Annotated in this window: 56 protein-coding genes (2 of these 56 cut by a window edge); 28 read left to right on the top strand and 28 right to left on the bottom strand. The window is 65.2% G+C overall.

Annotated elements, in window-relative coordinates:
- The 4 genes from EN852_RS25100 to EN852_RS25085 form a co-directional block, all read left to right on the top strand.
- A protein-coding gene (locus EN852_RS25100) for a LysM peptidoglycan-binding domain-containing protein (protein WP_127877781.1) crosses the window boundary here: on the top strand, positions 1–854 show its 3' portion. It extends 691 nt beyond the left edge of the window; 854 of the gene's 1,545 nt are visible here — the last part of the coding sequence; its start codon lies beyond the left edge, outside the window; its stop codon occupies positions 852–854.
- A 305-nt stretch (positions 855–1,159) separates the two neighbouring features.
- The gene (locus EN852_RS25095; protein WP_127877783.1) at positions 1,160–1,489 is read left to right on the top strand and encodes a metalloregulator ArsR/SmtB family transcription factor; all 330 of its coding nucleotides are present in this window, start codon (positions 1,160–1,162) and stop codon (positions 1,487–1,489) included.
- The gene (locus tag EN852_RS25090) at positions 1,489–3,372 is read left to right on the top strand and encodes an ABC transporter ATP-binding protein/permease (protein WP_127877785.1); all 1,884 of its coding nucleotides are present in this window, start codon (positions 1,489–1,491) and stop codon (positions 3,370–3,372) included. Before EN852_RS25095 ends, EN852_RS25090 begins: the two co-directional genes overlap by 1 nt.
- A 160-nt stretch (positions 3,373–3,532) precedes the next feature.
- Positions 3,533–3,874, top strand: a complete 342-nt coding sequence (locus EN852_RS25085; protein ID WP_127877787.1) for an antibiotic biosynthesis monooxygenase — start codon at positions 3,533–3,535, stop codon at positions 3,872–3,874.
- Here the strand turns inward: EN852_RS25085 and EN852_RS25080 are convergent.
- Entirely contained in the window at positions 3,850–4,743 is an 894-nt protein-coding gene (locus EN852_RS25080) for an SMP-30/gluconolactonase/LRE family protein (RefSeq protein ID WP_127877789.1), read from the bottom strand. The genes EN852_RS25085 and EN852_RS25080 overlap by 25 nt on opposite strands.
- 150 nt (positions 4,744–4,893) lie before the next feature.
- Between EN852_RS25080 and EN852_RS25075 the strand changes: the two genes are divergently transcribed.
- Complete coding sequence (locus EN852_RS25075; protein ID WP_281407804.1) at positions 4,894–5,631, top strand: phosphatidylserine decarboxylase; 738 nt, start codon at positions 4,894–4,896, stop codon at positions 5,629–5,631.
- Between the two features lie 75 nt (positions 5,632–5,706).
- Positions 5,707–6,450, top strand: a complete 744-nt coding sequence (locus tag EN852_RS25070; protein ID WP_246694391.1) for a phosphatidylcholine/phosphatidylserine synthase — start codon at positions 5,707–5,709, stop codon at positions 6,448–6,450.
- Positions 6,451–6,458: 8 nt separating this feature from the next.
- Here the strand turns inward: EN852_RS25070 and EN852_RS25065 are convergent, their stop codons facing one another.
- Positions 6,459–8,681: an AMP-binding protein gene (locus EN852_RS25065; RefSeq protein ID WP_127877795.1), complete on the bottom strand. Its 2,223-nt coding sequence runs from the start codon at positions 8,679–8,681 to the stop codon at positions 6,459–6,461.
- 169 nt (positions 8,682–8,850) lie between these two features.
- Between EN852_RS25065 and EN852_RS25060 the strand changes: the two genes are divergently transcribed.
- Both EN852_RS25060 and EN852_RS25055 read left to right on the top strand, forming a co-directional pair.
- Entirely contained in the window at positions 8,851–9,336 is a 486-nt protein-coding gene (locus EN852_RS25060; RefSeq protein WP_127864887.1) for an antitoxin Xre/MbcA/ParS toxin-binding domain-containing protein, read from the top strand.
- A complete protein-coding gene (locus tag EN852_RS25055) occupies positions 9,333–9,839 on the top strand; it encodes an RES domain-containing protein (RefSeq protein ID WP_127877797.1) in 507 nt (168 codons plus the stop codon). Before EN852_RS25060 ends, EN852_RS25055 begins: the two co-directional genes overlap by 4 nt.
- Before the next feature lie 36 nt (positions 9,840–9,875).
- On the opposite strand, the gene EN852_RS25050 is transcribed toward EN852_RS25055, so the two are convergent.
- Positions 9,876–10,283 (bottom strand): 4-oxalocrotonate tautomerase family protein, encoded by a 408-nt coding sequence (locus EN852_RS25050; RefSeq protein ID WP_127877799.1) that lies wholly within the window; start codon positions 10,281–10,283, stop codon positions 9,876–9,878.
- 109 nt (positions 10,284–10,392) lie between these two features.
- Between EN852_RS25050 and EN852_RS25045 the strand changes: the two genes are divergently transcribed.
- Entirely contained in the window at positions 10,393–11,244 is an 852-nt protein-coding gene (locus EN852_RS25045; protein ID WP_127877801.1) for a LysR substrate-binding domain-containing protein, read from the top strand.
- Positions 11,245–11,397: 153 nt separating this feature from the next.
- Here EN852_RS25045 and EN852_RS25040 read toward each other — a convergent pair whose 3' ends face one another.
- The gene (locus EN852_RS25040) at positions 11,398–12,315 is read right to left on the bottom strand and encodes a DMT family transporter (RefSeq protein ID WP_246694384.1); all 918 of its coding nucleotides are present in this window, start codon (positions 12,313–12,315) and stop codon (positions 11,398–11,400) included.
- A 40-nt stretch (positions 12,316–12,355) separates the two neighbouring features.
- On the bottom strand, positions 12,356–13,249 hold the full coding sequence (locus EN852_RS25035) for a DMT family transporter (RefSeq protein ID WP_127877803.1): 894 nt from the start codon (positions 13,247–13,249) through the stop codon (positions 12,356–12,358).
- Positions 13,250–13,573: 324 nt separating this feature from the next.
- Here EN852_RS25035 and EN852_RS25030 point away from each other — a divergent pair, with 324 nt between their 5' ends.
- On the top strand, positions 13,574–14,005 hold the full coding sequence (locus EN852_RS25030; protein WP_189546159.1) for a nuclear transport factor 2 family protein: 432 nt from the start codon (positions 13,574–13,576) through the stop codon (positions 14,003–14,005).
- Between the two features lie 38 nt (positions 14,006–14,043).
- Here EN852_RS25030 and EN852_RS25025 read toward each other — a convergent pair whose 3' ends face one another.
- A complete protein-coding gene (locus EN852_RS25025) occupies positions 14,044–15,543 on the bottom strand; it encodes a peptidase S10 (protein ID WP_127877807.1) in 1,500 nt (499 codons plus the stop codon).
- Between the two features lie 260 nt (positions 15,544–15,803).
- Between EN852_RS25025 and EN852_RS25020 the strand changes: the two genes are divergently transcribed.
- Positions 15,804–16,310 carry an OsmC family protein gene (locus tag EN852_RS25020; RefSeq protein ID WP_127877809.1) on the top strand — a complete coding sequence of 169 codons (507 nt, stop codon included), beginning with the start codon at positions 15,804–15,806 and terminating at the stop codon, positions 16,308–16,310.
- 146 nt (positions 16,311–16,456) lie between these two features.
- Here EN852_RS25020 and EN852_RS25015 read toward each other — a convergent pair whose 3' ends face one another.
- From EN852_RS25015 to EN852_RS24950, 13 genes are all read right to left on the bottom strand, one after another.
- Positions 16,457–16,681, bottom strand: a complete 225-nt coding sequence (locus tag EN852_RS25015) for a hypothetical protein (protein ID WP_027165524.1) — start codon at positions 16,679–16,681, stop codon at positions 16,457–16,459.
- A 169-nt stretch (positions 16,682–16,850) separates the two neighbouring features.
- Positions 16,851–17,594, bottom strand: coding sequence for an SDR family NAD(P)-dependent oxidoreductase (locus EN852_RS25010; protein WP_127877811.1), 744 nt, complete (start codon positions 17,592–17,594; stop codon positions 16,851–16,853).
- Between the two features lie 27 nt (positions 17,595–17,621).
- Positions 17,622–19,103, bottom strand: coding sequence for an amidophosphoribosyltransferase (gene purF, locus EN852_RS25005; protein WP_127864898.1), 1,482 nt, complete (start codon positions 19,101–19,103; stop codon positions 17,622–17,624).
- A gap of 114 nt (positions 19,104–19,217) precedes the next feature.
- Positions 19,218–19,892 (bottom strand): CvpA family protein, encoded by a 675-nt coding sequence (locus EN852_RS25000; protein WP_042637922.1) that lies wholly within the window; start codon positions 19,890–19,892, stop codon positions 19,218–19,220.
- Between the two features lie 42 nt (positions 19,893–19,934).
- Positions 19,935–21,338 (bottom strand): DNA repair protein RadA, encoded by a 1,404-nt coding sequence (gene radA / locus EN852_RS24995; RefSeq protein WP_095816085.1) that lies wholly within the window; start codon positions 21,336–21,338, stop codon positions 19,935–19,937.
- Positions 21,339–21,566: 228 nt separating this feature from the next.
- Positions 21,567–23,057 (bottom strand): replicative DNA helicase, encoded by a 1,491-nt coding sequence (locus EN852_RS24985; RefSeq protein ID WP_127877813.1) that lies wholly within the window; start codon positions 23,055–23,057, stop codon positions 21,567–21,569.
- A gap of 199 nt (positions 23,058–23,256) precedes the next feature.
- A complete protein-coding gene (locus EN852_RS24980) occupies positions 23,257–24,222 on the bottom strand; it encodes a small ribosomal subunit Rsm22 family protein (protein WP_127877815.1) in 966 nt (321 codons plus the stop codon).
- 3 nt (positions 24,223–24,225) lie between these two features.
- On the bottom strand, positions 24,226–24,549 hold the full coding sequence (locus tag EN852_RS24975) for a YnfA family protein (RefSeq protein ID WP_127877817.1): 324 nt from the start codon (positions 24,547–24,549) through the stop codon (positions 24,226–24,228).
- A 321-nt stretch (positions 24,550–24,870) separates the two neighbouring features.
- Positions 24,871–26,166, bottom strand: coding sequence for a cyclopropane-fatty-acyl-phospholipid synthase family protein (locus EN852_RS24970; RefSeq protein ID WP_127877819.1), 1,296 nt, complete (start codon positions 26,164–26,166; stop codon positions 24,871–24,873).
- A 251-nt stretch (positions 26,167–26,417) separates the two neighbouring features.
- Positions 26,418–27,002, bottom strand: coding sequence for a 50S ribosomal protein L9 (gene rplI / locus EN852_RS24965; RefSeq protein WP_112125640.1), 585 nt, complete (start codon positions 27,000–27,002; stop codon positions 26,418–26,420).
- 218 nt (positions 27,003–27,220) lie between these two features.
- A complete protein-coding gene (rpsR, locus tag EN852_RS24960; protein WP_006203718.1) occupies positions 27,221–27,469 on the bottom strand; it encodes a 30S ribosomal protein S18 in 249 nt (82 codons plus the stop codon).
- Entirely contained in the window at positions 27,469–27,963 is a 495-nt protein-coding gene (rpsF, locus tag EN852_RS24955) for a 30S ribosomal protein S6 (protein WP_127877821.1), read from the bottom strand. The genes rpsR and rpsF overlap by 1 nt, the downstream gene beginning before the upstream one ends.
- A 320-nt stretch (positions 27,964–28,283) precedes the next feature.
- Positions 28,284–30,212 carry an LTA synthase family protein gene (locus EN852_RS24950; RefSeq protein ID WP_127877823.1) on the bottom strand — a complete coding sequence of 643 codons (1,929 nt, stop codon included), beginning with the start codon at positions 30,210–30,212 and terminating at the stop codon, positions 28,284–28,286.
- Between the two features lie 277 nt (positions 30,213–30,489).
- Here EN852_RS24950 and fabD point away from each other — a divergent pair, with 277 nt between their 5' ends.
- From fabD to gmk, 9 genes are all read left to right on the top strand, one after another.
- Positions 30,490–31,431 (top strand): ACP S-malonyltransferase, encoded by a 942-nt coding sequence (gene fabD, locus EN852_RS24945; protein ID WP_127877825.1) that lies wholly within the window; start codon positions 30,490–30,492, stop codon positions 31,429–31,431.
- 64 nt (positions 31,432–31,495) lie between these two features.
- Entirely contained in the window at positions 31,496–31,717 is a 222-nt protein-coding gene (locus EN852_RS24940) for a ribbon-helix-helix protein, CopG family (RefSeq protein ID WP_127877827.1), read from the top strand.
- On the top strand, positions 31,701–31,967 hold the full coding sequence (locus tag EN852_RS24935) for a type II toxin-antitoxin system RelE/ParE family toxin (RefSeq protein ID WP_127864916.1): 267 nt from the start codon (positions 31,701–31,703) through the stop codon (positions 31,965–31,967). Before EN852_RS24940 ends, EN852_RS24935 begins: the two co-directional genes overlap by 17 nt.
- 38 nt (positions 31,968–32,005) lie before the next feature.
- Positions 32,006–32,743 carry a 3-oxoacyl-[acyl-carrier-protein] reductase gene (fabG, locus tag EN852_RS24930; protein ID WP_127877829.1) on the top strand — a complete coding sequence of 246 codons (738 nt, stop codon included), beginning with the start codon at positions 32,006–32,008 and terminating at the stop codon, positions 32,741–32,743.
- Between the two features lie 346 nt (positions 32,744–33,089).
- A complete protein-coding gene (locus EN852_RS24920; protein ID WP_006203723.1) occupies positions 33,090–33,326 on the top strand; it encodes an acyl carrier protein in 237 nt (78 codons plus the stop codon).
- A gap of 34 nt (positions 33,327–33,360) precedes the next feature.
- Positions 33,361–34,623, top strand: a complete 1,263-nt coding sequence (fabF, locus tag EN852_RS24915) for a beta-ketoacyl-ACP synthase II (protein ID WP_095816073.1) — start codon at positions 33,361–33,363, stop codon at positions 34,621–34,623.
- A gap of 160 nt (positions 34,624–34,783) precedes the next feature.
- On the top strand, positions 34,784–36,046 hold the full coding sequence (gene mltG / locus EN852_RS24910; RefSeq protein ID WP_127877831.1) for an endolytic transglycosylase MltG: 1,263 nt from the start codon (positions 34,784–34,786) through the stop codon (positions 36,044–36,046).
- A gap of 128 nt (positions 36,047–36,174) precedes the next feature.
- A complete protein-coding gene (locus tag EN852_RS24905) occupies positions 36,175–37,065 on the top strand; it encodes a YicC/YloC family endoribonuclease (RefSeq protein ID WP_127877833.1) in 891 nt (296 codons plus the stop codon).
- A 5-nt stretch (positions 37,066–37,070) separates the two neighbouring features.
- A complete protein-coding gene (gmk, locus tag EN852_RS24900) occupies positions 37,071–37,745 on the top strand; it encodes a guanylate kinase (RefSeq protein WP_112125616.1) in 675 nt (224 codons plus the stop codon).
- 111 nt (positions 37,746–37,856) lie between these two features.
- On the opposite strand, the gene EN852_RS24895 is transcribed toward gmk, so the two are convergent.
- From EN852_RS24895 to lptF, 8 genes are all read right to left on the bottom strand, one after another.
- Positions 37,857–38,180 (bottom strand): type II toxin-antitoxin system RelB/DinJ family antitoxin, encoded by a 324-nt coding sequence (locus tag EN852_RS24895; protein ID WP_127877835.1) that lies wholly within the window; start codon positions 38,178–38,180, stop codon positions 37,857–37,859.
- Between the two features lie 43 nt (positions 38,181–38,223).
- Entirely contained in the window at positions 38,224–38,514 is a 291-nt protein-coding gene (locus tag EN852_RS24890; protein ID WP_127877837.1) for a DUF1330 domain-containing protein, read from the bottom strand.
- Between the two features lie 83 nt (positions 38,515–38,597).
- Positions 38,598–39,443: a 16S rRNA (adenine(1518)-N(6)/adenine(1519)-N(6))-dimethyltransferase RsmA gene (gene rsmA, locus EN852_RS24885; RefSeq protein ID WP_127877839.1), complete on the bottom strand. Its 846-nt coding sequence runs from the start codon at positions 39,441–39,443 to the stop codon at positions 38,598–38,600.
- Between the two features lie 7 nt (positions 39,444–39,450).
- Positions 39,451–40,485 carry a 4-hydroxythreonine-4-phosphate dehydrogenase PdxA gene (gene pdxA, locus EN852_RS24880; RefSeq protein ID WP_127877841.1) on the bottom strand — a complete coding sequence of 345 codons (1,035 nt, stop codon included), beginning with the start codon at positions 40,483–40,485 and terminating at the stop codon, positions 39,451–39,453.
- 142 nt (positions 40,486–40,627) lie between these two features.
- Positions 40,628–41,551 carry a SurA N-terminal domain-containing protein gene (locus EN852_RS24875; protein WP_127877843.1) on the bottom strand — a complete coding sequence of 308 codons (924 nt, stop codon included), beginning with the start codon at positions 41,549–41,551 and terminating at the stop codon, positions 40,628–40,630.
- A gap of 219 nt (positions 41,552–41,770) precedes the next feature.
- A complete protein-coding gene (locus EN852_RS24870) occupies positions 41,771–44,200 on the bottom strand; it encodes an LPS-assembly protein LptD (RefSeq protein ID WP_189546157.1) in 2,430 nt (809 codons plus the stop codon).
- Positions 44,200–45,282: an LPS export ABC transporter permease LptG gene (lptG, locus tag EN852_RS24865; protein WP_127864928.1), complete on the bottom strand. Its 1,083-nt coding sequence runs from the start codon at positions 45,280–45,282 to the stop codon at positions 44,200–44,202. The genes EN852_RS24870 and lptG overlap by 1 nt, the downstream gene beginning before the upstream one ends.
- Before the next feature lie 2 nt (positions 45,283–45,284).
- Positions 45,285–46,481 (bottom strand): LPS export ABC transporter permease LptF, encoded by a 1,197-nt coding sequence (gene lptF / locus EN852_RS24860; RefSeq protein ID WP_127877847.1) that lies wholly within the window; start codon positions 46,479–46,481, stop codon positions 45,285–45,287.
- Positions 46,482–46,858: 377 nt separating this feature from the next.
- Between lptF and EN852_RS24855 the strand changes: the two genes are divergently transcribed.
- Together EN852_RS24855 and EN852_RS24850 are read left to right on the top strand one after the other, a co-directional pair.
- Entirely contained in the window at positions 46,859–48,361 is a 1,503-nt protein-coding gene (locus tag EN852_RS24855; RefSeq protein WP_127877849.1) for a leucyl aminopeptidase, read from the top strand.
- 3 nt (positions 48,362–48,364) lie between these two features.
- Positions 48,365–48,814: a DNA polymerase III subunit chi gene (locus EN852_RS24850; protein ID WP_127877851.1), complete on the top strand. Its 450-nt coding sequence runs from the start codon at positions 48,365–48,367 to the stop codon at positions 48,812–48,814.
- A 5-nt stretch (positions 48,815–48,819) separates the two neighbouring features.
- Here EN852_RS24850 and EN852_RS24845 read toward each other — a convergent pair whose 3' ends face one another.
- Positions 48,820–49,386 carry a T6SS immunity protein Tdi1 domain-containing protein gene (locus EN852_RS24845; RefSeq protein ID WP_127877853.1) on the bottom strand — a complete coding sequence of 189 codons (567 nt, stop codon included), beginning with the start codon at positions 49,384–49,386 and terminating at the stop codon, positions 48,820–48,822.
- Between the two features lie 135 nt (positions 49,387–49,521).
- On the opposite strand from EN852_RS24845, the gene EN852_RS24840 reads away from it, so the two are divergent.
- The 6 genes in view from EN852_RS24840 to EN852_RS24815 are tightly spaced (at most 2 nt apart) and all read left to right on the top strand, a layout consistent with a single transcriptional unit that may run on beyond the window.
- Positions 49,522–50,511 (top strand): 3-oxoacyl-[acyl-carrier-protein] synthase III C-terminal domain-containing protein, encoded by a 990-nt coding sequence (locus EN852_RS24840; RefSeq protein WP_127877855.1) that lies wholly within the window; start codon positions 49,522–49,524, stop codon positions 50,509–50,511.
- 2 nt (positions 50,512–50,513) lie between these two features.
- Positions 50,514–51,497 (top strand): NAD(P)-dependent oxidoreductase, encoded by a 984-nt coding sequence (locus EN852_RS24835; protein ID WP_127877857.1) that lies wholly within the window; start codon positions 50,514–50,516, stop codon positions 51,495–51,497.
- A complete protein-coding gene (locus tag EN852_RS24830; RefSeq protein ID WP_127877859.1) occupies positions 51,494–52,327 on the top strand; it encodes an MBL fold metallo-hydrolase in 834 nt (277 codons plus the stop codon). Before EN852_RS24835 ends, EN852_RS24830 begins: the two co-directional genes overlap by 4 nt.
- Positions 52,324–53,580 carry a F390 synthetase-related protein gene (locus tag EN852_RS24825; RefSeq protein WP_127877861.1) on the top strand — a complete coding sequence of 419 codons (1,257 nt, stop codon included), beginning with the start codon at positions 52,324–52,326 and terminating at the stop codon, positions 53,578–53,580. The genes EN852_RS24830 and EN852_RS24825 overlap by 4 nt, the downstream gene beginning before the upstream one ends.
- Positions 53,577–54,725: a GNAT family N-acetyltransferase gene (locus tag EN852_RS24820; protein ID WP_127877863.1), complete on the top strand. Its 1,149-nt coding sequence runs from the start codon at positions 53,577–53,579 to the stop codon at positions 54,723–54,725. The genes EN852_RS24825 and EN852_RS24820 overlap by 4 nt, the downstream gene beginning before the upstream one ends.
- A protein-coding gene (locus EN852_RS24815) for a Rieske 2Fe-2S domain-containing protein (RefSeq protein WP_127877865.1) crosses the window boundary here: on the top strand, positions 54,722–55,344 show its 5' portion. The gene runs 373 nt beyond the window's last position; the window shows 623 of its 996 coding nt (coding positions 1–623); its start codon is at positions 54,722–54,724; its stop codon lies beyond the right edge, outside the window. The genes EN852_RS24820 and EN852_RS24815 overlap by 4 nt, the downstream gene beginning before the upstream one ends.

The following is a 55,344-nucleotide window of genomic DNA, read 5'->3' as shown; positions in this document are numbered from 1 at the left end:
CGGCGGCGCCGGCCACCACCAGTCAGGCGGCACCGGCAGCCCGGGCCCCCGCAACGACCGCGCCGGCTGCATCCGATACGGCCTCGGCCACGACCGCGCCGGCCGCCACGGACCAGGCAACCGCGCCGGCTGCAGCCGAGCCCAAGATCGCCGTCGAAGCGGTCGAGATCGACGGCAGCAAGATCTTCGTTGCAGGCACGGCCGATCCCGGCCGCAAGGTGCGCGCCTATGCCGACGCCATCCTGCTCGGCGATGCGCAGACCTCCGCCGACGGCCATTTCCTGATCGAAGCGACCCGCGACATCCCGGTCGGCAACTACACCATCCATGTCGATGGCCTGGACAGCGACGGCGTCAAGGTCGTCGCCCGCGCCGCCGTGCCGTTCGAGCGTGAACCCGGCGAGTCGATCGCAGCCGTCGCTCCGAACGAGACGAAGACCGGCGAGGCCAAGCCGGCCGAGACCAAACTCGCACAGGTCCAGGGCGCCGGATCCCAGGCCGCGGAAGCCAAACCGGCGGCAACGGCCGAAGCGGGTAAGCCCGCCGAGGTTCCGGCCAAGGTCGCGGAGGCGACGCCGTCGGCCGACGTGGCCGAGACGGTCGCGCCGAAGCTCGAACATGCCGACGGCGCCGTCATCATCCGCCGCAACGACACGCTCTGGCGCATCTCGCGGCGCGTCTACGGCCATGGCACGCGCTTCTCGACCATCTACCTCGCCAACAAGGACCAGATCCGCGATCCCGACCGCATCTGGCCGGGCCAGGTGTTCAAGGTGCCGTCCAAGTCCAAGGAAGGCGAGGATGCCGACCTGAAGGCCATGGGCGAGCAAATGACCACGCCGAAGACGGAGTAGCGATTTCGTTATCCTAGGGCGGAGCAAGGAGCGAAGCGACGCGCGCAGACCCTAGGATCCATGCCGTGACGGCTGCCGAAGGATGCAGCGGTGCAGAATGGCGCTGTTTAGTGCCATCGGCCAGGACAGGTGAGAATTCCCGATCGCCGGGATGTTCTGAGGTAACGGCATGGATCCTAGGGTCTGCGCGCCGCTGCGCGGCGCTCCGCCCTAGGATGACGAACGCGAATGGCGGGCGCCTCACCTCAATCTACCCATCCGCCTAGCTTGCCCTCCCATCATCCATCGTCTATCGCCGATGGACGATGACCGAATCCCCCGAAAGCCGTTGCGCTGACAGCCGCGCCGTCGCGCTGCGCCTGGCGGCGCTCTCGCATCCGGCGCGCATCGAGATCCTGAAACGCCTCTCGGCCAGCTCCTGCTGCTCGTGCCGGGAGGTGGTCGACCATCTCGACCTCGCCCAATCGACCGTTTCGCAGCACCTGAAGATCCTGGTCGAGGCCGGGCTCGTCCGCTTCGAGGCCGACCGCCAGCGCTCCCGCTACGCGGTCGACCATATCGCGCTCGCGGGCGTCTCCGCCTCGCTCAACCAACTCGTTGCTTCCTGCTGCCCCGCACCCAAAAGGCAAGACTAGTGGCCGAAAAGACCGTATCCGCCGAAGCCGGCACTCTCACGACCCTGCGCAACCTCTGGCCCTATATGTGGCCGGCCGAGCGCGCCGATCTCAGAGCTCGTGTCACCTGGGCGACGCTGCTTCTGGTCGTGGCCAAGCTCACTTTGGTTGCCGGCCCGTATTTCTTCAAATGGGCGACGGATGCGCTGGCTCATGCCGCCAAGACGCCGCCTCCGCTGCCGTCCTTCCTGCTCGCGCCCGTGGCGCTGGTCATCGCCTATAACGTGCTGCGCCTGGTCCAGCTCGGCTTCAACCAGTTGCGCGACGCGCTGTTTGCCCGCGTCGGGCAATATGCGGTGCGTCAGCTCGCCTACCGCACCTTCGTCCACATGCACGAGCTGTCGCTGCGCTTCCATCTCGAGCGCCGCACCGGCGGCCTGTCGCGCATCATCGAGCGCGGCACCAAGGGCATCGAGACGATCGTGCGCTTCATCATGCTGAACACGGCGCCGACCATCCTCGAATTCGCGCTGACGGCCGGCATCTTCGCCTTCACCTATGGCTGGAAATATGTCGCGGTCGTCGCCGTCACCGTCTGGCTCTATGTCTGGTTCACGGTCAAGGCCAGCGACTGGCGCATCTCGATCCGCCGCGACATGAATGATAGCGACACCGACGCCAACACCAAGGCAATCGACTCGCTGCTCAACTTCGAGACGGTCAAATATTTCACCAATGAGCGCATGGAGGCCGAGCGTTTCGACCGCTCGATGGCGCGCTATGAGATCGCCGCGACCAAGACCTGGACATCGCTCGGCTGGCTGAACTTCGGCCAGGGCCTCATCTTCGGCCTGGGCACCGTCGTCGTCATGTGCATGTCGGCGCTGGAAGTACAGGCCGGCACGCAGAGCGTCGGCGACTTCGTCTTCATCAACGCCATGCTGATCCAGCTTTCGGTGCCGCTCAATTTCATCGGCTTCATCTACCGCGAGATCCGGCAGGGGTTGACCGACATCGAGCACATGTTCGACCTGCTCGACGTGCCGCAGGAGATCGTCGACAGGCCGGACGCCAAGCCGCTGAAGGTCGGCCCCGGCAAGGTCGAGTTCCGCGACGTGCATTTCTCCTACGATCCGAACCGCAAGATCCTAAAGGGCGTCTCCTTCGAGGTGCCCGCCGGCAAGACGGTGGCGATTGTCGGCCCGTCAGGCGCCGGCAAGTCGACCATTTCCAGGCTTCTGTTCCGCTTCTACGACGTGCAGTCCGGCCAGGTGCTGATCGACGGCCAGGACATCCGCGACGTCACCCAGGAGAGCCTGCGCGCTGTGCTCGGCATGGTGCCGCAGGACACCGTGCTCTTCAACGACACCATCGCCTACAACATCCGCTACGGCCGCATCGGGGCCAGCGAGGAGGAGGTGCGCAAGGCTGCCGAGCTCGCCCAGATCGGCCCTTTCATCGACAAGCTGCCCGAAGGCTACAAGTCGATGGTCGGCGAGCGGGGCTTAAAGCTGTCGGGCGGCGAAAAGCAGCGCGTGGCGATCGCCCGCACCATCCTCAAGGCGCCGCCGATCCTGATGCTCGACGAGGCGACCTCGGCGCTGGACAGCCACACCGAGCAGGAAATCCAGGCCGCGCTCGACCAGGTCAGCAAGGGCCGCACCACCATCGTCATCGCCCACCGCCTGTCGACGGTGGTCTCGGCCGACGAGATCATCGTGCTGAAGGACGGCCAGATCGCCGAGCGCGGCACGCATGCCGCGCTGCTGGCCAAACACGGCCTCTACGCCTCGATGTGGGACCGCCAGCGCGAGGCGACCGAGGCAGAGGAGCGCCTGCGCATCGCGCGGGAAAGCGACGAGCTGGGCGTGATCGTGCGCAGGAGAACGGCGGAGGTAAGCTGAGACGATGGAGCGCTAATCTCCCCCACAAGGGGGAGATCAGCAGCGTCGGCGCCGCGCCTCCAAGCAGTCGAAAATCCCCCTTGACCTCAACCTATCTTGAGCTTGCAAACCGTCTCCGAGCCACCTGCCAGGCAACCGTCCAAATCGGAGACAGATCGAAATGAGCACTGAAAATCACCGCACCGGCAGCGTGTTCCGGGTCGACAAATTCGTCGTGCCGGCCGAGGCGCGCGACGAAATCCTGAGCAGGGTCTTCATGACGCATGAATTGCTGCGCCGGCAGGAAGGCTTCGTGCAGGATTTCCTGCTCGAACAATTCTCCGGCCCGGGCGAGTTCAACATCGTCACCATGGTCGAGTGGGAAAGCCAGGACGCCGTCGACAAGGTGGTGCCGATCGTCAAGGCGGCCCACGAACGCATCGCCTTCAGCGCGCAGGAAACCATCGCGCGGCTCGGCGTCAAGGCCGACATCGCCAACTACCAGCGCGTGCCGGAGGTGTAGGAAGGCCATCCGGCTCCCGGCGCGGATACGGCGATGCTCAGCACCTGACCGGTGCGGGCGTCGCTCACCATATGCTCGAAACCGCGCCATTCGGCGGCGAGGATGAAAAGCGTCCTGCCGTCGGCTCCGCCCAGCATGCAGGCAAAGCAACCGCGATCGACCTCGACCCGGTCGATTTTCTCGCCGCCTTCGCGCACTCTGACACAGTGCCGGTTCGGTACATCAGCATACCAGACGCAGCCTTCGGCATCGATGCAGACGCCGTCGGGATAGTCGTTGCCGAGATCGGCCCAGACGCGCCGGTTGGAAAGGCCGCCATCCGCCGCGAGGTCAAAGGCGGTCAATCGGTTGGCGTGGGATTCGGCGACGATCAGCGTCCGGTTGTCCGGCGTCACCGCCATGCCGTTCGCGAAAGCGATATTCTCGGCGACCTGCCGAACCAAGCCGTCCCGTGTGATCAACACGATCGTGCCCGGTCCGAAATGCTCGCCCTGCGCTGGTGCCGGCCCGCCGCCATTGACGTAGACGTTGCCGCGCCCATCGACCACGACTTCATTCCAGGGGTTTTTCGACAGGCCTCGGAGATCGGCATGAGTGGCGAGCGTTCCATCCGCTTCCTGCCCGAGCAGAAGGCCTTCGCGCCCGGATACGACGAGCAATCGTCCATCCGGCAGCCAGTCGATCGAATAGGGCAGGACGGCCGGCACCGTGAGCATGACCTCGCTATTGCCGTCCTCGGCCATAGCGACAATCTCGCCGGTTCCCCAGTTGCACAGCCAGAGCCGGCCGTCATGCCAGCGCGGCGACTCGCCGAAGGCAAGGCCCTCGGTGACGATATTGGCTTTCCTGACGCTGCTCGATGAAGACATTTGGCTGGCTCCGTTTGGCGGGTTCGCCAGCCTAGGACGGATGAGGCGGCCGGGTTCCTACAGTCTTGTTGAAAGTCGAGGCTATCATCGCTGTGCCCGGTCTCCCCACTCTTCCCCATTGTTGCGTTGCGGGGAGGGGGGCTTTCCGCTATTGAGGCGCAACCTGAAACAGGGACCGTCCCCAGCCCTATGACGCTTCTCGACTCGGTCAAGAATACGTTCGTTCCGATCCATCGCGAAGGCTATCCCTTCATCGCCGCCTTCGCCGCTGCGACGCTGTTTCTCGGCTATTTCTCCTCGATCCTGTTCTGGATCGGGCTGATCCTCACCGCCTGGTGCGTCTATTTCTACCGCGACCCCGAGCGGGTCACGCCGGTCGACGACCGGCTGGTGGTGAGCCCGGCTGACGGCGTGATCTCGGCGGTCGGCCCGGCCGTGCCGCCGAGCGAGCTTGGCCTAGGCCCGGGCGAAATGACCCGCATCTCGGTGTTCATGAACGTGTTTTCCTGCCACATCAACCGCGCCCCGGTGCGTGGCCGGATCACCCGCATCGAGCACAAGCCGGGCAAATTCCTCAATGCCGAGCTCGACAAGGCCAGTGCCGAGAACGAGCGCAACGGCCTGGTCATCGACAGCCCAAACGGCACGATCGCCGCCGTTCAGATCGCCGGCCTGGTGGCGCGGCGCATCGTCTGCTGGGCCGAGGCCGGCGGCACGATCGCCATCGGCGAGCGTTTCGGCCTGATCCGCTTCGGCTCGCGCGTCGATGTCTTCCTGCCGTCGGGCGCCGTGCCGCGCGTCGCGGTCGGCCAGACAGCGGTTGGCGGCGAGACCGTGCTTGCCGAATTCGGCGGCACGGCGGTCACGCCCCTGGTCAGGGTGTCCTGAGCGTTGGGCGCGCCCTTCAAAAAATTCGAGGCCCATGCCAGCGGCGGTCCGCGCATCCGCGAGATCCCGATGCGCATGGTGCTGCCCAATCTGGTTACGGTGCTTGCCATCTGCGCCGGCCTTTCCGGCATCCGCTTCGCCTTCGAGAACCGTTTCGAGATCGCGGTGGTCATGGTGCTGCTCGCCGCCTTACTCGACGGCATCGACGGGCGGCTGGCGCGCATGCTGAAGGCCACCTCGAAATTCGGCGCGCAGATGGATTCGCTGGCCGACATCGTCAATTTCGGCGTGGCGCCGGCTTTGGTGCTCTACGCCTTCCTGCTCGACCGCGCCGGTTCGCCGGGCTGGATCGCCGCGCTTTTGTTCACCATCGCCTGTGGCATGCGGCTCGCCCGCTTCAACGTGCTGGCCGACGACACCGACCAGCCCGCGTGGCAGTCCGAATATTTCGTCGGCGTGCCGGCTCCGGCGGGCGCCGTGCTGGTCATGCTGCCGCTCTATCTCTATTTCCTGCGGCTCGGGCTGGAGCCGAGCCGCCCGGCCGCCTTTATCGCCACCGGCTTCACGGTACTGGTCGCATTTCTGCTGGTCAGCCGCCTGCCGGTCTATTCGGGCAAAAGCGTCAAGGTGCCGGGCGACAGGGTGCTGCCGGTCATCCTGGGCGTGGTGCTCTACATCCTCTTGCTGATGACCTATCCCTGGTACACGCTGACGGCCTCGGTCGCCGGCTATCTGCTCTTCCTGCCGTTCTCGGTGCGCGCTTATTCGAAGCGGGCCATGCGCGAGGGCGAGAAGGTGCCGCCTTCGGATATCGGGTAAGCGCGCGCCTACGCCGCCACGCCCGACCCCAGCCTGTCGATCGCTAGCTTGCGGGCCGAGACGTAATCCGTCTTGCCCGAGCCCAGCACCGGGATCTCTTCCACCTTGATGATGTCGTTGGGCACCATCAACTCCGCGGCGCCGGCCTTCTTGCCGAACTGGCGCAGTTCCTCGGCATTGGCGTCGTCGGCGGTGGTGACCAGCACGATGCGTTCGCCGCGCCTTTTGTCGGGCACGGCCACCGCCGCGTGGCGCTCTTCCGGCCACAGCGACTGCACCAGCATCTCGACGGCGCCCAGCGACACCATCTCGCCGGCGATCTTGGCGAAGCGCTTTGCCCTGCCGCGTATGGTGATGAAGCCCTCGCGGTCGATCGAGACGATGTCGCCTGTGTCGTGCCAGCCTTCCAACGGCTGCAATTCGCCGGGGCGGTCGGCGCTCATGTAGCCCATCATCATGTTCGGTCCGTCTAGCCACAGCCGGCCGCCCTCGGTGATGCCTTCAACGGGCTCCAGCTTTATGCGGATGGCCGGCAGCGGCCGGCCGACCGTGCCGTCGCGGCTGTGGATGGCGGTGTTCACCGCCACCACGGGCGCGGCCTCGGTCAGCCCGAAACCTTCGACGATCGAGGCCTCGAAGCGGTCGCGGTAGGTGCGTCGCGTCTCCGGCTTCACCGCCTCGGCGCCGGCCACGACGAAGCGTAGGCTGGAGAAGTCGCCGTCCTTGGCGGTGCGGGCATAGTTAGCCAGGAACGTGTCGGTGCCGAACATCACGGTCGGCTTCACCTTGCGGGCGATCTCGGGGATGATCTTGTAGTGCAGCGGCGAGGGGTAGAGGAACAGCTTTACGCCCAGCACCAGCGGCAGGATGGTGCCGCCGGTGAGCCCGAAGGAATGGAAAGCCGGCAGTACGTTGAGCAGGATGTCGGCCGGCGAGACGGAAACGCGCGCCTCGGCCTGCATGACATTGGCAAGCAGGCTGCGGTTCGACAGCACCACCGCCTTCGGCGTGCCTTCCGAGCCGGAGGTGAACAGGATGACAGCGGGCTTCGAGGCTTGCTGCCGCTGCAGCGGAAAGCGCCACAAAAGCGCGGCGGCGACCTTGTCCAGCGCCGTCACGCCGGCGCGCACGTCTTCCAGCCACAGCATCTTCGCGCCGCCCGCCTCGACCGCGGCAATGATGTCGTCGATGCCGGCTTTTTCGACGAAAGCGCGGGAGGACACCACGGTGCGGATGACGGCGGTGCGGATCGCCGCGGTCACGCTCGCCGGGCCGGCGGTGTAGTTGATCATCGCCGCAACCCTGGCCGCCGACATCAGGCCGACGAAGGTGAGCACCACGCCATTGGCGTTGGGCAGGAGCACGCCGACCGCTTCGCCTGGCGCCGTCACCGCCTCGAAACGGCGTCCGAGCACGCGCGCACCGATGAACAGCTTGCGGTAGCTGAGCGAACCCGAAATCACGTCCTCGATGATCGGATGCGACGGACCGACGCGATCGGCGGCGTCGCGCATGGCGAGGAACAGGCCACGGTCGAGATTGGCGCCGAAAAGCCGCGCCTCTGCGAACCGGTCGAACAGCGCGTTGGTGTTGGAGGCCATGTCGGGATTGCGCGCCACCAGCTCGGCGATGGTCATCGGCTCCAGCACGCTCACCGAAAGCCGCGGGAACCAGTGGCGGGGCGCTTTCTCCTTCGGCGTCAGCGACACCGGCAGGTCGCGCGTGCCGGCAACAAAGATCGGCACGATGCGGGCATCGGCCTGCATGGCGATGCGGGTGATGGCGCGAAACAGCCGGAAGGATTTGACGTCCGGCTCGACATTGTCCGGCAGGTAGACGGCGAGCCGTCCCTTGCCCTTCAGCACGCGCACCAGCCGCCGGCTGACGAAGACATGCTCGGCATTGAAGGCGATGGTGCGGGCAAGCTCGCGCCAAGGCTCCAGCCAGGGCGAGCGCGCCGAAGCCTCGTCCAGAATATGCAGCGTGTCGTCGGGAAGCAGCGACAGCATCAGCGCCGGCTCGATGCGCGACTGGTGCGAGACCACGTAGATGACCGGTGTCTTGGCGCTGCGGGCGATGCGGATGCGGTTGTCTGCGATGCGGTAGGCGAGCTTGAACGGCACATAGAGCAGCGCCTGGGTGAAACGCAGGTCGAGCCGGAACCTTTCGATCACGGCGATAAGCAGCCAGGCAAAGACAAGGCCCGCCAGCAGCGCCAGGGTCAGGATCATGCCGCTCTCCCAGTCTCCTCCAGGACGCGGCTCTTGAGCGGCCGCTTTGGTGGCAGAGGGTAGCGGAAGCGCGGGCAAGGTCAATGCGGAGTGATGCACTACTTCGATCGCCACTTGAAACATCGTGACAAGTGTCGTAAATAATATGACACGTGACGGAGACGTGAACATGGCCAGTTTCCCGGCGGGGTTCGCCGAAGCACCACACATGGAGCCGGAGTTCGAACGGCTGGTCGATCTGTTCGGCGGGCCGAAGGTTCTTGGATCCTCGGTATCCAGCCCGCTCGAGGCCCATGAAATGATCCTGCACGGAATTCCAAGCCAGGCCCTGGAAAGCCTTGTCAGGCAACTGACCGTCATCGAAGCGGATGCCTTCGAGGCTGCATTCGGCATGAGCGAGCGGACATTTCAGCGGCACAAATCGGATCACTCCCGGACACTCAATCGCGAGCAGGGCTCAAGGACCTGGAATTTCGCCAGGGTTCTCACCAAGGCCACGTCCGTTCTTGGCACTCAGGAAGCGGCCGAGAAATGGATGATTGAGCCCGCCATGGGCTTGGACAACCGGCGACCGATCGACCTCTTGGCCACGGCGGCGGGCACTATGCTTGTGCAGGAATTCCTCGAACGGCTTGACTATGGTGTCTACGCGTGACGCCTTTGCCGGGTTATCTGGGGACGGGAGAAGTCCTCGGCTGGAGACTTGACCACAAACGCTTCCAGGCAAGCTGGGACAGCGGCGAGGGAGCCTTCAAACTCGGAGGAAGGTGGAACAGCAAAGGGGTAAGGGCTGTCTATGCATCCATAGACCCCTCGACCGCCATTCTCGAGGTGGCCGTACACAAGGGATTCCGGACGCTGGATACTGTCCGCCACGTGCTGACGGCATTCGAGATCGCCGATCCTTCGAAAATTCATGTCGTGGAAATCGGCGATATCCCAAACGCGAACTGGCTTCGGCCAGGCATTCCAAGCGCAGGGCAGCAGCAATTTGGCGACGGTCTGCTGGCGGACCACCCCTTGTTCCTGATTCCGAGCGCTGTGTCCCAGCACAGCTGGAACCTGGTGTTCGATCCCGGCCAGGCGAGCGGCCTCTACAAGCCGCACCTGCAGGAGGATTTCGCGCTGGATACAAGACTTCATCCTCCCGCGGGATAGCGTGCCGTCCAGGCGGGAGGAGCGAGCACAACACCCTCATGCCGCCTTCAGCCTCCCGCTGATGAACCGGAACTCCTGGCTCTTGCCGCCGTAGCCATAGGCGGCCGCCGGTACCTCATGCACGAAGGCATAGCTTTCCTCATGCACGCCGCCGAGCAGCCGGCCGAAAGCCTCGAAGATCGCCTTCAGATAGGCTTCGAGCTCGAGCTTGGTGTTGGTGCCGTCGACGACCTTGATATCCAGCCAGAACGTCTTGGTCCCGTGCGCGGCCAGCGACTTGCCGCCGGCGAACCAGTGTTGCGGGTCGATGTAGTTGACCGCGACCGCGGTGATTGTCGGGTCCTTGCGTAGCTCCTTGGCGGTGATCTCGGTGATGTCCTTGGCGATCGCGGCGGACAGCTTCGCGTCAGGCTTGCTGGTGACGCTGATGTTGATGATCGGCATTTTTCTCTCCTTGGGTTGGGCGCTTCGCCTTCGATGAGAGGATCATGTCACCGGCATGTATTCAATAAAATCGAATTGTTTTTGATGGATACTTCGATATCATCGAAGCATGGAAATGCTCGATCCCGACCTGCTGAAAACCTTCCTCGCCTTCGTCGATGGCGGCTCGCTGGCCAAGGCCGCCTCCGCTGTCGGCCGCACGCCATCGGCGGTGACCGCGCAGATGCAGCGGCTCGAAGAAATCGTCGGCGAGCCGCTGCTCATCCCGCAGGGCAGGGGGCGCGGGCTGACGCCGGCCGGCGAGGATCTTGTCGGCCATGCCCGGCGCATCCTTGCCGTGCACACCGAGGCGTGGCTGGCGCTGAAAGGCGCGCGCGCCGGCGGCCGCATCGCCATCGGCATGACGCAGGATTTCGCCGACCACGGGTTGCCGGACCTGCTGAGGGCCTTCGCCGCCAGCCATCCCCGCGTCCGGATCGAGCTGCGTGTCGGCCGTTCCCTGGAACTCGGGTCGGCGGTGCAGGCGGGCCAACTCGACCTCGCGATCACCATGCGCCACGCCCCGTCGCCGGATGAAACGGCCGTGATCAGCGAGCAGATGCTGTGGCTCTGCTCCGAAAAAGGCCTGGCGGCTCGGTCCGAAGCCGTGCCGCTGGCGCTGCTCGATCCCTATTGCGGCTTCCGCGAGGCGGCGCTCAACGCGCTCGACGCTGCCGGCCGCCGCTATCGCATCGCCGCCGGCAGCGCCAGCCTTGCCGGCCTGCGCAGCGCGGTCAATGCCGGCATCGCGCTGACGCCGCGCACCCGGCGTTTTGCCCATTCCGGCATCGTGGAAGCGCCCGCCGATGTCGACCTGCCGCCTTTGCCGATTGCCGACTTCGCCATCCGGCTCAGCCGCCAGGCTCCGCGCCCGGCGCGAGATCTGGTGGAACTGCTCGGCGACGGCCTGACCCTGCCGTGATGATCGGCCAGGAAGTCCCCAAAGAAAAAGCCGACCTTTTTGCGGGTCGGCTTCTAGTCGGACGGGTCGAGGGGTTTGGGGGGACTTGGGGGGTGACCCGTCGATCTAACAATGCCTGAACCGGATGATGGTTCCGCGATTGGCAAAATATTTTTACGAGCGCGCCGATTTCGCCTTCAGCCAGTCGCGTCCGGCATGGGCAAAGACCGCGCAAAGCACGATGGCGCCGCCGATGACGCTGGCCATGGGCGGGGTTTCGCCGAGGAAGACGAGGGCAAACAGGATGGCGAACGGCACTTCGGCCGAGCCCAGCAGGCCGGATTCGGCCGCCGGAATGAGCCGCGAGCCTTCCGTCCACAGGATCGAGGCCAGGGCGAATGAGCAGCCGAAGGTGGCAAGCAGCACCACGTCGCGCGTCGAGACGGCCAGCGGATCGGTGACGAACCAGCCGAGCACGAAGAGCAGGAAGGCCGAGACCGCGCCCGCCCAGACAACCGGCGAGTCGCGGAAGGCGCGCACCGTGATCATGTAAAGCGCGCTGCCGGCAGTCATCAAAAGCGCCAGGCCGTCGCCGAACAGATGGCCGCTGCCGAGGCCGCCGCCAACCATGATGGCGACGCCGCACAGCGACACGGCCGCTGCCAGCATCGTCTGCAGCCGGAATTTCTCCCGCACCAGAAGGAAGGCAAGCAGTGCGGCGATGAAGGGCGATGTCGCGTAGATGACCGCGACATTGGCGACATAGGTGTATTTGAAGGCCGAGATGAAGGCGATGCTAGCGGCGGCACCCTCGACCGCCAGCAGCCAGCCGCGCCAGCCCAATCTGAGGCTCTCGCGCCCGCCCGAGCGGCGCCGGCGCCAGAGCACATAGAGCGTGATCAGGATCGAGCCGAAAAAACCGCGCCAGCAGGTGATGGTCAGCGGATCGGCATGGATCGACTTGGTCAGCACGCCGGTAAGCGCGAAGGCGATGGCCGATGCCGACACCAGGATGATGCCGAGCGTGCGCTCGGCCGCTGCGTCGGCGGCGCCAAGCGTGAGCTTCTGCGGCATATCGAGCGTGTCCGTCATGGCGCCAGCCTACCTGGTTGCTCCTGACAGCCTTCTGTCATCAGGCCTGCTCCCGCTTGCGGAAATGCTCGTTGCCGACGATTAGCAGGCCGGCGCCGACGATCAGCGCCGCGCCCATGAACACCTCCGTGCGCGGCACGTCGCCCCAGATGGCGAAGCCCAGCGCGAAGGCCCACACCAGCGAGGTGTATTCGAACGGCGCCACGATCGATACCGGCGCGCGCTTCATGCCTTCGAACAGCACATATTGCGCCACCCCGCCGAGTGCCCCGACGCTGATGAGCAGCAGGAGCTGCGGCCCGTCGGGCATGCACCACCAGATCAGCGCCGGTACTGCCGAGAAGAGCAGGAAATAGAAATTGTTGAGCACGAGCTGGATCATGGTGCGCTCCTGCATGGCGGTCTTGCGCATGAGCACGACGGCTATGCCCCACAAAACCGCGGCGGCCAGCACCAGAAGCACCGGCACGGAAAGGCCGAGCCGCGTCGGATCGCAGGCGATGAAGACACCGACGAAACCGATGAACACCGCGGTCCAGCGCAACAGCGGCACCGTCTCGCCCAGGATCAGCACCGACAGCACGGTCACGATGATCGGCGCGGCATAATAGATGGTCGTGAGCTCGGCGAGCTGCAGCGAGCGGGCGGCGTTGTAGTAGCAAAGCCAGGCGGCCAGCGTGAAGGCGCTGCGCACCAGCATCGGCTTGACGATCGGCGAATCGATCGTATCGGCGAACAGCCGCTTCCCGCCGATCGCGCCGCAGGCGAGGAGCACGGTGATGGAACGCACGAACATGATCTGCCAGACCGTCATGCCGGCGACCAGAAGCTTGATCGAGGCGTCCTGCGCCGAAAACAGGAAATAGGCGGAAGCCGTGAACAGGATGCCGGCCAGCACCCTTTCGCGGCTATCGAGGACGACGACTTCGGCCATGTATCGATCTGCTTGCCTGGAGGTGGCAGCTATACGAGTGAACGCAAGAGCTGCGCTGCTCCAGCAGGGCGCTTGCATTGGGGCAGCGGCGAGCGACCTGCATTCTCCCGATGCTTAAGGCGGGCTTGCGCGGACGAAGCCACTCAGAAGTGGTTGCTGACGATATCGCGCAAGGAGGCAGCGAGCATGTTCGGAGCCTTGCAATGCTGGACGGCCATAGCCCGATCAGGTAATTTTGAGGCGCGCGAATTGATCGGCGTGGCTCGCACCGGCAGTAGACCACGGAGAGCGCCAATGCCTGCGTTGCACAAGTCCGGAAGTTCGATGACTGACGTGATCGATCGCCTGGTCACCGCGATGAACGCGCATGATCTCGACGCCGTCACCGCTCTCATCCACGAGAACTATCGGAGCGTACAGCCGGCGCACCCGGGCAGAGCCTTCGTCGGGCGGGACCAGATGCGGGCCAACTGGGAGGCCATGTTCGCGGGAATACCCGACTTCCACGCGGCGGTCACGCGCTCGGTCCAGGACGGCGACACGACCTGGATCGAATGGCATTGGTCGGGTACTCGCTCCGACGGGCAGCCCTTCGAGGTGCGCGGGGTCGCGCTGTTCGAAATTGTCGACGGTCAGATTGTCGCCGGGCGACTATATCTGGAGGACGTCGAGCGGCAGCCTGCCAGCATAGAAGACGCCGTTGAAGCCCTGTCCGGTCGTCGTCCGCCAACGGCCAGCGGTAGTACCGATTCCTGACCTCACCATCGCGCCGCAGCAGGGACCGCCGGTAGCGCTCACTGCGTCGCCTGGTAAAGCTCCGATGCCGCATCCTTCAGCGCGCGCCGCCCGTCCGGCCGCAGATACATCATGTGGCCGCCTTCGACGACATCGAGCCGGATCGGCTTGGCGTCGGACAGCGAAGGAAGCTGGTTCAAAAGATAGCGCGAGGCGAGATAGGGCGTGACGAGGTCGGTATAGCCGTTGACGATGACGACGCCGAGCGCCGGGTTGAGCGAGCGGGCGCGCTGCAGGTCGTTCATCACGCCGGCATAGCCCTGTCCCGAGGTGCCGTAGTCCCAGTTGCGGGTGACCTCGCCATTGAGCAGCCGGTAGCTGACATCGGTGCGGTAGTTGAGCTCGTCGCGGGCATAGGCGACGAAGGCGGAGGTCAGCACCGGAACGCTGCGGTCGAGCACCGGATCGGGGCCGACGTCACGCGCACTCTGCGGCGCGATGTCGGCGGTGCCGATGGTGGCGTCATAGGGGCTGAGCACCTTGCCCGTGGCACGCTGGAATTCCTTGGCGAAAAGGCCTGTCGGGATGCGGGCGAAGTTGCGTTGGACGAGCTCGAGCGGCAGGCCAGTGAGCTCCGAAACGCGTCCGCTTGCCAGCTTGCCGCCTTGCTCCAGTCCGCTGTTCAACGCCGTTAGGTAGTCGCCGAGCGCGTAGTGCTCGACCTCGGCCAGCCTGTCGCGCAGCGCGTCGCCGCTCACGCCATCGCCCTTTAGGCGGGTCGCCGCCAGCGACGGCAGCTCCAGCGCCCAGTGCAACTGGTCGAACTGGTCGGGCCGCACCAGCATGAATTCCAGCGCCGGCGAGATCAGCACGATGCCGCTGGGGCTCAGGCCCACATCCTCCTGCAGCGTGCGGGCAAGCAGCGCCGCGCGAAAGCCGCCATAGCTCTCGCCGGCGAGGAACAGCGGCGATCCGGTGCGGCCGTTCTGCGCCAGGTAGAGCCGGATGAAAGCGCCGACCGAGCTGGCGTCGGCATCGGCGCTCCAGAACTCTTTGCCCTCGTGCCCAGGCGCCTCCCGGCTGTAGCCGGTGCCGACCGGATCGACGAAGACGAGGTCGCTCATGTCGAGCCAGCTGTCGGGATTGTCGATGAGCTTTTGCGGCGGTGGCCGGAACTCGCCGTCGGCTGCGGTCTCGACGATGCGCGGCCCGATCGCGCCGAGATGCAGATAGGCCGACGCCGCGCCCGGCCCGCCGTTGAACACGAAAGTGATAGGCCGATCCTTCGCCGGGGCGGGCGACTGCTGCGTGTAGGCGACATAGAAGATCTCGGCCGTGACCTCGCCCTTGCCCGACAGGAGCGAGAGCGTGCCGGCCTTGGCCTGGTAGTCCAGCTTGCGCCCGCCGAGCGTGACCGAATGCTCGGTCACCTGCGGCGGCGGCAACAGCGACAGCACGCCGCCGGTCGGCGCGGGGCGTTCGGGTGTCTCGGCGGCGAGGGCTGGCTGGGCGAAAGCGGCAAGCGCCAGGAAAGCGAAAGAGATGAGCTTGGATCGCATGAAGGCTCCACGCGGAATGACATCGCAAAGGTATGTCCGGAGCGAAGGAAGTCAAAGGGGCGTCTCAAGACCTGGGTTCCTCGCCCCCGCCAAAGGCGGGGGAGAGGTGTCCGCGAAGCGGACGGAGAGGGGGCCTTCGTAGGGCGCTCCCCTCTCCGTCTCGGCTTCGCCGAGCCACCTCTCCCCCATTTCATGGGGGCGAGGAACCCAAGCTGAATTATGTGCTATCAACCACAAAGACGTATCTGAAGGACAACCCAATGGACGCCACCGCACTCAAGGCCATGCAAGCGCCGCTGAAGGAAGCCTATCGCGATGATGCGGCCAAGGCGCTGGTCACGCTGAGAGCGCGCGGCACGCTCGACGACCGGTCGATCGCCTGCAAGGTGGAGACGGGCAGGGCGCTCGCCATTGCCGGCCTTCATCCGGCCACCGGCGGCTCGGGGCTCGAGCTATGTTCGGGCGACATGCTGCTGGAGGCGCTGGTCGCTTGCGCGGGCGTGACGCTGAAAGCGGTGGCGACGGCGCTGGAGTTCAAGCTCGGCAACGCCGCCGTCGAGGCCGAGGGCGACCTCGATTTTCGCGGCACGCTCGGCGTCGCCCGCGATGCGCCGGTCGGCTTTCGCGAGATAAGGCTGAAGTTCGACCTCGACACCGACGAGCCGCGGGAGCGCATCGATTCACTGATGAAGCTCACCGAGCGCTACTGCGTGGTGTTCCAGACGATCAACAACAAGCCGGCGCTGAGCGTGAGCGCGGGGCGCTGAAGCGCGACGCCCCCTCATCCGGCCGCTACGCGGCCACCTTCTCCCCGGTGGGGAGAAGAGGTTTGCGCCGGCGCTGACAGCCTCCTCTCCCCAGCGGGGAGAGGTCAGCCGAGCGAAGCGGAGGCTGGGTGAGGGGGAGTGCTCCGCTACTGCGCCGACGGCGTCTCCGCATCGCCCTCATCCGTAAATGGCGAGGCGCTCGGCACGCATTGCACGGCCCAGCCCTGCGGCGTCGGCTGCTTCTGATATTCGGTGACGGCGTTGGTGCACTGTTCGCGGGTGTCGAAGGTGCTGGGCAGCACCACCATGCCGCCTTGTGGGCCGGCGATCACCAGATACCAGACCAACGCTACGCTGGGAGTAGCAGCCATGGGAATTCCTCGCTTTGCTTGAATGTCGGAGTCGGACCGATCCTAGCAACTCCCTTGGAGCGGCGAAAGCAGGGCGGCGGAACACGCTTCCGCAGCACCGTTCACAGACCCGTGAAGAGGGCTTTCGCCAGGCGGGCTCAGTCGGCCGCGACGCGTTTTTGAACCCGAATTATTCCGGCTGCCTGTAGGCGACGAAGCGGTTGTGCTTGGCCTGGAAGATCAGGCCCGTCTCCTTCAACTCTGGGCTGGCCAGCGGCACGATGCGCCTGGCGATCCCGGAGGGGTGCGGCAGCGTCTCCGGATCCTCGCCGGGCATGGCCTGCGCGCGCATCGCCGTGCGGGTCGCGCCCGGATCTGCGGCGTTCACCCTCAGCGGCAGGCTCTCGGTCTCATGCGCCCAGGAGCGCATCATCGTCTCGACCGCCGCTTTGGACGCCGCGTAGGGCGCCCAGAAGGCGCGCGCCGAATGCGCCGCGTTGGAGGTCATGATGATGGCGCGGCCGGCATCGGAGAGCCGCAGCAGCGGATCGACCGAACGGATCAGCCGCCAGGTCGAGGTGACGTTGACGGTCATCACCTTGTCAAAGGTCTTAGCCTCGACATGGCCGATCGGCGAGATGACGCCGAGCACGCCGGCATTGGCGACGAGGATGTCGAGCTTGCCCCAGCGTTCATGGATCGCGCCGCCGAGACGATCGATGCCCGGCATGTCGGTCAGGTCGAGCGGCACCAGCGTCGCCTGGCCGCGCCCATCGGCCTTGATCTGGTCGTCAAGTTCTTCCAGCCCACCGACGGTGCGCGCCACGGCGATCACATGCGCGCCGGCGGCCGCCAGTTCCTTCGCGATGAAATAGCCGATGCCGCGCGAGGCGCCGGTTACGACCGCCACACGGCCGGAAAGGTCGAGGGTCATGTGAAAGCTTCCGTAAGATGGTCCGGCTTACGATCCGCTCGACGCCAGCAGCGACAGCGTGCGCACATTGTCGTGGCCTTCGAAGTCGAGCAGGCGGGTGGGGTACTGTCCCGTGAAGCAGGCGTCGCAAAATTGCGGCTGGTCGTTGTCCCGGCGCGCCTCGCCGACGGCGCGGTAGAGCCCGTCGATCGACAGGAAACCAAGCGAATCGACGCGGATGAACTCCGCCATCTCCTCGACCGACATGCGCGATGCGAGCAGCTTCGACTTCTCGGGCGTATCGACGCCGTAGAAGCAGGATGCGCTGGTCGGCGGCGAGGCGATGCGCATATGCACTTCCTTCGCGCCGGCGTCGCGCACCATCTGCACGATCTTCTGGCTGGTGGTGCCGCGCACGATCGAATCGTCGACCAGCACCACGCGCTTGCCCTCGATCATGCGGCGGTTGGCGTTGTGCTTCAGCTTCACGCCCATGTGGCGGATCGAATCGCCGGGCTGGATGAAGGTGCGTCCGACATAATGGTTGCGGATGATGCCGAGCTCGAAGGGGATGCCGGCGGCCTGTGAGAAGCCGATCGCGGCCGGCGTGCCGGAATCCGGCACCGGCACGACGATGTCGGCCTCGACCGGGTTTTCCTGCGCCAGCTCGGCGCCGATGCGCTTGCGCACTTCGTAGACGTTGCGGCCTTCGACCGAGGAATCCGGCCGCGCGAAATAGACATATTCGAAGATGCAGAAGCGCGTCTTCTGCGGCTCGAACGGGAAGATGCTCTCGATACCCTTGGAGGTGATGACCACCATCTCGCCGGGCTTGATGTCGCGCACGAAGCGGGCGCCGATGATGTCGAGCGCGCAGGTTTCCGAAGCGAGGATCCAGGCGCCGTCGAGGTCGCCCAGCACCAGCGGCCGGATGCCCAGCGGATCGCGACAGCCGATCATCTTCTTGGCGGTCATCGCCACCAGCGAGAAGGCGCCCTCGACCTGGCGCACCGCGTCGATGAAGCGCGAATTCAGATCGCGCTCCTTGCTGGTCGCGACCAGATGCAGCAGCGTCTCGGTGTCTGACGTCGAGGAGAAGATCGAGCCCTGTTTCTGCAGCGCGCGCTGCACGGTGAGCGCGTTGGTGAGGTTGCCGTTGTGGGCGACCGCCAGACCGCCCTCTGCAAGCTCGGCGAAGAACGGCTGGATGTTGCGCAGGCCGGCGCCGCCGGTCGTGGCGTAGCGCGTATGGCCGATGGCGCGATTGCCCTGCAGGCTGTCGATGACGCGCTGCTTGGTGAAGGTGTCGCCGATCAGGCCGACATGGCGTTCGACATGGAACTGGGTGCCGTCATAGGAGACGATGCCGGCGGCTTCCTGGCCGCGATGCTGCAAGGCGTGCAGGCCGAGTGTGACGATGGCCGCCGCGTCCTGCCGGCCGAAAATGCCGAACACGCCGCATTCGTCGTGGAAATGATCGTCGGCCTCGGCGGAAAGGACATTGCCTGCATCTGCCGTTGAGTCTGCCATCTGGTGCTCAAGCTCCGCTAAAGCCGCCATATAGGGCGATCTCTCGCGGAACGCAACGCACCTCGTCAGGCATTCACAAATTGCCTGAGGCCAGCGCTGTGCCCGGCCTGGATGTCAGTTTGCCGGCGCTGGAGCGGGAGCTGGGGCGGGCGCCGGAGCCGGCTCGTTGTCGGCAGGCGCCTCGCCCTCGCTGTCGTCGGGCGCCGGCGCATTGTCGTCGCCGGCCGGCGGCTCGGCCGCGGGCTGGTCGGTGGTGGCCGGCGCGCCGGCCTGCGGCGTGCCCTTATGCGTGTATTTGTTGACCAGTTCCTCGGTGTTTTCCGGCAGCACGCTTTCGAGCTTGGCGCCGATCGTCTCGAGCAATGGCCGCGACTTGGCGTTGGCGATCCAGGCGGGCGCCTTGGCGCCGGCCAGCCAGTTGAAGAACAGGAGCGCCACCGCGACCACCAGGATGCCGCGCGCCGCGCCGTAGAGGAAGCCGAGTGTGCGGTCGAGCGCGCCGATGCGCGAATCGATGATCCAGTCGGCAAGCTTCATCGTGATGACGGAGACGACGATCAGCGCGATCAAGAAGACGATGCCGGCGGAAGCCGCCATCGCGATCTTGTCGTTGTCGATATAGGGCTGCACATAGGGCAGGACCGGCTTGTAGAAGAAGAACGCCGCCGCCGCCGCTGCTGCCCAGGAAACGACCGACAGCACTTCGCGGGAGAAGCCGCGCACCATGGCGAGCATGGCTGAGACCAGGGTGAAGCCGACGAGGATTCCGTCAAGCAGCGTAATCGGCATGGTTCTCGCCCCACTTCCTGTCTTGCGGCTTGATGAGCCGCATCACTCCTCGACGTCGGCACGGCCGCGCCGTGAGCCGGCTATGCGCGCCACAAGGTCGGCAAGCTCGGTGGGCTGGAACGCGCCGGCCCCGATCCCCCCGGCAACTTCCTCGCTGCCGAGCGGCAGCACCGCGCTTCCAAAGCCCAGCTTTTCGGCTTCCTTGAGGCGCTGCTGCGCATGCGCAACCGGCCTGACGGCGCCCGATAGGCTGATTTCGCCGAAATAGACGCAATCGGCGGGAAGGGCAAGACCGGTGAGCGATGAAACCAGCGCGGCGGCGACCGCCAGATCGGCCGCCGGCTCCGAGATCCGGTAGCCGCCGGCGACATTGAGATAGACGTCGTGCTGGCCGAAGCGCACGCCGCAATGCGCCTCGAGCACCGCGAGCACCATCGACAGCCGCGCTCCGTCCCAGCCGACCACGGCGCGGCGCGGCGTGCCGAGCGAGGAGGGCGCGACCAGCGCCTGGATCTCGACCAGCACCGGCCTGGTGCCTTCCATGCCCGCGAAAACCGCGGCGCCCGGCGATTTCGCGTGGCGTTCGCCGAGGAAAAGCTCGGACGGATTGGAGACCTCGCGCAAGCCCTTGTCCGACATCTCGAACACGCCGATCTCGTCGGTCGGCCCGAAACGGTTCTTCACAGTGCGCAGGATGCGGAAGTGATGGTTGCCTTCGCCCTCGAAGTAGAGCACGCCGTCGACCATGTGCTCGACGACGCGTGGGCCGGCGATCTGGCCCTCCTTGGTGACATGGCCGACAAGCACGATCGCCGCACCCGTGGATTTCGCGTAGCGGATCATCGCCTGAGCGGCCGCCCGCACCTGCGTGACGGTGCCCGGCGCCGAATCGGCAAGGTCGGTCCACAGCGTCTGGATGGAATCGAGGATGACGAGGTCCGGCCGCTTGCCGTCGGCGATGGTGGCGAGAATATCCTCGACATTGGTTTCGGCGGCGAGCTCCACCGGTGTCGAGGCGACGCCGAGGCGCTGAGCGCGCAGTCTGATCTGCGCGACCGCTTCCTCGCCCGAGACATAGACGATGCGATGGCCCTTGGAGGCGAGCGCCGCCGCTGCTTGCGTCAAAAGCGTCGACTTGCCGATACCCGGGTCGCCGCCGACCAGCAGCGCCGAGCCGCGGACAAAACCGCCGCCGGTGGCGCGGTCGAGCTCGCCGATGCCAGAGACGATGCGCGGCGCGTCCTCGATGTCGCCGGCGAGACTGGTCAGCACCACGGCGCGACCTTTTCGCGCGTTGCGCGTGTTGGCCGGCCCCGAGCCGATGCCGCCGGCGGTGCCTTCCTCGACCAGCGTGTTCCACTCGCCGCAGGCATCGCATTTGCCGGCCCAGCGCTGATGCACCGAGCCGCAATTCTGGCAGATGAACTGAACGCGCGATTTGGCCATCAGGGCTGTGCCGGTCGCCAATTGCCGGAGGTCGGCGGGACAGCACCCCCCTCTGGCCTGCCGGCCATCTCCCCCGCAAGGGGGGAGATCAGCAGCTTTGGCGACGGCACCCATCTTGCAACGTCTACGATTGGCGAAAGCCAACGCGACATCCAATCTCCCCCCTTGCGGGGGAGATGTCCGGCAGGACAGAGGGGGGTGTGAAGGAACGAGGCCTTTCTCAAGAGATCACTCAAACCTCTCCGGCAGATGATGCTCTTCCGCCAGATCGGAAAACCGCGTGAATTCGCCGTGGAAGGCGAGGCTGACGGTGCCGGTCGGTCCGTGGCGCTGCTTGGCCACGATGCACTCGGCCTTGCCGCGCGCTTCGTTCATCTCGTTTTCCCACTTGACGTATTCCTCGGTGCCGAGCTTCGGCTCGCGGTTCTTGAGGTAGTATTCCTCGCGATAGACGAACAGCACCACGTCGGCGTCCTGCTCGATGGAGCCGGATTCGCGCAGATCAGAGAGTTGCGGGCGCTTGTCGTCGCGGCTTTCGACCTGACGCGACAGCTGCGACAGCGCGATGATCGGCACGCCGAGCTCCTTGGCCAGCGCTTTCAGGCCCGTGGTGATTTCGGTGATTTCCTGCACGCGGTTCTGCGAGGCCCGCGCGCTCGATCCCTGCATCAGCTGGATATAGTCGATGACGATGAGGTCGAGGCCGCGCTGGCGCTTCAGGCGCCGCGCGCGGGCGGAAAGCTGCGCGATCGAGATGCCGCCTGTTTGGTCGATGAACAGCGGGATCTTTTGCATGGTCTGCGAGCAGGCGACGAGTTTTTCGAAATCCATCTCGGTGATTTCGCCGCGACGGATCTTCGACGAGGAAATCTCGGTCTGCTCGGAGATGATGCGGGTGGCGAGCTGTTCCGACGACATTTCCAGCGAGAAGAAGCCGACGACGCCGCCATTGGCGGCCTTGAACGTGCCGTCGGCCTGCTGCGCCGGGACATAGGCCTCGGCGATGTTGAAGGCGATGTTGGTGGCCAAGGAGGTCTTGCCCATGCCCGGGCGTCCGGCGAGCACGATCAGGTCGGAGGGCTGCAGGCCGCCCATGCGGCGGTCGAGGTCGCGCAGGCCGGTCGAGATGCCGGACAGGTGGCCGTCGCGCATATAGGCGGCATTGGCCATGTCGACGGCGGTCTTGACTGCATCGTTGAAGCTTTCGAAGCCGCCGTCATAGCGGCCGGTTTCGGCGAGCTCGAACAGCCGCCGCTCGGCGTCCTCGATCTGGTCGGAGGGCGACATGTCGACCGGCGCGTCATAGGCGATGTTGACCATGTCCTCGCCGACGGTGATCAGCGCCCGGCGCGTGGCGAGGTCGTAGATGGCGCGGCCATAGTCGGTGGCGTTGACGACGGTGACCGCTTCCACCGCCAGCCGCACGACATATTGCGCCACCGTCATGTCGCCGACCTTCTCGTCGGCCGGCAGGAAGGTCTTGAGCGTGATCGGCGTCGCGATCTTGCCCATGCGGATCAGCTCGGACGCCACCTCGAAGATGCGGCGGTGCAGCGGCTCGTAGAAATGGGCGGGCTTGAGGAAATCCGAGACCCGGTAGAAGGCGTCGTTGTTGACGAGGATGGCGCCGAGCAGCGCCTGCTCGGCCTCGATATTGTTCGGTGCCTCGCGATAGAGCGGCGTTTCCGCCGCGCCGAATTTCAGTGCCGCCTCTGCCATGATATCCCCGATTTCGATCCCGCTATCCTCGATACCAGAACGGGAAGATTCGATGCTGACCTTTCTGCAACAGTACGATTCTGACTGACTTTGATACTCGCGATTCACAGCCAAAATTTTCTGGTGGAAAGAATCGTCATTGACTCGAATCGAAGAGGCGAAAGATAGCTCTTCAAACGAGAACAAAACAAGAAAATTCCTATAGCAGCGAATCGCCCCAGTCCGCCCGCCGCGCCGCCTTGAAGACATCGCCGTCGCGCTTGCTGAAGAGTTGCTCTCCCGCGCCGCCATCGGGCCGGCATAGTTTCAGCACCACCTTGCCCGAGCCGCCTTTCGGCGGCGCGATCACACGTGCCGGGCGCGCGGGCGCCGGTAGCCGGGAGGCGGCGAGATAGATGAACTTCTCGTCCTCCCAGGGCACGTCCGCTTCCTTGACCAGCCGATGCAGGCGCGAGCGGGCGACGCGGCGCGAAAAATGGCACCAGTCGGGCGGCGCGAGCGGGCAGGGCGCCTCGTGCGGGCAGGGCGCAAGGACATGGGCGCCGGCTCCGATCAGTTGCTGTCGCGCAGCAAGCATGCGCTGCCAGCCGGCGGGCGTGCCCGGCTCGACGATGAGCAGCGTGTCGGCGGTCAGCTGCCAGAGGCGGCCGACGAGCTTCGGCAGCGAGGCCGGCGCGACCTCATCGAGCACATAGGCGATGCTGACGAGATCGGCGGGCTTGAGGTCGTCGAGATCGATGGTGGCGTCGCCGGCGACCCAGTCGGTGCGGGCGCCGATTGTGCCGGCTGCGAGCGACTGCCCGACCTTGCGTACCGCAGCACTTGCCTCGACCAGAACCGCCTGTTCCAGCTCCGGCCAGGCGTCTGTGGTGGCCCAAAGCATCGTGCCAGGCCCGGCGCCGATGTCGAGCAGGGTCCTCGGCTGGAAATCCGGTCGCGCATCGGCCAGTGCATTGAGGCTTGCGCGCACGGCGGCATAGGTCGCTGGGAGCCGCGTCGCCAGATAGGCCTTGACGGCCATGTCCTCGCCGATGTGCAAGCGGCCGTCGCGCAGCTCGGCGCGGTAGCGTTCGGACAGCGTCTTGGCGGCCTGCTTCAGCGCCGGCAGCGGCACCTTGTCGAGCAGGCTGTCGACGCCTTGGCGCAACTGGGCAGGAAGCTCCATCGCTCAAATCCCGCGCGGCGCGAGCAGGATGACTGAAGCGCCGATGACGCAGAGCGCCGCTCCCGCTAGATCCCAGCGGTCGGGACGCACGCCTTCGACCAGCCACAGCCAGCCAAGTGAAGCCGCAATGTAGATGCCGCCATAGGCGGCGTAGGCGCGGCCCGCCGCGTCCGTGTCGACCAGCGACAGCAGGAAGGCGAACAGCGCCAGCGAGACAAGGCCGGGAAGAAGCCAGAGCGCCGACTTGTCCAGCCGCCACCACGCCCAGAACGAGAAGCAGCCGCCGATCTCGGCAAGCGCTGCGGCGACATAGATGAGGTAGGTCATGACAGGATCGAACTTGTCACAGGCCGTCATCCCAATGGCAAGTCATGATCGGCTTGCTGGCTTGAAGGAAATTTCGAAGGGCGTCGCTGCCCCTCATCCGCCTGCCGGCACCTTCTCCCCGTGAACGGGGAGAAGTGAGCTGGCCGCTTGGCTGGCGCCTATTCTGCAACGCCTGTGATTGGCGAAATCATCAATGACCGCGTCCCTTCTCCCCGTTCACGGGGAGAAGATGGCGGCAGCCAGATGAGGGGCAGCGCCGACCTGTGAAACTGGCCTCGCTGTAGAGGCAGCAATACATTCCAACGCCGATGTCTAAGGTGCCTACTCCACCGCCTTGCGCCTGCGCGTCGGCTTGGCCGGCTGGGCGGCGGGCGCTTCCGGCTCCGGATGGTCGTGGTCGCGCAGCTCCAGAGCTTTCTCGCACTTGGCGATGTAGTCGCGGGTCACCGGCAGCGTGTCGTTCTTCTTGGCGATCTGGAACTGGAAGATCACCAGGTCCTGCCAGCGGAAGGCGGCTTCCGAGGCGGCGAGATAGAACTCCCACATCCTGCAGAAGCGCTCGTCATAGATCGCCTTGGCCTTGTCGCGGTTGGCGGCGAAGCGGGCGCCCCAGTGCTTGAGCGTATCGGCATAGTGCAGCCGCAGGATTTCTATGTCCGTCACCACGAGGCCCGACTTCTCGATCGCGGGCATCACCTCCGACATCGCCGGGATGTAGCCGCCCGGGAAAATGTATTTGCGCACGAAGGCGCTGGTCGCCCACGGCACGCCGGAACGGCCGATCGTGTGCAGCAGCATAACGCCGTCCGGCTTGAGCAGCGTCGCGGCCTTGTCGAAGAAGGTGCGGTAGTGGTTGACGCCGACATGCTCGAACATGCCGACCGAGACGATGCGGTCGAAGCGCTCGTTGATGTGCCGATAGTCCTTGAGTTCGAAATGCACGCGGTCCTGCAGCCCCTGCGCATGCGCGCGGTCGGTGGCAACGCCATGCTGTTCGGTGGAGAGCGTCACGCCCTGCACGTCGACGTCGAAGGCCTTGGCGAGATAGAGGCCGAGCCCGCCCCAGCCGGAGCCGATGTCGAGCACGGTCTGGCCGGCCTTGAGCCTGAGCTTGGCGGCGATGTGGCGCTTCTTGGCCAACTGCGCCTCGTCCAGCGTCATGTCGGGCTGCTCGAAATAGGCGCAGGAATACTGCATGTCCTCGTCGAGGAAGAGCTTGTAGAGCTCGCCCGACAGGTCATAGTGGCGCTGCACATTGCGGCGCGAGCGCGCGGCGGTGTTGATCTGCTGCAGCCGGCGGAAGGCATGGCGCAGGCCCTCGATCGCCTTCGACCAGGACACGTCGATGCCGCTCGAGCCCATGTTCTGGAACGCGATGCGCATCAGCCCCAGCACGCCGCCCTCCAGCACATCGAGCTCGCCGTCCATATAGGCCTCAGGCACCGCCAGCATCGGATCGAAGCTGATCGCCCGCTCGGCATGCATGGTCTTGATATGGATATGCACCGGCTCGCCGCTGCCGTCGCCGAATTTGTGCGTCGTGCCCTTCGGTCCGGTCACCTTGAGGTCTCCGGCCCGCACCAGGCGCTCGAGAACGTGTTTCAACAGGATGTTCATGACCAAATGTCCCCTCAGTCGGATCACCCGGTAATCAGACTGGAATGCCAGAGCGAAGATGCCACAGGGCATCGCCCGCGTCCAATCGACGCGCTACGCTGTAATGTGCACAAGATATGGGGTGTCGAAAAGTTCCTTTTGGCACAAAAAAGCCCGGGTCGGAGACCCGGGCGTTGGTCCAGAAATCCTGGACGTCTGCGAGCCGAAGCGATGCTTCGGGGTCGACGAGGCGTAGAGATCAGGCGCCTGGATCAGGCGTTCTCTTCGCCGCCCTCGAACTCGGCGTTCGGGTCGAAGAAATTCTCCGGCCGGGCGTTGTCGTTGATGTCCTCGCCATAGATGGCTTCGGCGGTGGTCAGCGTCTCGCCCTTGGCCTGGCGCTCGGCCTCGTCGGCCGAACGGGCGACGTTGAGCGTCACGGTGACCTCGACTTCCGGGTGCAGCGCGATCGCCACATTAGACAGGCCGATGGTCTTGATCGGCTGGTTGAGCTCGATCTGGTTGCGGCTGACGGTGAAGCCTTCGGCGGTGAGCAGCTCGGCGATGTCGCGGGTCGACACCGAGCCGTAGAGCTGGCCGGTCTCGCCGGCCGAGCGCACGACGATGAAGCTCTTGCCGTCGAGCGTCTCGGCGATCTTGGAGGCTTCAGACTTGCGCTCCAGGTTGCGGGCTTCGAGCTGGGCGCGCTGGCCCTCGAACTTCTTCTTGTTGGCTTCGTTGGCGCGCAGCGCCTTGCCCTGCGGCAAAAGGAAATTGCGGGCGAACCCGTCCTTGACCTTCACGGTCTCGCCCATCTGGCCGAGGCGGGAAATGCGCTCGAGGAGGATGACTTCCATGGTTTCGTTCCTTCGTTTGGGCGTCGATCGTTCGATCGGCGCTGAATGAATTGGAACAGGTCAGGAAGCTTTGGCGCGGCGTCGCCGCTCTTGTCGCTGTCCTGCCTGTCTGGGCAGTTAGAGGCAATTGGCCCCAACTCGGGATTTTGATCGAGACCCAGCGGCGCCCGTCGCCGTGGGTGAAAGAAGCGGGCGGCGAGCCGCCCGCTTCGGAAATCTTAGCGAACCACGTAGGGCAGCAGGCCGAGGAAGCGGGCGCGCTTGATCGCCTTGGCGAGTTCGCGCTGCTTCTTCTGGCTGACGGCGGTGATGCGCGACGGCACGATCTTGCCGCGCTCGGAAATGTAGCGCTGCAGCAGACGCACGTCCTTGTAGTCGATCTTCGGAGCGTTGGCGCCGGAGAACGGGCAGGTCTTGCGGCGGCGATGGAACGGACGCCGGGTCGGGATCTGGTTGATGTCGACCATTATTCTGCACCCCCTTCAAAGCCTTCGCGCGGACGGCGCGGGCCACGGTCGCCGCCTTCGCGGTCGCCGAACGAACGCGGACCACGGTCGCCGCGGTCGCGGTCGCCGAAGGAACGCGGGCCACGATCGCCACGCTCGCGGTCGCCGAAGCCGCCGCGCTCGGAGCGCTCTTCGCGCTTCTGCATCATCGCCGAAGCGCCTTCCTCATGCGCCTCGACCTTGATGGTCAGGAAGCGCAGCACGTCTTCGGACAGGCCCATCTGGCGCTCCATCTCGTTGAGCGCGGCCGGCGGGCAGGTGATGTCCATCAGCGTGTAGTAAGCCTTCCGGTTCTTCTTGACCCGGTAGGTGAGGGACTTCAGTCCCCAGTTCTCGATCCGGCCGACCGAGCCGCCATTCGCGGTGATGACGCCCTTGTACTGTTCGACAAGCGCGTCAACCTGCTGCTGCGACAGGTCCTGCCGGGCAAGAAACACATGTTCGTAAAGAGCCATTATGTCTTTCTGCCTTTCTTCGTTTCTCTGTCCGGCCCTCGCGGCTAAGCCTCTGCAACTTGTCTGACCCGGCCGCCAGGGCGCGGGGAAGAAAGGAGCATCACGAGACGGTCGAGAGCGGAGACACGGGAGGCTAAAAGCGCTTCTGGCTTCGTGTCGCGGCTTTGAGAAGCCACGGCCCTCCGTTCAGCCCCCAGCAAGGACCGGCACATTGGGCGCGTCTATACAGCAATTTCGCGGGAAGGCAAGGCCGGCAGCCAGGATTGAGGATTCCACAATACCGCAGGGCCTGACTTCTCCGACGCTCGCGCATAGTGGCCTCAACTCGTATGCGCGACGAGCTTGTTCACCGTCTCGGGGAAGAAGTCGGGCGCCGAGTGGCGCTTGCCGAACATCATGTCGTACTGGATGAGGCGGAAATCGTTGATCTTCGGGTCGATCTGCTTCTGCCTCGCCCAGTCCGGCGTCGCTTCGCCCGCGGGCGACAGGAGCAGGTTGCGGTCGACCACCCGGTAATGCTCGCGCAGCGCGCCGAGGAAGCCGGTGTAATAGGGGTGCGTGATGCCGGCTGTGGTCAGGATGTGATAGGGGAGGAAGGCCGGACTCACGGCGCCCAGGTTCTGCACCGGACCGGAGCGGTTCGACCAGATGACCAGCGGCGTGTCGTGATGCTCGAGCGCGGCTTCCGGATTCGGCTCCTTGCGTGGCGCGACATTGTCCTTGAGGAAGCCGGTCTCGACATAGACAGGTCCGAGCGGCGGCAGGTGGTCGCCGAAGAAGGCGATGACGGTCGGCCGCTCGCGCTTCTTCGCCCAGTCGATCAGCCGCTGCAGGCCGCGGTCGGCGTCGCCCGAGCCCTCGGCATAGGAAAGCAGCGATTCCCGCGCCCAGGAACTGATCGGCGCATCGACCGAATGTGTCGGATTGTAATAGCGGTAGGGCTCGTAGGGGCCGTGGTTCTGCAGGCTGACGGCGAACAGGAACACCGGATCGTCGCTGGCGTCGGCCTCGCGGATGATCTCATCGGTCATCGCCGCGTCGGAAGCCAGCGGCCCGCGCTTTTCCATGGGCGGCAGCGTCTCTTCGGAGCGGAAGTCGCTGAAGCCGAAATCGGCATAGACGGCGCCCCGGTTCCAGAACCAGTTGGTGCCGGGATGGATGGCGCGCGCCCGGTAGCCCTCGCTCTTCAGGAAGGTCGCCAGCGACGGCGTCGGCGTGCGCACATATTGCTGGTAGGGGATCGAGCCGGCCGGCAGGAAGGCGTTGGAGAAGCCGGTCAGCGCCTCGAATTCGATATTGGCGGTCATGCCGCCGAACTCAGGCGAGAACATCGAGCCCGAGCGCAGGGCGCGCACGGTCGGGATCGGATCCGGCTTGATGCTGACGCCGGGCAACTGCGTCGGATCCCAGAAGGATTCGCTCATCACCACGACGATATCGGGCTTCTCGTCCGGCACCGATGCGGCGACGCCGGTGCGCTGGATCGCTGCCATCGTCTTGTCGGAATAGCCGGGCGGGGCCGAGACATGCGCCATCGGCACATTCATCGCGAAGGCCAGCGCAAAGCCGTTCGAGGCGTAGTTTTCCTTCTGGTCCCACATGATCGGGATGATCTGCAGCCGGTCGCGCGTCCACGAGAAGGTGGCGTAGTCCATGATCGAGACGAAGAAGGCGAGCAGCGGCACGGCAAGCGCCAGCCGCGCCAGGCGGCCCTTGCGGCTGAGGATCGGCACCCGCCGGCGCCAGGTCCGCCAGCCATAGACCAGCAGCGCCAGCCCGCCGACGATTGCCGCGGCAAGCATGATGGCCGTCCATGGCCGTTCGCGCACCAGAAGCGGCATCAGCGCCATGATCTGGCGGGCAAACAGGAAATCCGTCGGGTAGAGCGGATCGCCTAGATAACGCGATTTCTGGTGTCCGACAAAGGCCAGCGCCAGTGTCAGTGGCGCCACGATCATCAGGCTCTGGTGGCTGCGGCCAATCACGGCGTCGAGCCCGACCAGCACCAGCGCAAAGACGATGATCGTGGTCCAGCCCGGCTTGAACGGCTGCAGGAAGAAATCGACAGTGCCGAAGAAATCGCCGCGCACGATCCATTCGATTGCGAAGACGAGCAGGGCGGAGACAAGAAGTGTCGCAAGGCCGTAGCGTACCGTCGGCCAGGGCCGCCCCGGCAGGTAGCCGGTGGACGGATCGTCTTCCAAAAATTGAGGCACGGGCTTGGCCGTGCCTTTCCTGATCCTTGCCACTCTACTTCCCCCGGCCCACGCAACACGCCTTCCACGCGCGTCACGGCTCTGTCATCAAAATGTCACGCAAAGCTAGCGCCTGTGGCGGAAATAAGAAGAGCCAGCAAAGTAAACGTGAGCGGTTTTCATCAGGTGTGATCGCCAAAAAGCCTTTCGGAACAGGGAGTCAGCCGGGTTTTCCGGCTGAAATACGGCTTGAAGGGATACCCGCGGGCTTGACTTGGCTGTGCGCCTTGCGCCAGAGGCAGAGAAAAACCAGGCTCTGGAGAGATCAAAAATGGCCGTCGCATTCACCTTTCCGGGACAGGGCAGCCAGGCCGTCGGCATGGGCAAGGACCTCGCGGATCAATTCCCGGAGGCGCGCCGCGTCTTCGAGGAAGTGGACGCCGCGCTCGGCGAAAACCTGTCGAAACTGATCTGGGAAGGGCCGGAAGAGACGCTGATGCTGACCGCCAACGCCCAGCCGGCGCTGATGGCGGTGTCGCTGGCGGCGATGCGGGCGCTCGAAGCGCGCGGCTTCTCGCTGAAGGACAAGGTGGCCTATGTGGCGGGCCATTCGCTGGGCGAATATTCCGCGCTTGCCGCGGCCGGCTTCGTCTCGGTCGGCGATGCGGCGAAGCTGCTCAGGACCCGCGGCAACGCCATGCAGGCTGCGGTGCCGGCCGGCGAGGGCGCCATGGCTGCCATCATCGGCCTCGAGCAGGCCGATGTCGAAGCAGCGTGCGCGGAAGCGGCCAAAGGCTCCGTCTGCCAGGTCGCCAATGATAATGGCGGCGGCCAGCTGGTGATTTCCGGCGCCAAGACGGCGGTCGAGCTGGCCGCGAAGCTGTGCACCGAAAAGGGCGCCAAGCGGGCGCTGATGCTGCAGGTCTCGGCCCCCTTCCATTCGGCGCTGATGGCGCCTGCGGCCGACATCATGCGCGAGGCGCTGGCGGGCGTGGAAAAGCAGGCGCCGGTGGTTCCGGTCGTCTCCAACGTTACCGTGACGCCGACCAGCGACCCGGACGAGATCGCCCGCCGCCTGGTCCAGCAGGTGACCGGCCGCGTGCGCTGGCGCGAGACGGTGGAATGGTTCGGTGCCAATGGCGTCGCCACGCTGTACGAAGTCGGCGCCGGCAAGGTGCTGTCGGGCCTGGCGCGCCGCATCAAACGCGACATCGCCACCGGCGCCATCGGCACGGCGGCGGACGTCGAGGCGGCGCTGGCGGCGCTGGGATGATCATCAAAGCTTGAACTCTCAGCCTCAAAGCGGTAAATGAATACATGTATTCACGGAGGTCATCGTGCCGACATCCATCCGCCTGGCGCCCGAGATTGAAGAACGCTTGGACTTTCTTGCCGCCAAGACCGGCCGCAGCAAAGCCTACTATCTGCGTGAACTCATTGAACGTGGGCTCGAAGACGTGGAGGACTATTATCTCGCTGCGGAGGTGCTTGAGCGGATCAGGCGAGGTGAGGAGGATGTCGTAAAGAACGAGGATTTCTGGCGTGGCCTGGACGCTTGAGTATGCTCGTTCGGCTCGCAAGTTTGTCGAAAAACTAGATCCGCACACACGCAACCGCATCCGCGACTTTATCGAAAACCGACTTGCCGAGCTCGACAATCCGCGTGAGCTAGGCAAACCACTTAAAGGCCCGCTGGCGACATTCTGGAGGTACCGAGTTGGGGACTACCGGATTATCTGCGAGGTGCAAGACACGCGGCTGGTTATTCTTGTCGTGACGATCGGCCATCGAGGCGACGTCTACAGATAGTCCGGTACGTGACCTGTCCGATTTGAAAGGGAACAAAAATGTTCGAACTGACCGGCCGCAAGGCGCTCGTCACCGGCGCATCGGGAGGCATCGGCGAGGCGATCGCCAGGGTGCTGCACAGCCAGGGCGCCATCGTCGGCCTGCACGGCACGCGCGTGGAGAGGCTGGAAGCCTTGGCGGCTGAGCTCGGCGACCGCGTAAAACTGTTTCCGGCCGATTTGACCGACCGCGACGCGGTGAAGGCGCTTGGCCAAAAGGCTGAGGCCGAGCTCGAGGGCGTCGATATCCTGGTCAACAATGCCGGCATCACCAAGGACGGCCTGTTCGTGCGCATGTCGGACGCCGACTGGGACAGCGTGATCGAGGTCAACCTCACCGCCGTGTTCCGGCTCACCCGTGAGCTCACCCATCCGATGATGCGCCGCCGCCATGGCCGCATCATCAACATCACCTCGGTGGTCGGCGTCACCGGCAATCCCGGCCAGACCAATTACTGCGCCTCCAAGGCCGGCATGATCGGCTTTTCCAAGTCGCTGGCGCAGGAGATCGCCACCCGCAACATCACCGTCAACTGCGTCGCCCCGGGCTTCATCGAATCGGCCATGACCGACAAGCTCAACGACAAGCAGAAAGAGACGATCATGGCCGCGATCCCGACCCGGCGCATGGGCACCAGCGCCGAGGTCGCGTCTGCCGTCGCCTACCTCGCCTCCAATGAGGCGGCTTATGTCACCGGTCAGACTATTCATGTGAATGGCGGCATGGCGATGATCTAAGGTCTGTTGAGATTCAGGTCAGGCCGAGCCGAGAATGGCGGCTTCCTGCGCTTCCGGTGCTCACGTACTTTAAGTACGCTCCGCTCCGGTTCTCGGAACCCACCATTCTCGGCTCGGCCTGACCTGAATCTCAACAGACCCTTGCCGACCGAGTTTCGGACGCCTGTGAAAACAGCCATTTCGGCTTGGACGCCCGGCATTTTTCGTGTAATGCGGCCCGCAACCCGGCGGTTCGGGCAAAAACCGGTCCTGTGGCGTTGCGTTGCCCGCAAGACCATCTTTCAGCTTGATTAGCGGCATTCCGCCCGCTAACGAAGATCGACAACATAAGACGAGGATTGCCCAAATGAGTGACACCGCAGAGCGCGTCAAGAAGATCGTCATCGAGCATCTCGGCGTCGATGCCGACAAGGTGACGGAGCAGGCGAGCTTCATCGACGACCTGGGCGCGGACAGCCTCGACACGGTCGAACTCGTCATGGCGTTCGAAGAAGAGTTCGGCGTCGAGATTCCGGACGATGCCGCCGAGACCATCCTCACCGTCGGCGACGCCGTGAAGTATATCGACAAGGCTTCGGCCTGAGTTCTTTCGCAGGCATGACCGGGGAGGACCTGCGATGAGGCGTGTCGTCGTCACGGGCCTTGGCCTGCTTTCGCCGTTTGGCATGGGCGTCGAGCACAGCTGGCGGGAATTGCTTTCCGGCCGCAGCGCCTGCCGCCGCGTCACCGAATTCGAAGTGGACGATCTTGCCTGCAAGATCGCCCACATCATCCCGCGCGGCGACGGCTCCAACGGCACCTTCAATCCGGAGGCCGTGCTCGAGCCGAAGGAACTGCGCAAGATCGGCGACTTCATCCTTTACGGCATCGCGGCCGCCGACGAGGCGCTGGCCGATTCCGGCTGGAAGCCAGAAACGCATGTGGATCAGTGCGCCACCGGCGTGCTGATCGGCTCCGGCATCGGCGGCATCGACGGCATCGCCGAAAACGCGATGATCCTCAAGGATCGCGGCCCGCGCCGCATCAGTCCGTTCTTCATCCCCGGGCAGATCATCAACCTGGTCTCCGGCCAGGTCTCCATCCGTCACGGCCTGAAAGGCCCGAACCACGCGGTCGTCACCGCCTGCTCGACCGGCGCGCACGCCATTGGCGACGCGGCCCGGCTGATCATGTGGGGCGATGCCGACGTCATGGTGGCGGGCGGCGCCGAGGCGCCGGTTACGCGGTTGTCGATTGCCGGCTTCGCCGCCTGCCGCGCGCTCTCCACCGACCGCAACGATGCGCCGGAGACCGCGTCGCGTCCCTATGACCGCGACCGCGACGGCTTCGTCATGGGCGAGGGCGCCGGCGTCGTCGTGCTGGAGGAACTCGAGCACGCAAAGGCGCGCGGCGCCAAGATCTACGCCGAAGTCACCGGCTACGGACTGACCGGCGACGCCTACCACATCACCGCCCCCGCCGAGGATGGCGACGGCGCCTTCCGCTGCATGACGGCGGCGCTGAACCGGGCGAAGCTTTCGCCGGCCGATGTCGATTACATCAATGCCCATGGCACCTCGACCATGGCCGACACGATCGAGCTTGGCGCGGTCGAGCGCCTGGTCGGCAATGCCGCCTCGAAGATTTCGATGTCGTCGACAAAGTCGTCGGTCGGCCATCTGTTGGGTGCCGCTGGTGCCGCGGAAGCGATCTTCTCGATCCTTGCCATCCGCGACAACATCGCTCCCGCCACGATCAATCTTGACAATCCGGAACGCGAGACGGCGATCGATCTCGTGCCGAACAAGCCGCGCCAGCGCCAGATCGACGTCGCGCTGTCGAATTCCTTCGGTTTCGGCGGCACCAACGCTTCGCTCGTGTTCCAGCGCTACAATGGCTGAAAGGCCAGCCGGGGCAATCCCGGGAAGAGGGCGCGACGCTCTTCCCGGGATTGCTCGGACAACCAGTCGGCAGTCCCGCCACCTGCCGTCATTTTTGCCAAATTCTCCCCTAGCTTGTTGCTGGGGGATTCGTTGCAAGATCAGACGGTAGGGCGCGCCCATGAGCACAGATCCGGGGAGCACTAATCCGGGCGGCGGAGATTTCGGACGGCAAGGCACGAAAGGTCCCATCGTGCCCAAGACGGCCGCCGAGGCATTGCGCCCGGAAGCCGGCACGCCGCCGCCGTCGAAGCGCTCGCGCGCCTCGCGCAGCCAGGTCGTGGTGTTCCTGAATTTCTTCCTGTCCGTGGCGATCCTTCTCGTGCTCGCCTCGGGGGCCGCGCTTTATTTCGGCATGCAGGCATTTGTCGAGCCCGGCCCGTCCGCCAATGGCGACACCTTCATGGTCAAGCCGAACACCGGCGTGCAGGAGATCGCCGATCAGCTGGAACGCCGCAGCCTGATCAGCGATGCCCGCATCTTCCGGCTCGGCGTGCGCGCCACCGGCAATGAATCGGCGCTGAAAGCCGGTGAATACGCCATCAAGCCGCGTGCCTCGATGCGCGACATCATGGAGCTCTTCAAGAGCGGCAAGTCGGTGATGTACTCGCTCACCATTCCTGAAGGACTCACGGTCGAGCAGGCGCTGCAGCGCGTCGCAGAGCAGGATGCGCTCACCGGCGACATGCCGGCGAGCCTGCCGCCGGAGGGCAGCATCGCCACCGACACGCTGCGCTTCACCCGCGGCGCTACCCGCCAGCAGATGGTCGACAAGCTTGTCGCCGATCAGAAGAAGCTGGTCGAGGATGTCTGGTCGCATCGCGCGCCCGACTTGCCGATCGCCAACATCGATGATTTCGTCACGCTGGCCTCGATCGTGGAGAAGGAAACGGGCCGGAGCGACGAACGCTCGCGCGTTGCCGCTGTCTTCCTCAACCGGCTGGCCAAGGGCATGCGGCTGCAATCCGACCCGACCATCATCTACGGTCTGTTCGGCGGCAAGGGCAAACCCGCCGACCGGCCGATCTATCAGTCCGACATCGAAAAGCAGACACCCTACAACACCTATCTGATCAAGGGCCTGCCGCCGACGCCGATCGCTAATCCGGGCCGCGCGGCGCTCGAAGCGGTCGCCAATCCGTCGAAGACCGACGATCTTTATTTCGTCGCCGACGGCAATGGCGGCCACGTCTTTGCCGCGACGCTGGAAGAGCACAACCAGAACGTCGCCCGCTATCGGGCGCTGCAGAAGAAGCAGGCGGATGCCGCCGCCAAGGCGTCCGGCCAGACGACGGCCCCGGCCGCTCCCGACGGCAATGCCGACAGCGGCGACGCCGGCGACAATGGCGAAAACGGCGATGCGGGCGGCGACGCGGCGCAATAAGGGTGCCGCACGCGTCCTTTGACGCGACGCCATATTCATGTTTTGAGGGTGCGCCGGCCGATCGTCCGGCGATTTTTTAGGCGTGTAGCGCCGGGCCGCGTGCGTCGGCCTGCGACAGGGGGAGGGCAATGAGCCTGCAGAGCATGACCGGTTTCGCGCGGTCCGCCGCCGAGAGCGATGGCACGTCGATCGCCTGGGAGGTGAAATCGGTGAACGGCAAGAGTGCCGAGGTTCGGCTGAGGTTGCCGCAGGGTTTCGACCGGCTGGAGACCGCCGTCCGGCAGACCGTTCAGAAGCGTTTCGCGCGCGGCAATTTCCAGGCGACACTGACCGTCGGCCGCGCTGCGGCCAGGCAGGCCCAGCCGGTGGTCAACGAGGCGTTCCTCAAGGATCTGGCGGGGCTGGCGAAGCGCTTGCAGGAGCAGTTCGGCACTGAGCCCGCCACCGCCGACGGCCTGCTCTCGCTGCGCGGCGTGCTCGACATTCCCGAGGCGGTTGAGACCGAGGAGGAACGCGCCGCGCTTGATGCCGCGATCCTGTCGGCGCTCGAGGCAGCGCTCGCCGGGCTGGAGCAGGCGCGGCAAGGCGAGGGCGCGGCACTTGGCGCGCTGCTTTCCGGCCATGTCGACACCATCGAGGCGCTGACGTTGAAGGCGGAAGCCGACCCGTCGCGCGAGCCGGCTGCAATCCGCGAGCGCATGACGGAGCAGGTACGCCTGTTGATGGATGCCTCGGCCAATCTCGATGCCGTCCGGTTGCATCAGGAGGCGGCCTTCCTCGCCACCAAGGCCGACATCCGCGAGGAGATCGACCGGCTGAAGACGCATGTCGCTTCGGCGCGGACGTTGCTCAAGGGCGGCGGCGCCATCGGCCGCAAGCTCGATTTTCTGGCGCAGGAATTCAATCGCGAATCGAATACCCTGTGCTCCAAGTCGAACGCCGCTGCGGTTACCGCGATCGGGCTGGAGCTCAAGGCGGTGGTCGACCAGTTTCGCGAACAGGTCCAGAATCTGGAGTGACGGGAATGGTTGCCAAGGAGCCGACGGCTGCCAGGGATCTGGGATCCCGCATCCGCCGCCGCGGACTGATGCTGGTGCTGTCGTCGCCGTCGGGCGCCGGCAAGTCGACGATCGCGCGCAATCTTCTGGAGAGCGATCCAAGCCTCGAGCTTTCGGTCTCCGTCACCACGAGGCCGCGCCGCGGTTCGGAGATCGAAGGCGTCCACTATCATTTCCGCTCCATGCGCGAGTTCGAGCGGCTGCGCGATTCCGACGCGCTGCTCGAATGGGCCGAGGTGCACGGCAATTGCTATGCGACGCCGCGCGAGCCGGCGGAAATCGCGCTGGCCGAAGGCCGCGACATGCTGTTCGACATCGACTGGCAGGGCGCCCAGCAGCTCAAGGAGAAGATGCGCGCCGACATCGTCTCGATCTTCATCCTGCCGCCGTCGATGAAGGAATTGAAGGCGCGCCTGAAGCGCCGCGCCGAGGACCAGGAATCCGTCATCGAGACCAGGCTGAAGAACGCTCGCCTGGAGATCGAGCATTGGAAGGAATACGACTTCGTCATCGTCAACGACGATCTCGACCGCGCCTTCGCCGAGGTCCGCGCCATCGTCGCCGCCGAGCGTCTGCGCCGCGACAGGCGGCCTGGCCTGTTCGACTTCATTTCGGGATTGCTGGACGAGAAGACGGAGTAGGCAGCCTTTCCTTCTCCCCGTTTTACGGGGAGAAGGTGGCCCGAAGGGCCGGATGACGGGCAGCGCCGGCCTGTGGTGGCTCGCGAAGCGCAAAGGTCAACCAGACGACCCTCACTTGCGACCCGCTGCCTGCCGTCTCTCGGCAAAATGCGCCTTGGCTTGATCGTCGGGAATGTCACGGCGGCTGTCGTCCAGGGCTTGCTGAACCTTGGCGCGAAACCACACGTCATACGCTTTGTTGTGCTGAGCTTGTTCCTTGATCAACGCTCTGCGTTCGTCTCCGCTCGATCCTCTGGCGTCGCCTTCCCTCAAGACGGCCCCCATGCGCGGCGACGGATTTAGGCCTTCGACAGCGCTGATCTTTTCGCCTTTGTCACGGGTCAAAACGAATTGACCGGCCCTGCTCCGGCGCGAGGTGACAACTTTGTCTTTCATGGGGTCATACTATCACGCCGCGGTCTTCAGGCAATTGACCGACTCACCTGACGCCCTCGACCAGAATGAGGTTGCGGCTCAGCGCTGCATCGCGAACCTGGAGCGCGGCCGCGTATTCCTCGGAGCGGTACCAGCGCCGCGCGGTCTCGATGTCAGGAAATTCAACGACGATCAGCGGTCCGGGCCGCCAATTGCCCTCCAGCGTCTCCACGTCGCCACCCCGGACCAGATAGCGGCCGCCATGCGCGGCGATGGAGGCCGCGGCGCGGGTTCGATAGGCTTCGAACGCTTCCCGGTCGCGGATCGTAACGTCGGAAATGATATAGGCAGGCATTGCAGGCTCCAGGGCAGGCTCCAGGCGGTCTCGCCCGCCTATCTATGGCGCCGTCTTGTGGATGCCAGTGGTGGCGCCGGCGATCAGACCGCGTTGGTCAGCCGGACAAACTCTTCCACGCTGAGCGTTTCCGCCCGCCGCGTCGGGTCGATGTCGGCGCGGGTGAGGAGCGCCTCGCCGCCCAGGCTCTTCACGCTTTGCCTGAGCATCTTGCGGCGCTGGCCGAAGGCCGCCTCGGTGACGCGGCCGAGCTTTTTGCCGTCGACGGGCAGGGGAGACGAGCGCGGCACCAGATGCACGACGGAGGAGGTGACCTTGGGCGGCGGGGTGAAAGCCTGCGGCGGCACGTCGAAGGCGATCCTCGCCTCGGTGCGCCACCCCGCCAGCACGCCGAGCCGGCCATAGGCGTCGCTGCCCGGACCCGCCGTGATGCGCTCAGCCACCTCGCGCTGGAACATCAGCGTCATCGACTGATAGAACGGCGGCCAGTCGGCCACTGTCAGCCAGCGGATCAGAAGCTCGGTGCCGATATTGTAGGGCAGGTTGGCTGCGATCTTCACCGGCGCGCCTTTCGCCGTGCCGGCAAGCGCGGCAAAATCCGTTTTCAGCGCATCGCCGGGAATGACCTCCAGGCGACCGGGATAGTGGCTGGAAACCTCAGCCAGCGCTTCGAGGCAGCGCTCGTCGCGCTCGATGGCGATCACGCGCCGCGCGCCGTTGAACAGCAGCGCCCGCGTCAGCCCGCCCGGGCCTGGGCCGACCTCGATCACGGTTGCCTCGCCGAGATCGCCGGCGGCGCGGGCGATCTTGCTAGTCAGGTTGAGGTCGAGCAGGAAATTCTGCCCGAGCGCCTTCTTGGCCTGCAGGCCGTGCCGCTCGATCACCGCGCGCAAAGGCGGCAACCCGTCGATCGTGGTGCGCCCGTTCAACGGGTCCTCACGCGGCCGCGGCCTGCCGGCCGCGGTCGGCCAGCCGGCGTGCCAGCCTGAGCGCCGCGATCAGGCTGTCGGCGCGGGCCATGCCCCTGCCGGCGATATCGAAGGCGGTGCCGTGATCGGGCGAGGTGCGGATGAAGGGGAGGCCGAGCGTCACGTTGACCGCCTCGTCGAAGGCCAAGGTCTTGGCCGGAATCAGCGCCTGGTCGTGATACATGCACAGCGCCGCGTCATAGGTGGCGCGCGCGCGTGGATGAAACATCGTGTCGGCCGGCAGCGGTCCGACCGCGTCGATGCCTTCCGCCTTCAGCGTCTCGACGGCCGGGGCGACGATTGCCGCATCCTCCTGGCCCATGGCGCCGCCTTCGCCGGCATGCGGGTTGAGCCCGGCGATCGCAAGCCTCGGCCGCGCGATGCCGAAGCGGCTCTTGAGATCGGCGGCGGTGATGCGCGCTACGGCGACGATCAGCTCCGTGGTGAGCACTTTCGGCACTTCGGCCAAGGGGATATGGATGGTCACCGGAACGGTGCGCAGATCGGGTCCGGCCAGCAGCATCACCGGCGTGACCTCCTTGCCGGTGTGGCGCGAAGCCAGATGCGCCAGATATTCGGTGTGGCCGGGAAAGCCGAATCCCGCATCGTAAAGCGGCTTCTTGGCGATCGGACAGGTGACCACCGCGGCGGCGCTGCCGGCGAGACAGTCGGCGACGGCGCGATCGATGGCTTCGATGGTGCCGGCGGCATTGGCCGAATCCGGCTCTCCGGGGCTGTCGACATGGCGCGCATGGAGCGGCACGACGGGGAGCACGCGGGCAAAATGATGCGCGGCCTGTCCGGGCAAGGTCTCGGCAACCGTCACATTTGCGCCGACAAGGCGGGCGCGGGCTTCGATCAGGGCGGGGTCGGCGATGAGATAGAAGGGCGGCACCCCGGCGCTGTCGCCCGCCTGCCAGGCGGCGATGGCGATCTCAGGTCCAATGCCCGAAGGGTCGCCGACACTGAGCGCCAGCGGCGCATCCGTCTTGCGCGCGCTCATCGGGTGGGCTGACTGTGGTATCGCATGCTTGTCGCTCAGAGCATGACGCCGAAAAGTGTGCTGCGGTTTTCGGACGACATCATGCTCCATTTCTCGGATTTGGGAGACGGATTCAGGCTGGTCCGACCTGATGTCTCCAACTCTAGCGTTCGACGATCTTGGCCTTCTGGCGCAGCTCGGCGACATATTTCTTGCTGAGCTCGTCGGCGTCCTTGTCGCTGCCGCCCTCGGCCTGGAACACCATCTGCGCGGCCTTGTCGTCGGAAACCTCGCGCGAGGAGCAGATGCCGATGAATTCGACGCCGCGTTCGGTCTCGCGCGTCGGTGTCGCGCCGCCGGCCTTGGTCGCCTTGATCTGCTCGGCCCAGTCGGTCGGCAATTGCGGCGCCAGCACCCGGCCGAGATCGCGCACGGTGACGTCGATCAGACCCTTGGCGAATTCGCGCGTGGTGTTGCAGCCGCTGAAGCGGGCACGCATGGCGTCAGCCTCGCGTTTGCGCTTGGCGAGCGTGGCGGCACGCTCCGATGCCGGCACCACGAAGATCACCTGCTGCAGCATGTACTCCGTCGCCGTCGGCTTGGCGCCGCCCTTGTCGAGCATGCGCCGCACGGCGTCCTGCTCGGTCACCGAGCCGCCCTCGCCGGAGCGGTAGCGCGCGCTGAGCGCCTGGTTCCAGGCCATCTGGGCGCGGATGAATTCCTTGAAATGATCCTTGGTGACGCCCGACTGGCTCATGATCGCGTCGAGCTTGGCCAGCGGCATCTTGTTGCCCGAGGCGAAGCGCTGGTAGGCGGCGTCGACCTGCTCATCGGTGATGCGGATGCCGAGCCGCTTGGCCTCGGCCAGCCGCAACGTCTGGTCGATCATCTCCTGCCCGGCATCGCCTTTCTTGTGCTGGAGCCTGAAGAAGGCGGCGCGGTGCGCGATGTCGCCGGTGGTGATCGGTATGCCGTTGACGACATATTTGATCTCCGCGGCGAAAGCTGGCTGCACAACAGCCGTGACCGAAACCGAGGTCGCCGCCACCAGAAGCGCCAATCCTGCCGAAAACAGGTATTTCCTCATCTTACCTTCCAATTTCCCGCCCCAAATTTGTCGGCGCGACAGCGCCGCGCGTCCTCCGAACGCCTGCGCGATACAGCCGACCCCATGCCTCTCCTATGCGGCGAAACGATGTCGCCGGCGCATGGCCCCGAGAATCAGCGCATTTTCGGGGGGTCACGCTCCAAATCAAGACCAAAGCACCATCGGCGCCCGGCTCGCAGGCCACCCGCCGGCCTTCGGTTACTGGATCGTATCGACAGCGCTTGTCGACGAGCCGAAATCGCCCAGCGTGCGGAACGACAGGTTGAAGCCGATATTCTGCGACACTTCCCTGGTGATGGTATCGCGTGTCTGCGAATAGGTCATGATGTAGGTGAAGCAGGAATCGTTGTAGGCGAAACCGACCCCGTCCTTGACCAGCACGTTGCTCTGGATGTCGTAGGTGCCGGTGCCGAACAGCCGCCAGTTCTGCGCCAGATGCGTCGAGGCGCCGAGCGTGACTTCATGCCGGTCGGTGGTGAAGCCATAGAGCGGCTGCGCCTCGATGAAGGCATATTTGGCGCTGAGCGATATCGGCAGGCTGGAATAGGCAGCCTTCACTTCGGCGCGCCGGACCTCGAGTGTCTGCTCGTCGAAACGCCCGCTCACCGAACCGGAGAAACCGCTCGGGCTGTTGAAGCCGACAAGGCCGACATAATCCGAGGTCCGCTTGTCCAGGCCGGACTCGGCCCCGGCATTGACGAGATCGGGCGCGGCGAAGGAGTTCTCGCCCGCGAGCTGGTAGGACTGGCCGAAGATGGCATTCGTCGCCCAGCCATTGTCATAGGCGCCTGAATACCGGAAGCCGACATTGGCGCGCGTGCCGCCTTCTATACGGTCATAGCCCGAGAATTTGTCGCGCTCGAACAGCGTGGTGGCGTCGAAGACGAAGCTCTGCGCGTCTTCATTGGGGACGGCCAGGCCGCCGACATATTGTTCGTTCGGACGCACGAAGACTTGCGCGGTCGGCTCCAGGATATGGCTGGAACTGGGCATCGAGAACAGCAGCGGCCACCGCGCCTCGAGGCCGAGGGTCGCCATATAGCGGGCAAGCGAGGAACGCATGTCGACGTCCTCGCCGAGATTCGCGCCCATCTGGTTGACCGCATCGAGCGAAGCCTGATTGGCGTTGACATAGCCGGCGTCGCCGCGGAAGGCGAGCAACGGCGTCAGCTGCAGGCCGCCGTCGGTGGTGAAGGTGCGCTTCCATTCGGCCTCGGCGGTGAGCCGGCTCGATTCGCCTTCGATGCCGCGCACATTGTTGATGGAATCGGGATTCTTGATATCAGTGAGCACGGCGTCCAGCCGGTTGCGGCTGATCACACGTGCATTGACGTTGAACGACAACTGGCCGCCGGCCACCGACGTGTCGGGAATATACGCATAGTCGAACGACGGCAGCACCCAGGGCTGCTTGGCGGAGCGCGAGGTCGGATCGCTGGAGAGCGTGTCTTCCTGCACCTCGAAGCGCATGGCGCGAACGTCGAAATAATTGCGGTCGCTCAAGCCGGTCAGATAGATCGAGGACTGGTGGACGAGGTCGTTGAAACCGTCGATATTGTAGGTGCGCGAGAATTCCTTGTCGGTCTGCAGCAGCACGTCCCAGCCGAAATCCCAGCGCTCGTTGATGGCGAACTGGCCCTTGGTGCCCATCATGCCACGGAACTTGTTCGGATCACCTTCTGGGCCGGAATTGACGTTGTGGCCGTGGTTGATGTCGAGGGTGTCCGTATCGATGAATGCGTCCGGGTCCTGCTGATTGATGCCGGCGATCTTCAGCGTGTACTCGCCGTTGTTGAAGCGCTGGCGCCACTCGGCCTCGCCGAGGAAGCCCTGCTTGGTATAGCCGCTGCCGGTGACGGTGAGGTCATAGGTCGGGGACAGCGCGAAATAGTAGGGGACTTTGACGCCGACGCCGAGATGGTTGTTGTAGACGATGCCGGGGATCAGGAAGCCGCTCTTGTGCTTCACGGTCGGGTCGGCGATCTCGAAGGCGGGCAGATAGGCAAGCGGGAAGCCGAAGAATTCGAAATTCGAATTTTCGAAGCGGACCGTCTTCTTCTCGCCGTTCCAGATGATCTTGCGCGCCTTGATGCGCCAGGTCGGCGCTTTGTCCGGCTTGTCCTCGCAAGGCTCGCAGGCGGTGTAGACGCCATTGTGGAAAGTGGTCAGCACACCGCCCATGCGCTCGGCGCTCTCGGCGGCGAAATAGGCTTTGTCGATCGTCTCGACGCGCAACGCGTTGGTGAACCCGTCGGCGAAGTCGTCGGTAATGTCGATATGCTCGGCGTTGATCTTGGTGCCGTCGCTGTTGATGATCTCGACGGCGCCGCTGGCGACGAGGCGCTTGGTGTCGCGGTTGTACACCACGCGCTGGGCGACCAGCTTGTTGCCGCCATAGTCGATCTGCACGCCGCCGACGGCCGTCACCGTATGCTTGTCGTTGTCATAGACAAGCGTATCTGCGGCCAGCAGCATCTGCGTGTCGGACGGGACGGGCTTGGCAGCGATAGTCTGCGCCAGCGCGGGTGCCATCGGCACCGCACAAGCGAACAGACATGCCAAGGCTGTCGCCCCATAGAGGCGTGCCAAACCGGCCTGCCTATGGCTGCGCAATCCAGCCTCCCTCACTAGCCGTCTTCCTTGTATAGCAGAAAGGTCACCCCAAAGAACATAGCCACGACAACCGGAACCCATGCAGCCACCACCGTAGGCACGAATCCAGCCACACCGAATGCCTTGACCAGTACCGAAACGACATAAAGCAGAAACCCGGCCACGACGCCACCCAGAATCATCGTTGCCGACTGCCCCATTCGCGCAAATCGCATTGAAACCGTTGCAGCAATCAGCGTCATGGCGACGAGAAGGAAGGGCAACGCCACCAGCGAATCAAACTGCATGGCGAAGGCATTTGCCTTGAGCCCGAAGGAACGGGCAACCTCGATCTTGCGCGGCAGCTCGTAGAAAGGGATGGTTTCCGGGCGCGCCAGGCGCTCCTGCACGAATTCCGGCTTGAGGTTGGTCGGCACCTTGTCGGTCGCCAGCGTCTGGATGTTGCCCGCCTTGAAGACCTTGACGTCCTGCAATTCCCAGTAACCGTCGCGCAGGATGGCCTTGGCCGCGTCCTTGCGCTCGGCGATGTTGCCCTGCGGGTCGAGGATGAAAAACACCGCGTCCGCCATCTCCAGGCCCTGATTGAGGATGGCGCGGGCGCCGATGATGGTGTCGCCTGATTCGGTTTTCTGCCTGAGCCACGGCGTGACGTTGGTGGTGACCGCATTCGATTTGCCGGCCCTGAGGTCGTTCTCCATCTGCTCGGACCAGGAAAAGCCATGCGCGGCGATGGGGTTCATCACGGCCACCGAAAGCACGCCGAACATCAGCGCGCCGACGCAGCACGGAAACAGGAACTGCCAGGCCGAAACCCCGGCCGAGCGCGCGATCACCAACTCGTAGCGGCGGTTGAGCGACACAAGCGTCGCCATTGCCGAGAACAGCCCGACGAACGGCACCGTCTGCAGCATGATCATCGGCATCCTGAGCGCCGAAATCGCGAAGGCCGTGCCATAGGTGAAGCCCGGCAGCCCGGTCGTGCGGCCGGAAAGCTCGGTGAAATCGATCAGGAACACCAGCGCCAGCAGGCCCAGGAAGAACCAGAAGGTGATCGAGACGTAGCGGAAGAAGAAATAGCGGCCCAGCGTCCAGCCCATGGTCAGGCTCCCTGGCCGGAAGTGCGCCGGGCAAGCCACAGCTTGAATGCCGTCCAATTGTCGCTGGTGCGCTTGGCGACGTTGGTCAGCCAGTCCGCCCAGCTGACCGGCAATTCCATGGTGCGCGATGAGACGATGAACCAGATCGAAACCGCGGATGCAATCAGCGGAATGCCGTAGAGCAGGTAGATATAGTACGAGACCCTGTCGGCCTTGCCGGCGGCGAAGAAGCCCAGCCATCGCACGAAAAGCGCTATCGCGATCGCCGTGATCAACGGGTTGATGCGCGCTTCGCGATGCGAGCGCGCATCGCCCGCGACGGCCAGCGCGATCAGCGCGAACACCAGCGAATAGGACCACTCGGCAAAGCGCTGGTTGAGCTCCGCCCGGTAGCTGCCCGGTTCGCGCTGGAACATCCTGTCATTGGCATCCGGGTTGAGCAGATACGCCGTCGTGCGGTCCTTGGGCAAAAGCGTGATGTCGTTGGCCGCGGATAGGAAGGCGGACATGTCGAAGGCGTAGGAGGTGAAGCGGATGACCGAGAGGTCGCCGGTGACCGATTTGCGGTTGATGACGCCGTCATTCATCATCAGCACCTTCTCGTCGCCTTTTTCGACGATGCTGCCGGTCTTGGCGTAGTAGGTGAGGCTGGCGCCTTCCTCGCGTGAATCGGCGACGAAGATGCCGCCGAGCCGGTTGCCGGGAAGCCGTTCGCCGACCTGCAGGTAGAGGCCCTCGTCGATCTTGCGGAACGTGCCTTCCTGGATGATCAGCGACACGAGGTCGGCGCGCGAAGCCGCCACCAGCTGGCGGTTCTTCTGCCTGGCATAGGGGTCGATGGCGTTGTCGACGATGAAGGAAAAGGCGCAAGCCGCGATTGCCAGCAACAGGATCGGCCGCGCGATGGTCCAGCGCGAGGCGCCCGCGGCGCTGAGCACGGCGAGCTCCGAATCGGTGTTCATGGCGCTCAGCGTCTGCGCCACCGCCACCACCAGGGCGAACGGCACCACGATCGGGATGATCGAGGGAATGATCAGTGCCGCGACTTCGAAGAAGGTCAGCGCCGACTGGCCGTTGTCGGTGACGAGGTCGATCTTGGCCAGCACCTGCGTCGTCCACACGATCGCCAGCGTCCAGACCAGCGCGGCGAGGAACATCGTCAGCGCGCGGCGCATGATGTAGCGTTCAACGACCTTCATGAAGGCTTTTCTCGATTTTGCCGAACGGCATCATGCCCGCCGACAAGGTAGTCATCCGGCGACACCCGCACAACTGGGTCATAGGCGGCTCGCTCCGGTTTGTCGCCCCACGCCGCGTGCCCCGGCGCGACGGAGTCTCCGCGCCAATGGATAAGAAATGCAAAACATCGATGGTTAACAGCAGGTTACGGCAGCAAGTTAAGATTGCGCCGAGGCGAATCCTTTGTCTATGGTGGCGCTGATATAGGCAGCGATTTCGGCCAAAGTCTTGCCAAATGGCTGAAAACGACCAAATGTCGCGCACGCTTGCCAACCCCCTTGCTCGCCAAGATTTAACTTTGCCGGCACCGTACGGCCATCCCCGAAAGCAGGACCTGATGACGTCGAGACCTACCATTTCTTTCGCCAAATTCGCCACGCCGAAAAAGGGGAGCGTCTTCGTGCTCGCGGCCGACGGCGGCGGGCTTGGCGAGGCGGCGAAGGCCTGCGATCCGGCCGGCGCGCTGGCTCGCGCGTTTCCGGTCGCCGATTTCGCCGGCAAGTTCGCCAGCTCGGTCGAGGTGCTGGCGCCGGAAGGAACGTCCGTCGACCGGCTCGTGGCGATCGGCGCCGGCAAGGTGTCGGCTCTCGACGACAACGCCTGGCTGAAGCTCGGCGGCGCTGTCGCCGCTTCGCTGCGCAAGGCGACCGAGGTGGCCGTCATCCTCGATCTGCCGGAACTGCAGGTTGATGGCCGCCAGGCGGCGAGCCTTGCCGCCGGCATCCTTCTGCGCAGCTACGCCTTCGACAAGTACAAGACCAGGAAAGACAAGGACGACGGCCAATCCGACGCGAAGGCGGCGAAGCCCGCCAAGGTCACGATCCACTGCGCCGATCCGGCTGCCGCGAAGAAGGTGTTTGCCGGCGAGGAAGCGGTGGTCGACGGCGTGCTGCTGGCGCGCGACCTCGTCAACGAGCCGGCCAACGCGCTGGGGCCTGTCGACTTCGCCGAGCGCGTCAAGGCGCTGGAAGCACTTGGCGTCGAGGTCGAGATCCTCACCGAAAAGGAGATGAAGAAGCTCGGCATGGGCTCGCTGCTCGGCGTGGCCCAAGGCTCGCCGCGCGGCGCCCGCCTGGTGGTGATGCGCTGGAACGGCGGCAAGGCCAAGGACGCGCCGCTGGCCTTCATAGGCAAGGGCGTCACCTTCGACACCGGCGGCAATTCGATGAAGCCGGCCTCCGGCATGGAAGACATGAAGGGCGACATGGGCGGTGCGGCCGCCGTCACCGGGCTGGTCCATGCGCTGGCCGCGCGCAAGGCCAAGGCCAATGTGGTAGGTGTCATCGGCCTTGTCGAGAACGCCGTCGACGGCCACGCCCAGCGCCCCGGCGACATCGTCACCTCGATGTCGGGCCAGACGATCGAGGTGCTCAACACCGACGCCGAAGGCCGCCTCGTGCTGGCCGACGCGCTCTGGTACGCCAACGACCGCTTCAAGCCGAAATTCATGGTGAACCTGGCGACGCTGACCGGCGCGATCATGGTCGCGCTCGGCCAGCATTATGCCGGCCTGTTCTCCAACAATGACGAGCTTGCCGGCCGGCTTTTCGGCGCCGGGCAGGCATCACAGGAACGGCTGTGGCGTATGCCGCTCGGCCCCGAATACGACAAGCTGATCGATTCCAAGAATGCCGACATGAAGAACATCGGCGGCCGCTATGGCGGCGCCATCATCGCGGCGCAGTTCCTGCAGCGTTTCGTCAAGGACACGCCGTGGGCGCATCTCGACATCGCCGGCACCGCGATGGGCGGGCCGTCCAGCGAGATCAACCAGTCCTGGGGTTCGGGTTTTGGCGTGCGCCTGCTCGATAGGCTGGTGCGCGATCACTACGAAGGATAGGGGATGGCCGACATCCTGTTCTACCATTTGACCGAATCGACGCTCGAGGAGGCGCTGCCCGGCCTGCTCGAGCGCAGCGTCGAGCGCGGCTGGCGCGCGGTGGTGCAGACGGGCACGGAAGAGCGCCGCGACGCGCTCGACCAGCATCTGTGGATTTTCCGCGACGATTCCTTCCTGGCTCATGCCACCGACCGAGAGGCCTATCCGGCCGAGCAGCCGGTCCTGCTCACTGCAAGCGAGGGCAACCAGAACGCCGCGCAGATCCGGTTCCTGGTCGACGGCGCCAGCCCGCCCGAGCTATCGGGCTACGAGCGCGCCGTATTCCTGTTCGACGGCCATGACGCGGCACAGCTCGAAGCCGCGCGCGGCCATTGGAAGACGATGAAGGAAGCCGGCCACGCCGTGACCTATTGGCAGCAGACGCCGGACCGGCGGTGGGAGCGCAAGGCTTAGAGCCGTCAGCGATCGCCGATCGTCACTTTGTTGATCTTCGTACCGTGCGGGAGGTCTTTTACTTGCCGGTGGATTTGGCCGGCTATGTGCACCTTCACCACGAAGAAGGTCTTGTTGATTTGCGCGGCTGACATTTCGCCTCCGAGTACGGGTGGCGTTTCGAAGTCGTAACATTCGCGGTCCGCCAAGACCAATCCCTTCTCTCGTGCCGCCATCGCTAATCCAACCAGCAACAGTTCGTCGCGACGATCAGGATCGTTGAACTGGGTTGTAAGCCCCGGCCATGTTTCCGACACTTGGGTCAATCGGCCTCCGATCATGTCCAGCAATTTGACGGAACCATCGGGAGCACGGAAGAAAATGTCGCCGAATGAGGAGACTGCGGCGGGCTCCAAGCCATCAAGCCCAACCCACTTCCAGCCGTCCAGTGCTTCCCAGACATCCTTCCTTGACGGCTCGATAAACAGATACTGGAGACTGTCTTGCCATGGGCTTCTGACAACATCCGCATTTGGCTTCGAAACAGAATTCCCAAAGACAGAAGAAATAAAGCGAGAAAAAGAATTGGCCATGCGTCACCCCCTGCAACGTCGCATACTTATCGCAGAATGATCGGCGATCAAACGTGGTCGCTTGGCGCCGTCACGGTCGTCGCCTCGAACCGCTTTTTGCGCTAGATAGACGCAAGCTCATGCGGCGAGGGGGGAATGCGGATCAGGATCGTCGGAACCGGCAGGGCGGTACCGGCTGAGCGGGTGACGACGCGCGCGCTGGAAGAGAAGCTCGGCCTTGGCGAGGGCGCGCTGGAAACCGTCACTGGCGTCGTCGAGCGCTATGTCTGCCATGCCGAATCGCAAATCGATCTTGCTTGCGCCGCCGCGCGCCTTGCGCTTGCCGATGCTGGCCTCGAGCCCAGCGTCGTCGACCTGATCATCGGCGGCTGCGGCGTGCCTTACCAGCCGCTGCCGGCGACCGCGCCCCTGGTCATGCAGCGCCTCGGGCTGGCGGACGGCTCGGCCGCCGCCTTCGACGTCAACAGCACTTGCCTCGGCTTCCTCACCGCCTTCGAGGCCGCCGGCCGCATGATCGAGGCCGGCCAATGCGAGACGGCCCTGGTCTTCTCGTCCGAAGTCGCTTCGCGCGCGCTGCCGTGGCAGGACGCGCCGGAGATCGCCGCGCTCTTCGGCGACGGCGCGGCGGCGGCCGTGCTGCGCAAGGCCAGGCCCGGCGAGGGCAAGGTAGCGGCCAGCCTGATGCGCACTTATCCTTCCGGCTGGGAAGCCTGCGGCATCGGTTCGGGCGGCACGCGCTTCGATTTCCGCAAGGAGCCGGAGGCGTTCGCCGCGCACAGCCTGTTCCACATGGATGGCAGGGAACTGTTCCGACTCACCTCGCGCCACTTCAACGGCTTCGTCGACGCTCTGCTGGAGCGCGCCGGCTGGCGGCGGGAAGACATCGATCTCGTCGTGCCGCATCAGGCGAGCCCCTTCGCGCTTGCGCATATGGCGCGCCAGACCGGCTTTGCGCCGCAAAAGCTCGTCGATATCTCCGCCCGCTTCGGCAACCAGATCGCCGCCTCCGTGCCCTTCGCGCTCGACGTCGCGCGCCGCGAGGGCCGCGTGGCGTCCGGCATGAAGCTGCTCTTCCTCGGTACTTCCGCCGGCGTCTCCTTCGGCGGCATGGCGCTGGAGGTCTGAGCATGGCCGTCCTCGTCACCGGCGCAAGCGGCTTTCTCGGCGCCCATGTGCTCGAGCGGCTGGCCGCCTCCGGCACGCTGGCGCTCGGGCTCGGCCGCGATGAAACGCGCTGCGCGGCGCTCGAAGCGGCCGGCCATCGCATCATCCGTCACGATCTCGCGCAGCCGTTCGATGCCGCCCTCGACCCCAGGCTGGGCAGGGTCGAACGGATCATCCACTGCGCGGCGCTTTCCTCACCCTTCGGACGCCTCGCGGATTTCGAGGCGGCCAATGTCACGGCGACACGCAACCTGCTCGACTTCGCCAGGCGGCAGGGCGTCAGCCGCTTCGTCCACATCTCCAGCCCGTCCGTCTGCTTCGCCTTCCGCGACCAGCTCGGCCTCAGCGAGGATGCGGCCTTGCCGGAGCCGGTCAATCACTATGCCCGCACCAAGCGCGAGGCCGAAAAGATCGTGCTCGGCCAGCCCCATATCCATCCGGTCGTGCTGCGGCCGCGCGGCATCTACGGCCAGGGCGATCGAGCGCTGTTGCCGCGCCTGATCAAGGCGGCGAAAAGCCGGCCGCTGCCGCTGTTTCGCGACGGCCGGGCGGCCATCGACCTCACTTATGTCGACGATGTCGTCGATGCGGTCATGGCGGCGCTCGCGGCACCAGTCGAGGCCGAGAGTCGGATCTTCAATATCTCTGGTGGCGAGGTGCTGCCGGTCCGCCGCATCGCCGACGAGGCCTGCATCCGCGCCGGCTTGCACGCGCGCTGGCGGCCGATGCCGCTCATGCCGGCGATGCTGGCGGCGGGCGTGATGGAAGCGGTGGCGCTGCGGCTGCCCGGCCGGCCCGAGCCGCCGGTCACCCGCTATGGGCTCGGTCTCTTCGCCTATGCGCAAAGCCTCGATCTTTCCAAAGCGAAACGAATGCTCGGCTGGGCGCCGAAAATCTCGTTCGAACAAGGGCTTGACCGCACGTTTTCCTGCGGGACCAGGCCATGAAGCTCGTCTTCGCCAACAGCGCCTGGGTGAGCGCCGCCGAGCGGCTGATCCTGCGCGGCGGCACCTGGCAGAGCGTCAGGCTGCGTGTCCGCTACGGGCTGTTCTTTCACCCCGCCGCCGGACCGGTGCTGGTCGATACCGGCTACACGGCGGAAGCGCTGAGCGGCGACAGGCGCGGGCGGATGCTGCGGCTTTACGGCGCGCTTCTGAAACCTCAGCTCAATGCCGGCGAACAGGTTCTGCCGGTGCTGCGGCGTTTCGGTCTGTCGCCTGAAGATGTTCGCGCCGTCGTCGTCACACATTTCCACGCCGACCACATTTCGGGCCTGTCGCTGTTCCGCAACGCGCGCTTCATCGCCAGCGATGCCGCCTGGGCGCGGGTCAAGGCGCGCAAGCCGCGCCAGAATTTGCGCCACGGCGTTTTCACCGAACTGTTCCCCGCCGACTTCGAGCCGCGGCTGGAAGGGGTGTCCTCGAAGCGGCGGGTCGAGGCGCGCGAAGACGTGCCCGGCGGCGCCGATCTCTTCGGCGACGGCAGCGTCGTCGCGGTTGATCTTCCAGGACATGCCGATGGCCAGTTCGGCCTGCTGTTCAATGGCCTCGATCGACCGCTGCTCTACGCCGTCGATGCGCAATGGCTGCTCACTGCCTTGATCGAAAATCGCACGCCCGGTTTCCCGGCCACCGTGATCGCAGAGGAGGCGGCGGCGATCGAGCCGACCAGCGCCATGCTGCGCCGCTTCCTCAGCATGGGCGGCGAGGTGATGCTCTGCCATGATCCCGCGCCGACAGCCTACGATCTCGCTGCAAGCGATCCGGAGGTCGGATGAACGGCCTGGCGGAAGCGGTGGGCTCCTTCGCGCTGACACGCTGGGTGTCGCGGAAGAGCCGCGCGGATTTCGAGCGCTGGCAGGCGACTGCCTTGCGCCGTTTCCTCGATCGCGACCTGCCGCACGCCCCCTTTTACGGCAAGGCGCCAGCGCGCCTCAGCGATCTGCCGGTCACCGACAAGGCGCTGCTGATGGCGCGCTTCGACGAGTTCAACATCGGCGGTCTCACCGCCGCGCAAGCCTGGACGGCCCTGGCGCGTGACGGCCGCGCCGGCGCGCAGACTGTCGGCGCGAGTACCGGCACCTCCGGCAACCGCGGCCTGTTTGTGATTTCGGAAGCGGAGAAATACCGATGGCTGGGAGCGATCCTCGCCAAGGCGTCGGCCGATCTTCTCTGGCGCGGCATCCGCGTCGCCGTCATCCTGCCGCAGAACACCGGTCTCTATGACAGCGCCCGCAAATCGCGGCTGATCAAGCTTGCCTTCTTCGATCTGACCGTGGGGCCGGAAAGCTGGCGCGATGAACTGGAAGCCTTCGACCCGACGGTGATCATCGCGCCGCCAAAGATCCTGCGGCATTTCGCGGCCGAGAACTTCCGGCTCTGGCCGACGCGCGTTTTTTCCGCCGCCGAGACGCTCGATCCGGTCGATCGCCCGGTGATCGAGAACTTCTTCCAATTGCCGCTCGACCAGATCTACATGGCGACGGAGGGCCTGTTCGCGGTGACCTGCAGACAGGGTGGCCTGCATCTGGCGGAAGACTCCGTCTTCTTCGAATTCGAGCCGGCGGGCGAGGGGCTGGTGACGCCGCTGGTGACCGCCTTTCGCCGTCAAACCCAGATCATGGCGCGTTATAGGATGAACGACCTGTTGCGCTTGTCCAAAGAACCTTGCCGCTGCGGGTCGCCGCTGCGCTGCGTCGACGAGATCGTCGGCCGCATGGACGATGTTTTTCGATTCACGTCGCCGAACGGCCTGATCCTGGTCACGCCCGATGTGTTGCGCAACGCCGTGCTCAAAGCCGACCGCCGCATCGACGATTTCCGCCTCGTTCAGACCGGGCCGGAGAGCATCGAGCTCAGACTTGCGCCGACGCTCCCGGACGATGCGGCGGCGGCTGCGCATCAAGCTGTGCGTGCTCTCCTGGAAATGCGAAAGGCGGCCGCCACCGTAACACTCGTCCGCGCGCCGCTGCCGTTGGAAACAGGCCGCAAGCTGCGCCGCGTCGAATGCCGCCTGGAGCCGGCACGATGAGCGGCGCGACGATGATGGAAAGGCAGCCCGTGCAGCAGGCCGACCGCGTCGACAACAAGCCGGCAAAGGTTGCGGCTCTCGTAAGCCTTTTCAGCGAGGTGCCGGTGCGCGATCTCATCGCCAACCTCAAGACGAAGGTGGAAACATTCGAGGTCGCTGGCCGGATTTTTCCGCTGACGCTGAACGACGCCGATGATGCGCCAAACTGCTACATCTGCCGCCCGACCAACGCTTATATCGACTACGCGATCGACGAGACGCGCAACTTCGCCGCCCACCCGCTGCTGCGGCGTGTGTTGAAGGCGCTGATCGGCGCCTGCGCGCCGCTGGTCAAGGCAAGCGGCCTCGACCATCAGGCGCAGGTCAACAACTGGCTCTATTCGACCAATCCGGTGCCGCTGCTCGACCGGCCGACGGTGGCTTCGCTGCGCGCGGCGCTGACCGCGCGTTTCCCCGATCGCGCCATCGTCATCCGCTCGTTGAACGACATCGCCGATCCGGCGACCATTGCCGCCTTGAAGGCCGAGGGGTTCCGCATGCTGGCGGCACGCCAGATCTACATCTTCGCCGACCGCAGCGCCGCGCCCGCCATGACGCGCGACATGAAGCGCGATCGCGCCCGCCTGCGCGAAACACCGTTCGAGCGGGTCGGCAATGGCGATTTCACCGACGCCGACTATGCCCGCGCCGAGCAGCTCTACGATATGCTCTATCTCGCCAAATACACGCCGCTCAATCCGCACTACACGAGCCGCTATATCGCCGAGATGCATCGGCGCGGCATCATCAGCCTGGCGGGATTGCGCCGGCCCGGCGGCGAGCTGGTCGCCGTCACCGGCCTGTTCGAGAACGGCGGCACGCTGACCCAGCCGATCGTCGGCTACGACACCAGCCTGCCGGTCGCCGACGGGCTTTACCGCATGATGATGGCGGTGGCGCAGGACCACGCCACGGCGCGCGGCCTGTTCTTCAACATGAGCGCGGGCGCCGCCGGTTTCAAAAGGCGGCGCGGCGCGGTTGCCGCGATCGAATACAACGCCGTCTATGCCGGACATCTTCCGCTTCGCCGGCGCCTGGCGATCCGTATCATGGAGGCCGTGCTGGCGCGGATCGGGATTCCCTTGCTCAGGAGGTTCGAACTGTGAGCGAGCGCCGTCGGGAAGCCTTTTGGCAGGCGGTGGCGCTGTCCGCCGATACCGGCAAACGGCCGAAACGCATCCTGCTCGACGGCGAGCCCGTGGTGCTGTTCCGTTCGGCGCAAGGCATCGCCGCGTTGTTTGATCGCTGCCCGCACCGGCTGGTCGAGCTGTCGACCGGCAAGATCGTCGGCGGCGAGATCGAGTGCCCTTATCACGGCTGGCGCTATGACGGCGAGGGACGCTGCACGGCGATCCCCGGCCATGTCGGCGCCATGCCCCATTACCGGGTCCGTCGCTACGCCGCGATCGAGCGCGACGGCGTGGTCTTCATCTCCTCCGGCACGCCGCGGGGCGAGCCTTACCTTCACTGCATGCAGGGCAAGGACGTCATCGTGCGGCGCGTACGCTCGTCGACACAGTCGACGGTGATCGATGCGGCGGAAAACATTCTTGACGCCACTCACACCCACTTCACCCATAAGGGACTGCTGCGCGGCCTCACCTCCAAGCGCCATCTGGTGCGGGTCGAGGTGACCGGCGGCGAGGGCTGGGTCGAGGCGAGCTACACCGGCGAGGACCGCCAGCAGGGCCTGATCAGCCGGCTGCTGGAAGGCGAGCGCGCGAA

The organism is Mesorhizobium sp. M2E.F.Ca.ET.209.01.1.1 (assembly GCF_004010375.2).
In the GTDB taxonomy this organism is placed as follows: domain Bacteria; phylum Pseudomonadota; class Alphaproteobacteria; order Rhizobiales; family Rhizobiaceae; genus Mesorhizobium.
The sequence above is the reverse complement of the archived record's forward strand: the minus strand, read 5'-3'. Positions and strand labels throughout refer to the sequence as shown.

Excerpts from the sequence above, each read along its gene's own strand:
- EN852_RS25095 (WP_127877783.1), top strand. The coding sequence starts at position 1,160 with ATGACCGAATCCCCCGAAAGCCGTTGCGCTGACAGCCGCGCCGTCGCG.
- EN852_RS25085 (WP_127877787.1), top strand. The coding sequence starts at position 3,533 with ATGAGCACTGAAAATCACCGCACCGGCAGCGTGTTCCGGGTCGACAAA.
- EN852_RS25080 (WP_127877789.1), bottom strand. The coding sequence starts at position 4,743 with ATGTCTTCATCGAGCAGCGTCAGGAAAGCCAATATCGTCACCGAGGGC.
- EN852_RS25070 (WP_246694391.1), top strand. The coding sequence starts at position 5,707 with ATGGTGCTGCCCAATCTGGTTACGGTGCTTGCCATCTGCGCCGGCCTT.
- EN852_RS25065 (WP_127877795.1), bottom strand. The coding sequence starts at position 8,681 with ATGATCCTGACCCTGGCGCTGCTGGCGGGCCTTGTCTTTGCCTGGCTG.
- EN852_RS25060 (WP_127864887.1), top strand. The coding sequence starts at position 8,851 with ATGGCCAGTTTCCCGGCGGGGTTCGCCGAAGCACCACACATGGAGCCG.
- EN852_RS25050 (WP_127877799.1), bottom strand. The coding sequence starts at position 10,283 with ATGCCGATCATCAACATCAGCGTCACCAGCAAGCCTGACGCGAAGCTG.
- EN852_RS25045 (WP_127877801.1), top strand. The coding sequence starts at position 10,393 with ATGGAAATGCTCGATCCCGACCTGCTGAAAACCTTCCTCGCCTTCGTC.
- EN852_RS25040 (WP_246694384.1), bottom strand. The coding sequence starts at position 12,315 with ATGACGGACACGCTCGATATGCCGCAGAAGCTCACGCTTGGCGCCGCC.
- EN852_RS25035 (WP_127877803.1), bottom strand. The coding sequence starts at position 13,249 with ATGGCCGAAGTCGTCGTCCTCGATAGCCGCGAAAGGGTGCTGGCCGGC.
- EN852_RS25030 (WP_189546159.1), top strand. The coding sequence starts at position 13,574 with ATGACTGACGTGATCGATCGCCTGGTCACCGCGATGAACGCGCATGAT.
- EN852_RS25025 (WP_127877807.1), bottom strand. The coding sequence starts at position 15,543 with ATGCGATCCAAGCTCATCTCTTTCGCTTTCCTGGCGCTTGCCGCTTTC.
- EN852_RS25020 (WP_127877809.1), top strand. The coding sequence starts at position 15,804 with ATGGACGCCACCGCACTCAAGGCCATGCAAGCGCCGCTGAAGGAAGCC.
- EN852_RS25015 (WP_027165524.1), bottom strand. The coding sequence starts at position 16,681 with ATGGCTGCTACTCCCAGCGTAGCGTTGGTCTGGTATCTGGTGATCGCC.
- EN852_RS25010 (WP_127877811.1), bottom strand. The coding sequence starts at position 17,594 with ATGACCCTCGACCTTTCCGGCCGTGTGGCGGTCGTAACCGGCGCCTCG.
- purF (WP_127864898.1), bottom strand. The coding sequence starts at position 19,103 with ATGGCAGACTCAACGGCAGATGCAGGCAATGTCCTTTCCGCCGAGGCC.
- EN852_RS25000 (WP_042637922.1), bottom strand. The coding sequence starts at position 19,892 with ATGCCGATTACGCTGCTTGACGGAATCCTCGTCGGCTTCACCCTGGTC.
- radA (WP_095816085.1), bottom strand. The coding sequence starts at position 21,338 with ATGGCCAAATCGCGCGTTCAGTTCATCTGCCAGAATTGCGGCTCGGTG.
- EN852_RS24985 (WP_127877813.1), bottom strand. The coding sequence starts at position 23,057 with ATGGCAGAGGCGGCACTGAAATTCGGCGCGGCGGAAACGCCGCTCTAT.
- EN852_RS24980 (WP_127877815.1), bottom strand. The coding sequence starts at position 24,222 with ATGGAGCTTCCTGCCCAGTTGCGCCAAGGCGTCGACAGCCTGCTCGAC.
- EN852_RS24975 (WP_127877817.1), bottom strand. The coding sequence starts at position 24,549 with ATGACCTACCTCATCTATGTCGCCGCAGCGCTTGCCGAGATCGGCGGC.
- EN852_RS24970 (WP_127877819.1), bottom strand. The coding sequence starts at position 26,166 with ATGAACATCCTGTTGAAACACGTTCTCGAGCGCCTGGTGCGGGCCGGA.
- rplI (WP_112125640.1), bottom strand. The coding sequence starts at position 27,002 with ATGGAAGTCATCCTCCTCGAGCGCATTTCCCGCCTCGGCCAGATGGGC.
- rpsR (WP_006203718.1), bottom strand. The coding sequence starts at position 27,469 with ATGGTCGACATCAACCAGATCCCGACCCGGCGTCCGTTCCATCGCCGC.
- rpsF (WP_127877821.1), bottom strand. The coding sequence starts at position 27,963 with ATGGCTCTTTACGAACATGTGTTTCTTGCCCGGCAGGACCTGTCGCAG.
- fabD (WP_127877825.1), top strand. The coding sequence starts at position 30,490 with ATGGCCGTCGCATTCACCTTTCCGGGACAGGGCAGCCAGGCCGTCGGC.
- fabG (WP_127877829.1), top strand. The coding sequence starts at position 32,006 with ATGTTCGAACTGACCGGCCGCAAGGCGCTCGTCACCGGCGCATCGGGA.
- EN852_RS24920 (WP_006203723.1), top strand. The coding sequence starts at position 33,090 with ATGAGTGACACCGCAGAGCGCGTCAAGAAGATCGTCATCGAGCATCTC.
- fabF (WP_095816073.1), top strand. The coding sequence starts at position 33,361 with ATGAGGCGTGTCGTCGTCACGGGCCTTGGCCTGCTTTCGCCGTTTGGC.
- mltG (WP_127877831.1), top strand. The coding sequence starts at position 34,784 with ATGAGCACAGATCCGGGGAGCACTAATCCGGGCGGCGGAGATTTCGGA.
- EN852_RS24905 (WP_127877833.1), top strand. The coding sequence starts at position 36,175 with ATGAGCCTGCAGAGCATGACCGGTTTCGCGCGGTCCGCCGCCGAGAGC.
- gmk (WP_112125616.1), top strand. The coding sequence starts at position 37,071 with ATGGTTGCCAAGGAGCCGACGGCTGCCAGGGATCTGGGATCCCGCATC.
- EN852_RS24895 (WP_127877835.1), bottom strand. The coding sequence starts at position 38,180 with ATGAAAGACAAAGTTGTCACCTCGCGCCGGAGCAGGGCCGGTCAATTC.
- EN852_RS24890 (WP_127877837.1), bottom strand. The coding sequence starts at position 38,514 with ATGCCTGCCTATATCATTTCCGACGTTACGATCCGCGACCGGGAAGCG.
- pdxA (WP_127877841.1), bottom strand. The coding sequence starts at position 40,485 with ATGAGCGCGCGCAAGACGGATGCGCCGCTGGCGCTCAGTGTCGGCGAC.
- EN852_RS24875 (WP_127877843.1), bottom strand. The coding sequence starts at position 41,551 with ATGAGGAAATACCTGTTTTCGGCAGGATTGGCGCTTCTGGTGGCGGCG.
- lptG (WP_127864928.1), bottom strand. The coding sequence starts at position 45,282 with ATGGGCTGGACGCTGGGCCGCTATTTCTTCTTCCGCTACGTCTCGATC.
- lptF (WP_127877847.1), bottom strand. The coding sequence starts at position 46,481 with ATGAAGGTCGTTGAACGCTACATCATGCGCCGCGCGCTGACGATGTTC.
- EN852_RS24855 (WP_127877849.1), top strand. The coding sequence starts at position 46,859 with ATGACGTCGAGACCTACCATTTCTTTCGCCAAATTCGCCACGCCGAAA.
- EN852_RS24850 (WP_127877851.1), top strand. The coding sequence starts at position 48,365 with ATGGCCGACATCCTGTTCTACCATTTGACCGAATCGACGCTCGAGGAG.
- EN852_RS24845 (WP_127877853.1), bottom strand. The coding sequence starts at position 49,386 with ATGGCCAATTCTTTTTCTCGCTTTATTTCTTCTGTCTTTGGGAATTCT.
- EN852_RS24840 (WP_127877855.1), top strand. The coding sequence starts at position 49,522 with ATGCGGATCAGGATCGTCGGAACCGGCAGGGCGGTACCGGCTGAGCGG.
- EN852_RS24835 (WP_127877857.1), top strand. The coding sequence starts at position 50,514 with ATGGCCGTCCTCGTCACCGGCGCAAGCGGCTTTCTCGGCGCCCATGTG.
- EN852_RS24830 (WP_127877859.1), top strand. The coding sequence starts at position 51,494 with ATGAAGCTCGTCTTCGCCAACAGCGCCTGGGTGAGCGCCGCCGAGCGG.
- EN852_RS24825 (WP_127877861.1), top strand. The coding sequence starts at position 52,324 with ATGAACGGCCTGGCGGAAGCGGTGGGCTCCTTCGCGCTGACACGCTGG.
- EN852_RS24820 (WP_127877863.1), top strand. The coding sequence starts at position 53,577 with ATGAGCGGCGCGACGATGATGGAAAGGCAGCCCGTGCAGCAGGCCGAC.